We start from the raw sequence: 54,911 nt of genomic DNA on the forward strand, positions 1-54,911 counted from the left end.
AAAGCGACATCATTAGGCAAGCGCCTGGCGCAACATCCGTACGACAAGGTTGTCCTTCTTAACGCCGGAGTGAAAGTCTCCGGCGAACGCCACGAATATCTCATTCCATTCAATCAGCTGTTGGCTATCCACTGCAAACGCGGCCTGGTGTGGGGCGAGCTGGAGTTTGTCCTGCCTGCCGATAAAGTTGTGCGTCTGCACGGGACCGAATGGGCCGAAACCCAGCGCTTCCACCATCATCTGAGCACACTCTGGCAGCAGTGGAGCGCGGAGATGAGTCAGGTGGCTGAACAGGTATTGCAGCAGGTTCTGGCGGATATCGCCCAGAGTCAGGCGCAAAAGAAATGGCTCACCCGCGCTCAGACCGCCGGAATGCAGCAGCGGATCCGCCAGGCGCTGACGGCGCTGCCGCTACCCTCGTCTCGTCTTGATGAGTTTGAAAACTGCCGCGAGCCGTGGCGCCAGTGCAAAGCCTGGCTGACGGATATCGACCAAAGCCGACTGGCGCATAACCAGGCCTGGACCGATGCCATGCTGGCGCAGCACGCCGAGTTTTTCCAGAATATCGAGTCCTCTCCGTTAAACCCGGCGCAGGCGCGCGCGGTGGTCAACGGGGAACATTCGCTGCTGGTGCTCGCGGGCGCAGGCAGCGGTAAAACCTCAGTGCTGGTGGCGCGAGCCGGATGGCTGCTCGCCCGCGGCGAAGCCACAGCCGACCAGATTCTGCTTCTGGCCTTTGGTCGTAAGGCCGCGCAGGAGATGGACGAGCGGATTCAAGAACGTTTACACACGCGGGATATCAGCGCGCGGACGTTCCATGCCCTGGCGCTGCACATTATCCAGCAGGGCAGCAAAAAAGTGCCGGTGATCAGCAAACTGGAAAACGACACTCAGGCCAGGCTTTCACTGTTTATCACCACCTGGCAACAGCAGTGCAGCGAGAAAAAGGCGCAGGCAAAAGGGTGGCGCCAGTGGCTGGAAGAGGAGCTGAACTGGACGGTGCCGGAAGGCAGTTTCTGGCAGGACGAGAAACTGGCGCGTCGCCTCGGCTCACGGCTCGATCGCTGGGTGAGCCTGATGCGCATGCACGGTGGCTCGCAGGCCGAGATGATTGAGAATGCGCCAGAAGAGGTGCGGGCGCTGTTTTCAAAACGCGTGAAGCTGATGGCTCCGCTGCTGAAAGCCTGGAAATCGACGCTGAAAGAGGAGAATGCCGTCGATTTCTCCGGGCTGATTCATCAGGCCATTATCATTCTCGAAAAAGGGCGCTTCGTCAGTCCGTGGAAACATATTCTGGTGGACGAATTTCAGGATATCTCCCCGCAGCGCGCCGCGCTGCTGGCGGCACTTCGCGCGCAGAACAAACACACTTCGCTCTTTACCGTGGGGGATGACTGGCAGGCGATTTACCGCTTTAGCGGCGCGCAACTGTCGCTGACCACCGCTTTCCATCACTATTTTGGCGAGGGCGATCGCAGCGATCTCGACACCACGTACCGCTTCAACTCCCGCATCGGTGAAATCGCCAACCGCTTTATCCAGCAGAACCCGCATCAACTGGTGAAACCGCTGAACAGCCTGTCTGCCGGGGATAAGAAAGCGGTGACGCTTTTGCCGCAGGATCAGCTGGAGGCGCTGCTGGACAAGATGAGCGGCTATGTGAAAGCGGAAGAACGAATTTTGGTGCTGGCGCGCTATCACCACCTGAAACCGGCGATACTGGACAAAGCCGCCACCCGCTGGCCAAAGCTTACGCTCGACTTCACCACCATTCATGCCAGCAAAGGCCAGCAGGCAGATTACGTGATTGTGCTTGGGCTGCAGGAGGGCAGTGACGGCTTCCCGGCCCCGGCGCGCGAATCGGTCATGGAGCAGGCACTGCTGCCGGTCGTGGAGGATTTCCCGGATGCGGAAGAGCGTCGTCTGCTCTACGTGGCCATTACCCGCGCACGTCATCGCGTCTGGCTGCTGTTCAACAAAGATGAACCGTCGCGCTTCGTGGATATTCTGAAGAATATAGATGTGCCGGTGGCGAAAAAGCCTTAAAGATTAATGCCGGGTCAGGCGAAGTCGCCGCCCGGCATAAACGCTTACTTCAGCCTTTCTGCCAGATAGCGCGGATAATCCGGAATCAGGATCTCAATCGGCGCGTTGAACTGCGGCGACTCGATAATAAAGTCGGCGGTAGAGAGGTTAGTGGCAACTGGAATATTCCACACGGTCGCGAGGCGCAGCAACGCCTTCACATCCGGATCGTGCGGCACCGCGTTCAGCGGGTCCCAGAAGAAAATCAGCACATCAATTTTCCCTTCCGAAATCTGCGCGCCCACCTGCTGATCGCCGCCCAACGGGCCGCTCAGCATGGCATTCACTTCCAGCCCGGTTTCACGCTGGATCAGATTTCCGGTGGTGCCGGTTGCAGAGAGATTGTGTTTTTCCAGCAGAGCCTGGTGGCGCTGAACCCAGTTCAGCAGCATTTGTTTACAGTGATCGTGCGCGACCAGCGCGATGTGTTTGCGCTCCGGCAGGGTACGTGTTGTCAGTTCCATAATCTTTTCCGTCAGGTTCAGGTTAACTGGCTACACGATGACGGGAACCGCCTGACGCTGCAAGAGAAAGGGCGAAAAAATGTGGCTCAGGACGAAGGTTGTTGCTTCGCCCACTGTAAAAATCGCGTGCGGGTGTCGGGATCGGCCTGCTGGAACCAGAATTTGAGGCGCTGCTCGGTCAGCGTCTGCGACTGCGGGGGGATCACATCCAGCTCAGACACGCCGGACAGCAGCGTGCTGTCATCTGCCATCATGGTGGCAAACTTGGGCAACGACGCGGTTTTGCCCGCTTTGTTATAGCGTTCCGTGTCCGCTTCGTAATCCAGCCCTTTCGGGGTTTTGGTCAGTGCCAGAATGTCCAGTTTTACCGGAATGGGCATCGCATCGCCGTCCAGTAGCTCCAGTTTTGGCGCGGCTTCAAAGGTTTCGGACTCTTTTTCCGTCTCCAGCCGCGGCAGATTAAAATTCACCTGGCTGATTTTCTGCGTGTTAAAGCTCACCACCAGCGGCGGGGAGATGTAGAGGCGCTGCTCGTGGTTGGAGAGGCGAATGTTTTTTTCGATGCGAAAGACAATCTGATGCGGCCCGTTATCCAGTTCGATGCTGTCCGCGCCGCGCAGCAGCGAACTGGAGACTTTTTTGCCGTCGAGGACCAGCAAATCAATGTCCGTGGATAATCGCAGCGTTGTGGCATAAACGCAGACCGGCATCAATAATGCAATCACAGCAGAGGCAATGCCGGTCTTCATAAGGCGCTCCTGTCGAAAATACTTTCGTCGTAATAATGTATCTAAATTTTTCGATAAACACGTTTACTAACATATAGACATATTCCAGGGTTTTGCCCTCATACAGATGTATGGGATGAATGGTTGCCTGAAGGGCTTTGGCGTACACTTTAAAAAAAGCCAGGAGAAACACCAAGAAAGAGAACGAGATTATCGCCATTCTGACCTCGACCCGTACCATCGCGCTGGTGGGCGCGAGTGATAAACCCGATCGTCCCGGCTATCGCGTAATGAAATATCTTCTCGACCAGGGCTATCACGTGATCCCGGTTTCACCGAAGGTGGCGGGTAAAACGCTGCTGGGGCAACAGGGCTACGCAACGCTTGCCGATGTGCCTGAGAAAGTCGACATGGTGGATGTGTTCCGTAACTCAGAGGCGGCCTGGGGCGTGGCGCAAGAGGCGATAGCGATTGGGGCGAAAACCCTGTGGATGCAGCTTGGCGTGATTAACGAACAGGCGGCCGTTCTGGCGCGCGATGCCGGGTTAAACGTGGTGATGGATCGCTGTCCGGCGATTGATATCCCGCGACTGGGTCTGGCGAAGTAATAAAAAAGCCCGATTGAATCGGGCTTTGTTATTTAGTTAGTTCCGCAGGCGCGGAGCCTGGAGCTGTTTGCGGATGGTCTGGGCCAGTTCGTCCATGGAAGGTTGCTCAGGATGTTCCTTCTGCAGTTCACTGCTTAACTGCGCCTCCGCAAGATAAGTGTGAACCGGCTGACCATCGTCATCTTCCATGACCACATGGTACCAGGGTGCAGCGCGAAGCTCGGCGTTAACCGCCAGCTCGTCCGCTGACGGTTCATCAAGGGAGTATTCCGGGTCAATATCCACCACCACCCCCAGATACCCTAACAGGGAGTGGCGCACCTGCTGGCCGATACCGTATTTGCTGGCAATCATAGTCACCTCCCGGGAAATGTTACTTACATCAGATGTATGGGCAACATTCCACTTTTCAAGCTACATGACGCGACAGGCAAACCCTTTCAGATACAGCCCTTCCGGATAGGTAGCGATCACCGGGTGATCGGCCGCCTGACGGAACTGCTCTATAAATTGTACATCACGGCCCGCATCTACAGCGGCATCTGCGATCAGTTTCTGAAATAAATCGGTGGTCATCAGGCCAGAGCAGGAGAACGTCAGCAAAATCCCGCCAGGATTGAGCAGCTGGATGGCGAGCATGTTGATATCTTTATAGCCACGGCAGGCGCCCATCAACTGGCTTTTATTTTCGACAAACTTCGGCGGGTCCATCACGATCACGTCGAATGTTTCGCCCTGGTCGCGATATTTACGCAGCAGTTTGAACACGTCGTCGCGGACAAATTCGGCTTTGCTCAGATCCAGCTTGTTCAGCTCGACGTTCTGTTTCGCCACGTCCAGCGCTTCCTGAGAGGTATCGACGCTGACGACCTGGCTGCAACCGCCCATCAGCGCGGAAACGGCAAAACCGCCGGTGTAGGAGAAGCAGTTCAGCACGCGTTTGTTCTTCACGTACTGACGCGTCGCCAGGCGGCTGTCGCGCTGATCGAGGTAATAGCCGGTTTTGTGGCCACCCTGAATATCGACGTACAGCTTCATGCCGTGCTCTTCAATCGGCAGCAGGGCAGGCGGCAGTTCGCCGGTGACCAGGCCTTGCGTCAACTCCATGCCCTCTTTTTTACGTACCGCGACGTCGCTGCGATCGTAAATGGCGCATTCCGGATACAGGGTTTGCAGCGCGCTGATTAACGCCGCGCGCTGATATTCTGCGCCCGCGCTCAGCAACTGAAGCACCATGAAGTTGCCGAAGCGGTCGATGGTCACGCCCGGCAGACCGTCGGACTCACCGGCGATCAAACGATAGCTGTCCAGCCCGTCGCGTTTCGCCAGCCAGTCACGCCACTCCTGCGCCCGCTGTAAACGGCGGGTGAAGAAGGCGATGTCGATGGTTTCGTCTTTATCGAAGCTCCAGACGCGCGCGCGGATCTGGGAGGCAGGCGAGTATGCGCCGCGAGCTAACCATTTCCCCTGATGGTCAACGATATCGATGGTTTCACCGAGGCTGGCTTTCCCTTCCATGCGGGCAACTGCGCCGGAAAAGACCCAGGGATGGCGGCGCAGTAATGATTTTTCGCGCCCTTTGGCTAACACTAAACGTACACTCATAATTTGCTATTCTGTTGATTCAATGAATTGGCGGCCATTTTCCCGAGTTCAGTGGGGAAATGCAACGCGCCAGACAGGATTAAGGGGAACGATGATGTCAAAAGTCTGCACAATCGCCTGGGTTCACGGCACCGTTCAGGGCGTCGGGTTTCGCTACAGTACGCAGCGCGAAGCGTTACAGCTCGGGCTGACGGGCTACGCGCGTAACAGGGATGACGGCAGCGTCGAGGTGGTGGCCTGCGGCGACGCTGAACAGGTCGAAAAACTGGTCGCCTGGCTGAAAGCGGGTGGGCCACGTAGCGCGCGGGTTGAAAAGGTCTTAACCGAACCGCATCAACCCGGCCGCGAATATGTGAATTTCGGTATTCGCTATTAAATGCACTTCACGGGCTTCGGCAGTCCCGCGATTTTAGTCGCCTGCTTGGCCGGGCCTTTCGGGAACAGGCGATACAGATAGCGGCTGTTGCCTTTCTCTTCGCCAAACTTATTGGCCATCGCTTTCACCAGCATACGGATGGCTGGGGAAGTGTTGAATTCCAGATAGAAGTCGCGGACAAAACGCACCACTTCCCAGTGTTCTGGCGTCAGGGTAATCGCCTCTTTCTCGGCAATCACCTCGGCAAGCCCTTCGCTCCACTGGCTGCTCTCTTTCAGATAGCCGTCGTTATCGGTCTCTATCTCTTTACCTTCAAAGCTCAACATAGTCATTCACACGTCAATCGAAAACCCGCGCAGTGTACCAAAAAACAAAGCCCCGCATAAGCGGGGCTTGATTCGAAGCACTGTCTGTTAATCGCGGCTGGCGAAGCCCAGGATGCTCAACAGGCTGACGAAGATGTTGTACAGCGACACATACAGGCTCACGGTAGCGCGGATGTAGTTCGTTTCACCGCCGTGAATGATGTTGCTGGTCTCATACAGGATCGCGCCGGTGGAGATCAGGATGAACACCGCGCTAATCGCCAGGTGCAGGGCAGGCAGCTGCAGGAAGATGTTTGCCACCATTCCGAGCAGTACTACCACGATACCCGCCATCAGCATCCCGCCGAGGAAAGACATATCTTTGCGCGTCGTCAGGACGTAAGCGGAGCAGCAGAAGAACACTAATGCCGTACCACCCAGCGCCAGGCCGATGAGATCGCCCATGCCAGCAGACAGGTAAGCGTTCAGCATTGGCCCCAGGATGTAGCCCAGGAAGCCGGTGAAGGCGAACGCAGACAAAATACCAATCGGTTTGTCAGCGGTTTTGTAGGTCAGGAACATCAGACCATACATACCGACCAGCGTCAGAATCAGACCCGGAGACGGCAGCATCAGCACGGTGCTGGCCGTCGCGGTGATCGCCGAAAACGCCAGCGTCAGGCTGAGCATGAAATAGGTGTTGCGCAGCACTTTGTGGGTGCTGAGTAGCGATGTGCGGTCGCGTGAAGAAATAATAATACGATCCATGAGTCACTCTCTTATGACAGATGTAATTAACGGCAAGAATAGGAAAGGTCTTGCCAGTTACAAAGTGGTTTTACCCATCTTTACTCAGCCGGTTAGGGCCCGCGCTGGTGCTTTGTTTCAAAGAAATCCATTTCAACAGAATGAATATCGGTTTGATGAATTTAATCAGATCAACATCTTATAGGTTACTGAAAAATATTGCCTTATTAATCTTTGAGCGCTAAGAGTGAATACGCATCGTCAAAAACCCACAATAAGGCGAAACAATGAAATCAGCATCACGCACTCACTTTACACTCTCTTTACTGACGGCAGGGATCTTGTGCGCCAGCACAACGGCCTGGGCCGCCAGTGTGCCGGCAGGAACACAACTGGCAGAGAAGCAGGAACTGGTCAGGAATAACGGCAGTGAGCCGGCATCGCTCGATCCGCACAAAGTCGAAAGCGATGTCGAATTCAATATTATCAGTGATTTGTTCGAAGGGCTGGTTCGCGTATCGCCAGCGGGCGAGATAGAGCCGCGCCTCGCGGAGAAATGGGAGAACAAGGACAATACCGTCTGGACTTTCCACCTGCGCCCTGGCATCACCTGGAGTGACGGCTCTGCGATAACCGCTCAGGATATTGTCTGGAGCTGGCAGCGTCTGGTTGATCCCAACACCGCGTCGCCGTACGCCAGCTATCCAGGCAACATGCACATTGTCAATGCAGCCGATATCGCTCAAGGCAAACAGAAGCCGGACACGCTCGGCGTGAAGGCGATTAACGACACCACCCTCGAAGTGACGCTGACGCAGCCGAATGCGGCATTTCTCGCCATGCTGGCGCACCCGTCGCTGGTGCCGGTCGATAAAGTGCTGATTGGCCGCTTCGGCGATAAATGGACCAAGCCGGAACATTTTGTCAGCAGCGGGGCCTATAAACTCTCGCAGTGGGTCGTGAACGAGCGCATCGTGGCGGAGCGCAACCCGCGCTACTGGGATAACGCTCACACGGTGATTAACAAGGTGACTTATCTGCCGATCACCTCTGAGGCCTCGGACGTGAACCGCTACAAAGCGGGTGAGATCGATATCGTCTATACGGTGCCGATCAACCAGTTTGCGCAGCTGAAGAAAACCCTCGGCTCAGAGCTGGATGTCTCCCCGCAGCTCGCCACCTATTATTACGAATTCAACACCACCCGACCGCCGTTCAACGATGTGCGCGTGCGTAAGGCGCTGAACATGGCGCTGGATAAGGACATCATCGCCGAGAAAGTGTTAGGGCAGGGGCAACGCCCGGCGTGGTTAATCAGTCAGCCGGATATCGGTGGGGTGAAACTTCATGCGCCGGAATACGCCAGCTGGCCGATGGATAAACGCATCGCGGAAGCCAAAAAGCTGCTGAACGAAGCCGGATTCAACGACTCGCATCCGCTCAGTTTCAATCTGCTCTATAACACCTCGGAATCGCACCAGCGCATCGCCATTGCAGCGAGTTCGATGTGGAAGAAAAACCTCGGCGTGGAAGCGAAGCTGCAAAACCAGGAGTGGAAAACCATGCTCGATACCATGCATACGCATAACTTCGATGCCGTGCGCTACGCCTGGATTGCCGATTACGACGATGCCGCGACCTTCCTGAATAACTTCCGCACCGGCGACAGCGAAAACACCAGCCAGTACAGCAACCCGGCCTATGACAAAGCGCTGGTGGATGCGGCAAAAGCCAAAACCACCGAGGAGCGCGGCAAGTATTACCAGCAGGCAGAAGACCTGTTAGGCCAGGATGTGCCCGCCATTCCGGTGTATCACTACGTTCGCACGCATTTGATCAAGCCTTGGGTGGGTGGATTTACACCGGATAAACTGGGGTACTACTTCACGAAGGACATGTACATCAAAAAGCATTAAGCCTGAAACAGGCGATTTTATGCTGACAAAATAGTCAATGCGTTGTTATTTCAACCGATTAACATCAATTTGGCTATTTTTGAAGCAAACGATCACATTGATGCTTTACACGAAGTTCGGAGGTGTTTATAGTGCGCCCCATACCGGAAGCGTGGCCGAGCGGTTGAAGGCACCGGTCTTGAAAACCGGCGACCCGAAAGGGTTCTAGAGTTCGAATCTCTACGCTTCCGCCAAATACGAAACCCCAGTTCAGCAATGAACTGGGGTTTTTTGCTTGGGCGGTCTCAACGCTCAATCGCGCGTCAGCCGGGAGCTGTATTTCCTTCATGGACGAACCAAATGAAAGTGTCTTCGCCGGGTGAACTGTATGTGCAGGCCACAACTTTCACGCCGGAAGGGACAATCCTGTTGATTATTCCGGGTGTTCAATGCTGTTATCTCTCCAGCCACTCACACCTTATGTCAGGAAAATCATCAATGAAAAAATGGCTTTTGCTCGCGGCGATACTCAGCCCACAAGCTTTCGCGGCTGCACCTTGTACACCAGACACCGCTCCCGGGGATTTATGTGAGGTGGCTATCGACCAGCTACGGCCCACTCAGGCGGGCATTGGTCAGCTGCAAGTGGATGAAGAGCAGAAAAAACTTGCGGATAAGAGCGCCAAAAAGCTCGAAAAGTACGCTGTTAAAAAAGAGATCCCGGTGGTGATATCTCCGCAGGGCGAGTACTGGCTGGTCGACAGGCACCATCTCACTCGCACCCTATGGCAACTGGGCGTGAAAAAGACCACGGTCAAAGTCATCGCGCATCTGCAGGATAAAGCCACCTTCTGGCCGCAGATGGAGAAAAACCACTGGGTGTGGCTGAAAAACGAAAAGGGGCAATCCATCACGCCGGAGCAACTGCCGAAGCGTATCGCCGATCTGCCTGATTATCCTTATCGTTCGCTTGCGGGCCTGTTGCAGGACGAAGGCTATTTTGACAAGAAAAAGCAGGTCTATTTTGTTGAGTTTGCCTGGGCTAGTTGGCTCGGGGAAAAGATGGGCTGGCAGTCCGTCAATGCTGGCAATCTGAAGGAGCGGCTAACCCAGGCAAAGACGCTTGCTTGTGAGCCGGATGCTAAAACGTTGCCTGGCTATCCCGGTGAGAAGTGTTTGGGCTCGGCAATGTGAAGCAGTGCGGGATGCCTGCGAAAAAAGGGGTTACCGAAAGGTAACCCCTTTTTTTGGCTTTATTTTCTTTGTTCAGGCTACAAACCTGTCACTCCAGACCCAGCGTGTACTGTGCAATCTTGAAATAGATAATCAGGCCTGTTCCGTCGATAAAGGTGGCGATAAACGGCGCGGATACCACGGCAGGGTCGATGCCACAGCGTTTAAGCACCATCGGGATCACTGACGAGACAATGGCGCTCCACAGGGTAATGCACACCAGCGTCAGGCTGACGATAAGCGTAATGTCCATTCCAATACCCATCATCCAGGCCCTCACACAGCCTGCCAGCCCGAGCGTAATGGCAATCATCACCGAGGTGGTCATCTCTTTACGCAGCACGCGCCCCAGATCTTTCAGGCCAACTTCACCCAGCGCCATCGCGCGGACCAGCGTTGAGGTAATCTGCGTGCCGCTGTTGCCGCCGGTGCCAATGAGCAATGGAATAAAGAACGCCAGTGCGATAGCGGATTCAAGCGCATCTTCAAAATGCTGAAGCACGGTGCTGGTGTAGGCCTCTGCGACGAACAGCAGCAGCAGCCAGACGGCACGTTTTTTCCAAAGCTGCACAGCGCTGGTCTCGAGGTAAGGCCGCTCCAGAGGCAGCGTAGCCCCCTGGCGCTGCGCATCTTCCGTCACGTCATCTTCCAGCAAATGAGCAATTTCACGTTCGGTGAGACAACCCACCAGTTTCCCGTGGGTGACAACCGGTACCACGTCCACACCGGCATGGCTGAGTAGGGCGGCCACTTTTGCACGCTCATCGTCGGGCTGAACCTGCAAAAACTGAGAAACCATCAGCGCGCTAACGGCCTGAACGGTATTCGCTTCCTGTAATAACGTTCTGACCGAAATCATCCCGGCCAATCGACCATTATCTTCAATAAAAATATGCGTTGGAATATCGTCATCTTTTAATTGTGCGAAGAAATGTTCACGCGCTAGCGCGACACATAATGACGCGTCAAGGACAATAAAATCCGTATTCATATATTGCGCGATGGCGCTGTCATTAAATGCAGGATTTGAATTATGGATGGTGTAAGACATAGTGAATTCCCTTTGAATATAATTATCTCTCAGGGGCGAGCAAGACAGGGCATGTCGAAGAGGAGATCCCCACGTCCTGGGTTCAGCACTGTACACCGTATCCCCGAAGGGAAGTTATACTGACAAAGCCTTGATTCGACAGTGCCTGTTTTACCCTGTGTAGTTTCTCTCGAAACCACCAGAGCGATAACGTGTATTTGTACAGGAGCCTCGCCATAACGAGATCGTAGTAAAACGGATGAGATAATACGCGAGTTTTTAAATACTGCTTTAAAATATCAATAATGTTGATGAACGGTTTAGGTTGAATATATTTAATCGGCGTTGAGGTTTTATTTAATTTATTTCATTTTAAATAGCAGATTCACCTTTCAAAAGAGGCGTCGCGATGGAATGGCTCAATAATCTGCTTAATCATTTTGCACACTATCCGACGCAGCTGTTCGCCTTGCTGGCGGTCATGGCGTTCTGCAAATCAACGGTTTTCGTCTCCTCCATTTTGCCGCCTGCCTCGCTGATGTTGCTGGGTGGGATTACCCTGAGTCAGGCAACGCTTTCGCCTGTGCTGGCCTGGCTTGCCGTAACGACGGGCGCGATGGGCGGCTCCGTGTTGAATTACCATTTGGGGCAGCTCATGGGCAATACGCGGATGATGATGCGCCTGAGTGCAAAACACGCCGATCGCTTTTTACGCGTCCAGCATCAGTTAGAGAAAAACAGCGTGGCGGTGTTGTTCACTGCCCGTTTTCTGGCGGTGCTGCGCTACATCGTCCCGCTGGCGGCGGGGATGCTGAGCGTGAATGCAGGGAAGGTTTACGCGGTGAGTCTGCTCTCTGCCACCGTCTGGGCGGCGCTGTATGTCGGCGCGGCGACCGGCATCAGCGCCTTGTAAACTCACTGGCGGTCTTCGTATTTGCTGCGCTTATGCTGATACAGCAGCTCATCCGCCTTCAGCATCGCCACTTCCAGCGTATCGCCAGCGTGCATCTGGTAACTTCCCCAGGAGAACGCCACCATTTTTTCCGTATCGATGGTCTGGAGATAACCCTGAACGCGCGTAATCACATCCCGCGAACGGGCCAGATTATTATCGATAAGAATCAAACAGAACTCGTCGCCGCCGAGGCGGATCCCGTAATCGCTCTTACGGATCGACTGCGTCAGCGCGAGTCCCAGAGACTGGATCGCCTTATCGCCCATATGATGGCCTAAGGTGTCGTTGATTCTTTTCAGCCCGTCGCTGTCGATGGCAATCACCGTGACCGGAATATTTCTTTCCACTAAAGACTGAATTTTCTGGTTCAGTTCGCCGGTAATCACTTTGCGGTTATACAGCCCGGTCATCGCATCGGTCACGTTGTCGCGCGAGAGCGATTTCTGACGGATAAACTGCTGGCGGGCGTAGCGAACCAGCAGCCAGGTGGTTAATACGTAAAGCAAAATCAGCCAGATATTCGCAATCACCACGTAGATGGCATCGAGCTTTCCATGCAGGGTGTAATACTGCGTCATATCATCCTGATAGTTAATCGCATCCCGCGATTTCACTACAGGCTCGTGGAAGATAATATTCCCCCCCGTCGTATTATCGGTGACATAGAGGGAAAGGAATTTCCACAATAACGGGCGATCAGGGGTGACAAATGATGTCGCCAGATCGTGAATATTGATATCGGTAATCAGCAGTCCTTTGATTTTTCCGCCAAGAAATACCGGCGTAATCATGCTGATAATATTTTGTCGGGTATAGCCGTCCGTATAAATGTGCGAGACGATATTCTCACCGTGGATCAGGTCCTCCAGCGCGTTATCATCAATGGTAATAGTGTGCGCGCTGCGGACAATATTGACGCCATCTTTATCGGCCACCAGCCAGTTGCTGAACGCATAATCAAAGGTATTCACCAGATGGTTGATGTAAATATAGTTGTGCGCGAGGTCGATGTAATAGCGGGTGTTGTTGAAGGTATAGCCCGTATAGTTGGAAAAGGTGTACTTCGATGACGCCGCGGTCTCGGTTTGATTCACCACGGGCAGCGCAGGCACATCGCGGCTCCAGGCTTCGCAGTCGGGATTTCGTGTCTGAAGCGTACCCTCCAGGTTAACGATGGTTCTTGCCACCAGATTAAACCCGGAAATGGCTCCGACCTTTTCAATATGCTCGCAGAGTAATTTGGCTTTTTCCTCGCCATTCACACCAGAGGCTGCCTGTTTAGAGAAGGCGCGGGATAAGCGAAAGGCAATATCCTGATTGATGAACTCTTCATGGAAAAGCGCTGACTTGCCATTCTCGGCAATATAGCCCATATAATTTTGAAGATTTCTCACTTCATGTGAAATCAAGGTGGCGAATATTGACGTTGTGCAAACAATAATAAATATCGTTGCAGTGATATATTTACGTTGTGACAAGATGGTTAACTCCCTTGTAAGACCACCTAAGATATTTCGCAAAGTATAGCACTGAAATGGACTATTATTGAGTGAAGTTATATTTGTAATGCCACAATCAGTCCGGGCGCTATATACCGGTGTAGCTTCAGTATATAGCGCTTTCGTATTACAAACTCCCGGTGCCACCGTCCACCAGCAGATCGATCCCAACCGTATAGCTGGACTCATCCGACGCCAGATAGATCGCCGCCTTCGCCAGCTCCGTCGGAGTGCCCATGCGCCCGAGCGGGACCAGGCTCGCGATATCGCCCTGCAGCGCCTTTTGCGCCTCTGCGCTCAGCCCCAGTTTATTCAGCGCCGGTGTTTCTACCGGGCCGGGGCTTAAGCCGTTGACGCGGATCCCACGCGGCAACAGTTCCGCAGAAAGCGTGCGCGCCAGGGAGAGCAGACCCGCCTTGCTGGCGGCATACACGCTGCTGGTGGGCAGGCCGATCCGCGCGCTCACCGAGCCGCATAAAATCACCGACGAGGGGTTGTTCAGCAGCGGCAGCAGCGCCTGAACCAAAAAGAAGGGGCCTTTGAGATTGATGCCCATCAGCCGATCCCACGCTTCCTCGCGCCACTCCTCGATAAGCCCGTGTGTCACATCTCCGGCGTTGACAAACACCGCATCCAGCCGCGGCCAGCGTGAGGAGAGGGTGTCTGCCAGCTGTTGCTGCGCAGAAATATCCCCCGCGTCGGCGGCAATCACCCAGGCGTTATCGCCCAGCACCCGTTGCGCCTCGGCCAGGGTTTCCGGGTTACGTCCGGTCACAACCACATGCGCCCCTTCGGCGATAAACTCCTGCGCCGTCGCCAGACCGATGCCGCTGGTGCCACCCGTAATAAGCGTATATTTACCTGTTAAACGACCCATGGTTAGCTCCTGAAAAGTCACTGGAGAAAGCACTATAGAAACGTTAGTATCCAAAAGAAACCAGGTACCATTTGGATACTAATGAGGCGAAGGGTGTGCAATGGCGGAAAGACTCGAAACCACCTGTGAAAAAAATTCTGCGACCGAATCCTGCCCGATGACGCAGTTTGTCAATCTGATCTCGGGCAAATGGGCGATCCCGATCCTGTACCGGCTGATCGTCCTCAACGCCCCGGTGCGCTTTGGCGATCTGCTCCGCGCCGCGGCACCCATTACCCAGAAAGAACTGACCAAACAGCTGCGCTTATTTGAACAGCGCGGACTGGTCTCGCGCACGATCTATCCGGAGATCCCGCCGCGCGTGGAATATCAGATAACGGATTTAGGACTGACGCTACAGGGTGCGCTCTCCCCGCTGGCCGCCTGGATGCAAGAGTACGGCGACCAGCTGGAGCGGTAGGGCGCGAACATAAAAAAGCGTTATCTATCAGTTTGAGAAATGGTTCCCGGAAATTTGTCATCAATCTGTCACAATCAGATTGACGAAAATAAACTCTGAGGAAAAAGGGATGAGAAAAGCACTACTCGCAATCGCAGTGGCTGGCACTTTAACAATGACCTCTGGCGCTCAGGCGCAAACGGCCCCGGAAGGCTATCAGTTACAGCAGGTGTTGATCATGAGCCGCCACAACCTGCGCGCACCGCTGGCGAATAACGGCAGCGTACTCGAGCAATCCACGCCGGGCAAATGGCCGGAATGGGACGTGCCAGGCGGGCAGCTCACCACCAAAGGTGGCGTGCTCGAAGTCTACATGGGCCATTACATGCGTGAATGGCTGGCCGAGCAGGGGATGGTCACCAGCGGAGAATGCCCACCGGCTGACGCGGTCTATACCTACGCCAACAGCCTGCAGCGCACCGTTGCAACGGCTCAGTTCTTTATCACCGGCGCTTTCCCTGGCTGCGACGTGCCCGTCCATCATCAGGAAAAAATGGGCACCATGGACCCGACCTTTAACCCGGTGATCACCGACAATTCGCCGGAGTTTCGCGAAAAAGCGGTCAAAGCGATGGAGACCGAGCGTCAGGGCATGAAGCTCGATGAGAGCTACAAGCTGCTGGAGCAGATCACCCAATACACCGATTCCCCGTCCTGCAAAGAGAAAAAAGTGTGCTCTCTGACGGAGGCCAAAGACACCTTCACCGCCGACTATGAAAAAGAGCCGAGCGTCTCCGGCCCGCTGAAAGTGGGTAACTCGCTGGTGGATGCGTTCACGCTGCAATACTACGAAGGCTTCCCGCTGGATCAGGTGGCGTGGGGCGAAATCAAAACCGATCAGCAGTGGCGCGTGCTGTCACAGCTGAAAAATGGCTATCAGGATTCCCTGTTCACCTCCACCGAAGTGGCGCGCAACGTCGCCAAACCGCTGGTGAAATACATCGATAACGCGCTGGTCACCGATCAGGCGAAAGCGCCAAAAATCACCGTGCTGGTGGGGCATGACTCCAACATCGCTTCGCTGCTGACGGCGCTGGATTTCAAGCCGTACCAGCTGCATGACCAGCACGAGCGCACGCCGATTGGCGGGAAGATTGTCTTCCAGCGCTGGCATGATAAAAACGCGAATCGTGAGCTGATGAAAATTGAGTATGTCTACCAAAGCTCAGAGCAGCTGCGCAACGCCGATGTGCTGTCGCTGAAATCTCCGGCGCAGCGCGTGACGCTTGAGCTGAAAGGATGCCCGGTCGATACCAACGGTTTCTGCCCGATTGATAAATTTAATACCCTGATGAACGACGCGGCAAAATAAGTGGAAAACCCCCCGCGCTGGCGGGGGGAAACGGTCAGACGTTTTTACGTTCGATGGTTTGCTCGCCCCAGAAGAGCGAGTCTTTGTCTGTTTTGTCGAAGGCACGGACCAGCACTTCATCGCTCCCGTCCTCCCAGATTTTCTCCGCCAGCTTCTCATCGTATTTCGCGACTTCAAAGATGGCCTCGGCAATTTCTGGAGAGGTATTACGTAAACTTGCCCACTCACCGACGTGATGAGCTTTGGATTGTTGAGTTGGCATGCTTGTCCTCCTGTTGAGGTTAACCGTTCAGTTTTTTAGCGAGGCCCGCGACGTGCTCACCCTGATAACGGGCGATGGCCAGCTCTTCCTGGCTTGGCTGACGCGAACCGTCGCCGCCAGCAATGGTGGTCGCGCCGTACGGAGTCCCGCCGCGCACCTGTGAAACATCAAACAATTCCTGCGCGCCGTAGCCGATCGGCACAATCACCATCCCATGGTGTGCAAGGGTCGTCCAGGTGGAGGTGATGGTCTGCTCCTGGCCGCCGCCGGTCCCGGTTGAGCTAAAGACGCTGGCGAGTTTCCCGTACAGGGCGCCAGAGGCCCACAGCCCGCCGGTCTGATCCAGGAAGGTCCGCATTTGCCCGGACATATTGCCAAAGCGCGTTGGGGTACCAAAGATGATGGCGTCATAGTCGGCCAGCTCTTGCGGGGTCGCCTGCGGGGCATTTTGTGTTTTCCCGCCCGCTTTCAGGAACGCTTCGGCGTTCATGGTTTCCGGTACGCGTTTCACCACGACCTCAACTCCGTCAACTTTACTTGCGCCTTCCGCCACCGCATGAGCCATGGTTTCAATGTGTCCATACATGGAATAATAGAGCACCAGAACTTTTGCCATCTTGCATCACTCCTCGATTGTGGTTTCTGGCAGCGAATCGCTGCGTTCATTTAAAGATAAGACGCCACGGCCAGACTGCAAACTTGAAAGCCATTTCTTTGATTTATAACAAGATATTCAGGACCTTTCTTTGTAGCAATATGAAACATTTTTAGCGGGTCGGCTTTTCTGAATGATAAGAGGAGCTTATTGGTGACGACGGCGGGATCTCACACGAACGGCTGATTTCATGTTGCAGAATATTACCGTTTACTGGCTGGATCGGCTCATTCCACTAAGCTTAGTTTCACGCGGCGCAGACAAAGGCTCTGGCCTTGTGCCGTCAGGTGAAAGAATCCTCTTTTACTGAATGCAGTATGATGTCTAATGTTTCACACTCTGGAGGTTAGAGATGGCAAACCATCGTGGTGGGTCAGGTAATTTCGCTGAAGACCGTGACAGAGCATCAGAAGCAGGTCGTAAAGGTGGCCAGCAGAGCGGGGGTAACTTCAAGAATGACCCGCAGCGTGCATCTGAAGCTGGCAAAAAAGGGGGCAAAAACAGTCATGGGAGCAGTAATAAGAGTTAGCGTCTCCCCATTTCAGTGTCACCCAACCTGAAATATCCCCCTGCCGCCGGGTCTCCCGGCGGTTTTTTTATTTATGCAACATTGAACTGTAACCAAAGGCATCGCACACTAGCGGATTACTTCTTGTCGCTGGTATCCCATGTCCTCCTCTCGCTACGCCTTTTCCATTAAACCCCAGGAAGCGATCCTGATTCTGATCACCATGTTCTGGGGCGGTACCTTCCTCGCGGTGCAGTACGCCGTGACGCTCAGCGATCCGTTTTTCTTCGTCGGGCTGCGTTTCGCCACGGCGGCGGTAGCGGTCGCGCTGATCTCACTCAAAACCCTGCGCGGATTGACCATGAAAGAGTTCAAGGCAGGCGTGGCGATCGGTGTCTCCATTGCGATGGGCTATAGCCTGCAAACCTGGGGGTTACAGACCATTCCCAGCAGTAAATCGGCGTTTATCACCGCGATGTACGTTCCGCTGGTGCCCCTGCTGCAGTGGCTGTGTCTCGGCAGAATGCCAGGGCTGATGTCCTGCGTGGGCATCGTGCTGGCCTTTATCGGGCTGATTTTTCTCGCAGGACCTGGCGACAACCTGCTGGCGATGGGGCCGGGTGAGATTATTACGCTGATTGGTGCGGTGGCGATTGCGGCAGAAATTATCCTGATTAGCGCCTGGGCCGGGAAAGTCGACGTCAAACGCGTCACCGTCGTCCAGCTGGCGACAGCCTCGATTGTGGCGTTCATCGCCATGGTTCCCGCCGGAGAATCTGTCCCGCCGATGTCCACGGGGCTGGTGGTCGTGGCACTCGGACTCGGGATTTTCAGCGCCATCATTCAGGTGACGATGAACTGGGCGCAGCGCAGCGTCTCCCCGACACGTGCAACGGTCATCTACACCGGCGAACCCGTCTGGGCCGGGATTTTCGGTCGTCTTGCGGGTGAACGGTTGCCGCTGCTGGCCCTGTTGGGTGCGGCATTTATTGTGGTCGGGGTGCTGGTGAGTGAGTTGAAGTTAAAAAAGAAACGTCGTGAAGCGGCCGATCTGACACTCGAATAGCGTCGTATTGCAATCAAAGCGCGGCAATTCTACAATGCATTTGTGTACGGATACTCACCGTACAAAATGGAGTAAAAATGTCAGCACTTAAAAAACAGCGAATCGATCTCCGATTATCGGATGAAGATAAGAGTCTGATCGAAGAAGCCGCGGCGATGACCAACCAGACCATCACGCAGTTTATGGTCAACAGCGCGTCAGCGCGCGCCGCGGAAGTGATCGAGCAGCACCGTCGCCTGATCCTTAACGAAGCGTCGTGGAATCAGGTGATGGATGCCATCAGCAATCCGCCATCTCCAGACAACAGGCTAAAACGCGCCGCCAAACGGCTCGAAGACATGGAGTAAGTCGTGGCCAAACTGATCATAGAGATGTTTTCAGAAGAAGCAGTTTATGATTTTACGGATTTTGACTGCGGCGAAACCTCTCTGAATGTCTTTCTTACTGAGCATCTGGCTCGCCAGCACTGCGGACGCATCCTGCGGGCTTACGTCCTTAAAAGCCAGGAGGCGAAGCCTAAAGTGTGGGGATATTACACGCTCGCGGGCAGTTGTTTCGAACGTGAAGCGCTTCCCTCAAAAACGCAGCAACGCCACATTCCTTATGCCAATGTACCCAGCGTGACGCTGGGCCGTCTGGCCATTCATAGAACACTGCAAGGGCAGGCGTGGGGGACAACCCTGGTCACGCATGCCATGAAGGTGGTGTATCTGGCGTCACAGGCGGTGGGTGTGCACGGCATGTTTGTCGATGCGTTAAACGAGAGTGCGAAAGCGTTCTACCTCAAGCTGGGTTTTATCCCCCTGGTGCGTGAAAACGCCAACTCGCTTTTCTACCCGACCAAATCTATCGAACGGTTATTCGAAGAAGATTAATCACCCGGCAACAACCGATGGTACCGTCTGAAAAACGCCCGGTGGCGCTGCGCTTACCGGGCCTACAAATAAACGTAGGCCGGGTAAGGCGTAGCCGCCACCCGGCAACAAAGGATGGTGCGGTCTGAAAAACGCCCGGCGGCGCTTCGCTTGCACGGGCCTACAAAAGAAACGTAGGCCGGGTAAGGCGAAGCCGCCACCCGGCGCAACAACCGGCTCCGTCAGGAATCCTGGCGCACCACCTCAGCCTGAGAGACCTCCGCCGTCCGGCGACTCAACAACGCATTCAGCAAAATCGCGCCAAAGGTGGCCGTCCCGATTCCACCCAGCGTAAAGCCGCCGAGCGTCAGCGCAAAATCCCCCGCGCCCAGCACCAGCGTCACGGCGACCATAATCAGGTTGCCGTTCTGGTTGAGATCCACGTGGTTCTGCACCCAGATGCGCGCGCCGGCCACGGCAATAAGGCCAAACACCACAATCGATGCGCCGCCAATCACCGGGGCCGGAATGGTGTGGATCAGCGCCCCGAATTTCGGCGAGAAGCCCAGCAGCAGGGCAATCACCGCTGCGGCGACAAACACCAGCGTGGAGTACACCTTGGTCACCGCCATCACGCCGATATTCTCCGCGTAGGTGGTCACGCCACTGCCGCCAACCGAGCCCGAGAGCATGGTCGCCAGCCCGTCACCGACAAACGCGCGGCCCATATACGGGTCCATGTTGCGCCCGGTCATTCCGGCGACCGCTTTCAGATGGCCCAGGTTTTCCGCCACCAGAATCACTGCCACCGGCGCGATCAGCATCATCGCCTGACCGCTAAAGGTCGGGGAGGTGAAGTGCGGCAGACCAAACCACGCGGCGTGTTGCACCAGCGAAAAATCCACCGGTTTACCCAGGCCCAGCACGCTGGTCATCAGGGCATACACCAGGCACGCCGCAATCAGCCCGACCAGAATCAACAGCCGCTGAATCATTCCGCGGGTGAAAACCGCCACCAGACCGATACACAGCACCGTCACCGCCGCCATCCAGCTGTCAAATGACGAGCCGGAGACGCTTTTGACCGCAATCGGTGCGAGGTTCAGACCAATCGCCATCACCACCGCACCCGTCACCACCGGTGGCATCAGGCGTTCGATCCAGCGGGTGCCGACCTTCATCACCACAACGCCAATCAGAGTGTAAACCAGCCCGCAGGCGATAATGCCGCCGAGCGCGACGCTCAGATTCGGGTTGATCCCCTGGCCGTTAAAGCCCGTGGCGGCGATCACCACGCCGACAAAGGCGGCGCTCGATCCCAGATAGCTCGGCACCCGTCCGCCGGTGATGACAAAGAACAGCAGCGTGCCGATCCCCGACATCAAAATCGACAGATTGGGATCCAGCCCCATCAGAATGGGCATCAGCACCGTCGCGCCAAACATCGCGACCGCGTGCTGAACGCCCATCACCACCGTGGGCACCAGGGGAAGCCTCTCATCCGGCGCGACCACGCCGCGTTCTGTGGAGGTCGATGTTAACTGCCAGTGTGGAAAACCGAACAAGGCCATGAGCTGTCTCCTTAAGGAGGGTTAACAGGCGGGTCGCAGGAGTGCGTGATAGCCGCGGTCGAACCACACCAGTCCCTGCGGCGCGGGGTGGCGGGTAATGGAAACAATGTCGCAAAACAGAATATCGTGGGTGCCCACGCTGACCACCTGGCTGATGCGGCAGTCGAAGGATGCCAGTGCCTCTTCAAGCCGCGGGCAGCCGGTTTCGCCGGTCTGCCAGCTGGCCGCCGCGAAACGTTCTTCCATTGGCGTTTTGCCGCCAAACAGGTTCGACAGCGGCTCTTGCCCGGCACACAGCGTATTCACGCACAGAGTGCGGTTTTCGCTGAACGCGGGCCAGACCGACGCCCCGCGATTCAGGCACACCAGCAGGGTGGGCGGTGAGTCGGTCACGCTGCACACGGCGCTGGCGGTAAATCCCGCCTGTCCGGCAGGACCGTCGGTGGTGATGATATTCACCGCCGCGCCAACGCAGGCCATCGCGTCGCGAAAAGTTTGTTGATCCATATTGGCTCCTTACGCCAGCCCGCAGGCATCTTCAAAGGTCAGACGCGGCAGACGGCCATAAACTTTGCTGACATCGCCGTAGCCGATGTTGATCAGCAGATTGCTTTTAAGCGTGGTGCCGGTGAAAAAGGCCGCATCCACTTTCTGCGGATCAAAGCCCGACATCGGCCCGGTATCCAGCCCCAGCGCGCGACAGGCAAAAATCAGATACGCCGCCTGCAGCGAGCTGTTGCGAAACGCCGTCTCCTGGGCGAGTTCCGGGCTGGAGGTAAACCAGCTGCGGGCATCGCCGTGGGGAAAGAGTTCCGGCAAGCGCTCATAAAATTCGCTGTCCCAGGCGACAATTGCTGTGACCGGCGCGGCAAGGGTTTTCGCCAGATTGCCGCTGGAGAGCGCCGGGGCCAGTTTCTCTTTGCCATCGGGCGTACGGACAAATACGATCCGCGCGGGGGAACAGTTGGCGGAGGTCGGGCCCCATTTCATCAGGTTGTAGATCTCGCGCAGGGTCTCGTCGCTGACCGGTATATCCTGCCAGCCGTTGTGCGTTCGGGCGTCGGTAAACAGCGTTTTTAACGCGCCCGGATTGATGGCTTCGTTCATCTATAAAACCCTTTCCTGTGCGTGCAGCAGGCTGGCGAGCCCGTTCAGCAGCAGCGTATTGAAGGTATCGGGATCGGTGACGTTGCAGGCGTGTCCGCCCTGGCGCATCACCACTTTTTCACTGTGGGGCAGCGCAGCGTGCAGCTCAGACGAACAGACGGCAGGCACCAGCAGATCGTTGGCGGAGCAGATCACCTGCACCGGGCAGCGAATGCGCGCCGCATCCCGGCTGAAATCTGCCTGTTTCAACGCGTGAAGGCGTTTAAGCAGATTGGGTTTGCCCTGAAAATGGGCGAGGGCCAGCGCCTCTTCGGCCTCCATTCGCGGAGCGCGGGCCGCCATCCAGTCGGCGGGGTAGAGAAACAGCGGCTGCGCTTCCACCCAGGCCTGCGCACCGCCCGCGTGCAGCAGGCGTTCGCGGATCTGAAAACAGCGGCGGGTATGGGTGTTGAGTTTCAGCCAGCCGTTCACCGACACCAGTGCGGTGACCGCCTCGGGACGATCGAGCGCCAGCTGCAGCCCAACCAGCGCACCAAGCGCGTGGCCGACCACGCAAAAGCGCTCAATGCCTGCCTGTGCCAGCGCCCGATACAGCTCGTCCGCCATCTGCGCCAGAGAATAACCCTCGGGCAACACCTCCGGGTTATTCCCGGTCCCGCGCTGGTCGTAGCACACCACCTGATACTCTTGCTCAAGGACCGCCAGCTGCGGCAGCCAGTAGCTGCCACCGCCGCCCAGCCCGGCGATTAGCACCACCACCGGCGCGTCGGCAAACGGGGGCGGCGAAACGGATATTTTCATGGCAACCTCATTTTCCGATGTGGGCAACAGAGGCGATCTCGACCAGCGCCTCGGGCTTGACCAGCCCGCACTGAATGCAGAATCGCGCCGGTTTATCGCCGGGGAAAAACTCAGCGTAGACTTCGTTAATCGCGGCGTAGTTTTTCCAGTCGGTGATAAAAATGCTGTTGAAGGTCACGTCCTCCATCGTGCCACCCGCCGTTTCGATAACGCTCCTGATGGTCTCGAGAACGTGGCGGGTTTGCGCCTTTGGGTCGTCGGGCCAGACCACGTTATTCTCTTTATCGAAGGGCAGCGTGCCGGAGACATACACCACGCCATCGGCGAGCGTACCGGGCACAAAGGGGGCAATCGGCGTGCTGGTGCCCGCAGGAATGATCACGGATTTCGGCATAGTGTGGCTCCTCAGGCGATACGGGCTAATGACGGCGGGGAGACGGCATCGCAAAACTCGGCGACGGTGCTGACCCAGCCAAAAAAGGTTTCGATATTGAACAGAGCGGCTTTCTGCGCAAACTCCGGCCCGGCCTGATGCGTGGCGTCTGCCAGCACCACGCCGAAGTATTCGAGGAAAAAGCCGTCGCGCAGGGTCGATTCCACGCAGACGTTGGTCGCAATGCCGGTAAAGATCAGGTGGCGAATCCCGCGGCTGCGCAGCAGGCTGTCGAGCGGGGTGTTGAAAAAGCCGCTGTAGCGCGGTTTCGGCAGCACGATATCGCCGGGCTGGGGCGCCAGTTCATCGACCAGCTGGTAATCCCAGCCGCCTTTTGCCAGCAGTTTTCCCTGTAGCTCCGGCTGTTTGCGCATGGTTTTCAGGGCGTTGGATTTATGGAAGTTAGGCGAGCCGGGGCCACCCGCTTCGACGTACTCATCGTCCCAGCCGTTCTGGAACCAGATGATGAGCATCCCCGCGGCGCGCGCGGCGGCAACGGCGGTGTTGATATTGTCGATCACCGGACGGGTGGCGGAGACGTCAAACCCGGCCAGATCCAGATAGCCGCCAGGGCTTGCGTAGGCATTTTGCATATCCACCACAATCAGCGCGCTCTGCTCTGGCGTGAAGGTAATGGCTTCCGGGCGTGCATCTAATGAAATCATTACGCCACCTCCTGAGTCAGCGCGGGGATGTGTGCGCGGCACTGCATCAGCGGCTGGATGCGCTCGCCAAAGGTCTCAACGCCCATCAGGAAATCATCAAAGGTCAGCAACACGCCTTCAGCCCCCGGCACGCTGGCGACTTCGTCGAGCATCCGCGCCACATTTGCGTAAGAGCCCACCAGGGTGCCCATGTTGATATTGACCGCCGAGGTCGGGTCCGCCATCTGGCGCACGTTGGTATCTGACCCGGAGCGGGTATCTTTCTGGCTCTGCTCGGTGAGCCAGCTCAGGGCCTCCTCGTCGGCTCCCGCCTTGTAGTGTTCCCATTTGGCGCGGGCGGCCTCGTCGGTTTCATCGGCGATCACCATAAACAGCACGTAGGAGCCGACATCGCGCCCGGTCACTTCCGCCGCCTCTTTCATGCGTGCGGCGGTGGGGGCGAAGGCCGCGGGCGTGTTAACGCCTTTCCCGAAGCAGAAGTTAAAATCTGCGTGCTGCGCCGAAAACGCCATGCCCGCATCGCTCTGTCCGGCGCAGATCACTTTCATCGGCGTGGAGGGCTGCGGGCTGACGCGGCAGTCGTTCATGGTGAAGTAGTCGCCTTTGAAATCGCTCTTGCCGGTGCCCCACAGATCGCGCAGGACCTGCACGTATTCGGTCAGATAGTCATACCGACGCGAGAAATACTCATCGCCCGGCCACAGGCCCATCTGCTCGTACTCTGGTTTTTGCCAGCCGGTCACCAGATTCACGCCGAAGCGCCCGCCGGAGATGGAGTCAATGGTCGATGCCATGCGCGCGACAATTGCCGGAGGCAGGGTGAGGGTGGCGGCGGTGGCGTAGATCTGGATACGCGACGTCACCGCCGCCAGACCCGCCATCAGAGTGAAGGACTCCAGATTGTGATCCCAGAATTCGGTTTTGCCGCCGAAGCCGCGCAGTTTGATCATCGAGAGCGCAAAGTCGAAATGGTAATGCTCTGCCTTTTGCACAATGGCTTTGTTCAGCTCGAAGGTCGGCATGTACTGCGGCGCGTGGGAGGAGATTAACCAGCCGTTGTTGCCGATAGGGACGAATACGCCAATTTTCATCACGAACCTCTCTTCATCTCAGTGTGGGGTGAAAGTCAGACGTGGCGCTGCATCCTGCATTTCCTGTTCAGCCTCGTGATTAAGGTTTTGCAAAGGGGATGCCAGTTTTGAAAAGTGTTGTGTTATTAATGTGTTAACTGATGGTTGTTAAAAAGATACCGAGTAAAGTGGACTAACTGGTCAAAAGCAGTGCACACAAAACAGGCACTTATGCGCGATCGAGGTGCAGAATGTCGTGAGACGCGAGGGGTTTTGCTATGCTAAACGCACATTTTCAAGGAGAGCAGGCATGACACAAGGCGCAGTGCAGACACCAGGTAAACGTTCGCGGGCGGTAAGCGCCAAGAAGCAGGCGATTCTGAAAGCCGCGCTGGAGACCTTTTCGCAGTTCGGCATTCACGGCACGCGCCTTGAGCAGGTCGCGGAGTTGTCCGGGGTGTCGAAAACCAATCTGCTCTACTACTACCCGTCGAAAGAGGCGCTTTACGTCGCCGTGCTGCAACAAATTCTCGATATCTGGCTGGCGCCGCTGAAGGCGTTTCGTGAAGAGCTCGCGCCGCTGGTGGCGATCAAAGAGTACATTCGCCTCAAGCTGGAGGTCTCCCGCGACTATCCTCAGGCGTCGAAACTGTTCTGCATGGAGATGCTACAGGGCGCGCCGCTGTTGCAGGCGGAGCTGACGGGGGATTTGAAGCAGTTAATCGATGATAAGTCAGCGATTATTGCGGGCTGGGTGGCGAGCGGAAAACTGGCGCCGATCGATCCGCAGCACCTGATCTTTATGATTTGGGCCTCGACCCAACACTATGCGGACTTTGCGAGTCAGGTCGAAGCCGTGACCGGAAAAACGCTCCAGGACGAGGCGTTTTTCCAGAGTGCGGTCGATAACGTGCAGCGCCTGATTATTGAAGGGATCCGCCTGCGTTAATTGCCAGGCGGCAGCGGGCAGCTTAAATCACCTTCCTCGCACTGCATCAGGGAGGCCAGAAACGCTTCGCGCTCGGCGGTTTTCTCGGTCATACACTGGTTGATAATCATCGGCTGTACGCTTCCGCCTTCGCTGCCGGACGCGGCAAAGGCGCAGTCGGCGTCACGCAGCCCAATCCACGCCTGCTGGGCTTTTTTCAGCAGTTCGCGCTGGGGCGCGGCGGCGCGTTTCATCGCGGCCTGGTAAGTCTGATTCAGTTTTTTATCTGCCGCCTGATACTGCTGCGCGGTGCAGGTATTCAGATCGGTCTGGGTTGTGGCACTGGCACATTCGTCGGCCAGCGCGCTGGCGCTGAGCAGCAACGCGGCTCCGGCAATCAATACTCGTTTCATTTTACCCTCCGTATAAAAAAGCCGGATGTGCTGCGCTTATCCGGCCTACGGTTTTCATTCTAGCTTACCCGTCATACTTCGAGCTGCATGTGCGTTGGCTGCGCCAGCTCACCCCAGTCACTTACTTAAGTAAGCTCCTGGGGATTCACAGGCTTGCCGCCTTCCTGCAACTCGAATTATTTAGGGTATTGCACAATTAGCCGATTGTCATCAGGCTGGCGTTACCGCCTGCGGCAGCGGTGTTGACGCTGAGCGAGTGCTCCACGTACAGACGCTCCAGCAGCAGGTTGGTTTCGCCGCGGGCAAAGCCCTGCACCGAGACAATTGCGCCGTCGCGCGCCGCGACCTGCTCGCACAGTTCGCGCAGCTGATCGGAATCCCCGTGGTAGATCACCGCATCGAAAGCCTGGGTGGTGATCACGTCAGGTTTCGCGAAGGTGATCCGCGCGGAGACCTCTTCGGGCAGCTGTTTAGCGAGATCGCGATGCAGACCATCTTCCGGCCACAGCACTTCGCAGCCTGTTGCCATGGCGGCGGCAAGCTGAACCAGCACATCCTGTTCGTTATCGGCGATGCACAGCACGCGCTCGCGCGGCATCAGCGTCCAGGTGTTGCGCTCTCCGGTCGGGCCTGGCAGCAGACGCTGAGTCCCGGCCTGCGCCTGTTCGCCATACTGCTGACAAATGGCGCGCAGTTCCGGGCGTTTCTCCGCCCATTTCACGAGGGCGTCCAGCGGTTGGGTGAGCAGCGTTTTCAGCTGGGCATCCACCGGGCGTTCCGCGTCCTGACGCGCCAGGGTCACACCGAGCGCATTATCAGGGCGGTTCGCCAGCAGACGGTACAGATAGAGCGGACCACCGGCTTTTGGACCGGTGCCGGACAGACCTTCGCCGCCGAACGGCTGCACGCCGACCACCGCGCCGACCATATTGCGGTTGACGTACAGGTTGCCGACTTTCGCGCTGCCCGTTACCTGGGCGATGGTTTCGTCGATACGGGTATGCACGCCCAACGTCAGGCCGTAGCCGGAGGCGTTAATCTGATCGACCAGCGCCTCCAGGTTGTTACGGCTGTAGCGCACCACGTGCAGCACCGGGCCGAAGACCTCTTTTTTCAGCTCGTCGAAGCTGGAGAGCTCAATCAGCGTTGGCGCAATAAAGGTGCCGGTGTTCCATTCGCGGGCGTCTTCGCTGTTCTCGCGAACCGCCTGGAAGACCGGGCGACCTTTGGCGCGCATCGCCTGAATGTGTTGTTCGATGTTGGCTTTGGCTTCGGCGTCAATCACCGGGCCGATATCCGTGGTCAGGCGGCCTGGGTTGCCCATCCGGCATTCTGCCATCGCACCGCGCAGCATTTTCAGCGTGTGGTCGGCGATATCATCCTGCAGACACAGCACGCGCAGGGCGGAGCAGCGCTGTCCGGCGCTGTCGAAGGCCGAGGCCAGCACATCCACTACCACCTGTTCGGTCAGCGCGGACGAGTCGACGATCATCGCGTTCATCCCGCCGGTTTCGGCGATCAGCGGCGTCGGACGACCCTGCGGATCGAGACGCGTCGCAATGTTGCGTTGCAGCAGCGTCGCCACTTCGGTAGAGCCGGTAAACATCACGCCGCGCACGCGGGTGTCGGAGGTCAGCTGAGCGCCGACGGTTTCCCCACGTCCTGGCAGAAGCTGCACCACGCCTGCCGGGACGCCGGCTTCGAGCAGAATGTTAATACCCTGGGCGGCAATCAGCGGCGTCTGTTCAGCCGGTTTCGCCAGCACGCTGTTACCTGCGGCAAGCGCCGCCGCGATTTGGCCGGTGAAGATCGCCAGCGGGAAGTTCCACGGGCTGATGCACACCACCGGGCCGAGCGGGCGGTGGGTTTCGTTATCAAAATCGTTACGCACCTGACCGGCGTAGTAATGCAGGAAGTCGACCGCCTCGCGCACTTCGGCGATGGCGTTGCTGAAGGTTTTCCCGGCTTCGCGTACCAGAATGCCAATCAGCTGCTGCATCTGGCCTTCCATCAGGATGGCGGCGCGCTCAAGGATTGCGGCACGTTCCTGCGGCGGCGTCGCGAACCAGATCGGCGCGTTGTTCACCGCATTTTCCAGCGCCAGTTCAACTTCTTTAGCGGTGGCTTCGCGGGCAAAGCCGACGATATCTTTTGGCTCCGCCGGGTTGATCACCGGCTGCGTATCCCCTGCGTCAACGGGCTGCTCAAGGATCGGTTTCGCCTGCCATTTTTGCAGCGCGCTGTTCAGCAGGGCAGAGGAGAGGGACGCCAGACGGTGTTCGTTCGCCAGATCCAGACCCGCGGAGTTGGTGCGATCGCTGCCGTACAGCTCGCGCGGCAGGGCGATTTTCGGATGCGGCAGACCGAGCTGGCCTTCCTGTGCCGCCATTTTTTCCACGGCCTGCACCGGATCGGCTACCAGCTCGTCGAGCGGCAGGGTGGTGTCAGCAATACGGTTGACGAAGGAGGTGTTGGCGCCGTTTTCCAGCAGACGACGCACCAGATAGGCGAGCAGCGTTTCGTGGGTGCCGACCGGGGCATAAATACGGCACGGTCGGTTCAGTTTGCCATCGGCCACTTTCCCGGTGACCTGCTCGTACAGCGGTTCACCCATGCCGTGCAGACACTGGAATTCGTACTGGCCCGGATAGTAGTTCTGCCCGGCCAGGCTGTAGATCGCCGCCAGGGTGTGGGCGTTGTGGGTGGCGAACTGCGGGTAGATCAGGTTCGGCACGCCGAGCAGTTTTTTCGCGCAGGCGAGGTAAGAGACGTCGGTGTAGACCTTGCGGGTGTAGACCGGATAGCCTTCCAGGCCGTCCATCTGCGCGCGTTTGATTTCGCTGTCCCAGTACGCGCCCTTCACCAGACGGATCATCAGGCGGCGACGGCTGCGCGAGGCGAGGTCGATCAGGTAATCAATCACGAACGGGCAGCGCTTCTGGTAGGCCTGAATGACGAAGCCGATGCCGTTCCAGCCCGCCAGCTCCGGTTCGAAGCACAGTTTTTCCAGCAGATCGAGGGAGATCTCCAGGCGGTCGGCCTCTTCGGCGTCGATGTTAATCCCGATATCGTACTGGCGCGCCAGCAGGGTGAGGGATTTCAGGCGCGGGTAGAGTTCGTCCATCACGCGGTCGTACTGGGCGCGGCTGTAGCGCGGGTGCAGGGCGGAAAGCTTGATGGAAATCCCCGGTCCTTCATAAATGCCGCGACCGTTCGAGGCTTTACCAATCGCGTGGATCGCCTGCTGGTAAGAGACCATGTACGCCTGCGCGTCGGTGGCGGTCAGGGCCGCTTCGCCGAGCATGTCGTAGGAGTAGCGGAAACCTTTGTCTTCGAGCTTACGGGCGTTGGCCAGCGCTTCGGAGATGGTTTCCCCGGTGACGAACTGTTCGCCCATCAGGCGCATCGCCATGTCCACGCCTTTGCGGATCAGCGGTTCGCCGCTCTTACCGATAATACGGTTCAGGGAGCGGGAGAGGTTGGCTTCGTTATGGGTGGAGACCAGTTTGCCCGTAAACAGCAGGCCCCAGGTGGCGGCGTTGACGAACAGCGACGGGCTGCGGCCAATGTGCGAGTGCCAGTTGCCGTTGCTGATTTTGTCGCGTATTAACGCATCGCGCGTGGCTTTGTCCGGAATACGCAGCAGCGCTTCCGCGAGGCACATCAGGGCCACACCTTCCAGCGAAGAGAGGGAGAACTCCTGCAACAGGCCCTGCACCATTCCGGCGCGGCCGCTGGCGGATTTCTGATTACGCAGTTTGTCGGCGAGCTGATACGCCAGGCTGTGCGCCTGAGACGCAATCGGCTCCGGCAGACGGGCCTGCTCCAGTAACATCGGCACGGCGTCGGTTTCGGCACGACGGTACGCAGCGGTGATCGCCGCGCGGCTGACGGATTGCGGCAGGATCTGCTCGGCAAAATCGAGGAACGGCTGGTGATTCTCTTCGGCGGCGGCTGCGGCTTCATCGCTTTCATTGGCGGCACCGGCCAGCAGGGCAGGCAGCTCCGGTAAATCGTCTTCGTTTTCCAGACGTTCCAGATAATTAAAAATAGCCTGCTTAATTAACCAGTGCGGCGTGCGGTCAATGCGGGTTGCAGCGCTCTTAATCCGTTCGCGGGTCGCGTCATCCAGCTTAACCCCCATGGTGGTCATGCCCATGCCAAAACTCCTGTTGATCTGTAGTGATGTTCGGTCGTTAGCGTGAAATATCCACCATGTTGCAACTTTGTGCAACCGTGTTAAATGTGACCTGGTCTGCAAGCTGAAAAATGAATGGATTGTTAAGCATAAGTTAGCTGGAAAATAAGGCGGAATTCTGCGTGTGAGGCCAGTTTTTATGCGGCAGTTAACACTTTTAAAAGGTGCAACCCGTGAAAGCGTGAGCGAGTGCAACCTATATAAAAGACGTATGAAACCAGGGATGAATTTGATGTAAATGCAGTGTTAAATCATTTGTGCATGAGGAGCGCTTACGGCAGGATACGCGCGCCCAACCGAAATACACTCATCATCACCCCGTTCCGGTGATGGAATAATTAAGGCAACCGGGAAGGTTGTCGCTCGACATTTTTGGAGATTTTAAATGGCAATTAGCACACCGATGCTGGTGACATTTCTCGTTTATATTTTTGGCATGATCCTGATAGGGTTTTTGGCATGGCGATCAACCAACAGTTTTGACGACTATATTCTGGGCGGGCGCAGTTTAGGGCCGATGGTCACCGCGCTCTCTGCGGGGGCTTCCGACATGAGCGGCTGGCTGCTGATGGGCCTGCCGGGCGCGATTTTCATCTCCGGTATTTCAGAAAGCTGGATCGCGATAGGCCTGACGGTCGGCGCGTGGGTGAACTGGAAGCTGGTGGCGGGGCGTTTGCGCGTTCACACCGAAGTGAACAACAACGCCCTGACGCTGCCGGACTACTTCACCGGTCGCTTTGAGGATAAGAGCCGCGTGCTGCGCATCATCTCCGCGCTGGTGATCCTGGTGTTCTTCACCATCTACTGCGCCTCGGGCATCGTGGCCGGTGCGCGTCTGTTCGAAAGCACCTTCGGCATGAGCTACGAAACGGCGCTGTGGGCCGGTGCGGCCGCGACCATCATCTACACCTTCGTCGGCGGTTTCCTGGCAGTTAGCTGGACCGATACCGTGCAGGCGAGCCTGATGATCTTCGCCCTGATCCTGACGCCGGTGATTGTGATTTTCACCGTTGGCGGCTTTGGCGATTCGCTGGAAGTGATCAAGCAAAAGAGTATCGAAAACGTCGATATGCTGAAAGGCCTGAACTTCGTGGCGATTGTCTCGCTGATGGGCTGGGGTCTGGGCTACTTCGGTCAGCCGCACATTCTGGCGCGCTTCATGGCGGCGGATTCCCACCACACAATCGTTCACGCGCGTCGTATCAGCATGACGTGGATGATCCTCTGTCTGGCGGGCGCAGTGGCCGTTGGCTTCTTCGGGATTGCGTACTTCAACAACAACCCGGCGCAGGCGGGGGCGGTGAACCAGAACGCTGAGCGTGTGTTCATCGAGCTGGCGCAAATTCTGTTCAACCCGTGGATTGCCGGGATTTTACTGTCGGCGATTCTGGCAGCGGTGATGTCGACCCTGAGCTGTCAGCTGCTGGTCTGCTCCAGTGCGATTACCGAAGACCTGTACAAGGCCTTCCTGCGTAAAGGCGCGAGCCAGAAGGAGCTGGTGTGGGTCGGGCGCTTTATGGTGCTGGTGGTGGCGCTGGTCTCCATCGCCCTGGCAGCCAACCCGGAAAACCGCGTGCTGGGCCTGGTGAGCTACGCGTGGGCGGGCTTCGGTGCGGCCTTTGGTCCGGTCGTGCTGTTCTCCGTACTCTGGTCACGCATGACCCGTAACGGCGCGCTGGCGGGGATGATTATCGGGGCGGTGACGGTGATCGTCTGGAAACAGTTCGCATGGCTGGGTCTGTACGAAATCATCCCAGGCTTTATCTTCGGCAGCATCGGGATTGTGGTGTTCAGCCTGCTGGGCAAAGCACCGTCGGCGTCGATGCAGGAACGTTTTGCTGAAGCGGATGCGCATTACCACACGGCACCTCCGTCGAAATTGCAGCCGGAATAAGTTGTGCGGTCTAAAGCCCGGTGGCGCTAGCGCTTACCGGGCCTACAAAACCCGCAAATCTGTAAAATATGTAGGCCGGGTAAGCGTTAGCGCCACCCGGCTTTTTTTGTATCAGAACTGCACGCACACCGGCTGATCAACCCGCATCACCGACTCCTGCGCAAAGCGGGATTTGTAGATCCCGCGCAACGCTTCGATATTGCTCTCGCTCTGGGCGTCCTTCCCGTGGATCAGCATCAGCGCTTTGCTCGGCTCACGCGCTACTTTCCCGTCGTTACCCAGCCACTGCCCGCGCGCATCAAACACCGTTAAGCCATCGCGAAAACGCGGCGTCACGTCCTGATCGACAAACTGCTGCCACTCCTGGCCGGTGATCGCCGCACCCGCCGGACGATTCAGGCCGAAATAGAGGGTAGTTTGCTGCATCTGGTTATCCGCTTTGCAGGTGGCGTCAGCGGCGGTGTGAGAGGGGGCGTTGCAGCCTGCCAGCAGGAAAAGCGCGGCAACCATAAGCCCGGTTTTGATGGTCATAGTTTGGTATCCTCGTTGTTGTTGCGAAAAAAAAGCCGGGTGGCGGCTGCGCCTTACCCGGCCTACAAATCATCATCACGAAATCAGAGCACCAGCCCCGCGAAGCTCGCCGACAGCAGGCTCACCAGCGTTGCGCCGTACACCAGGCGCAGGCCAAAGCGTGACACCACGTTGCCTTGCTTCTCATTCAGCCCTTTGATCGCTCCGGCCACAATGCCGATAGAGGCAAAGTTAGCGAACGACACCAGGAAGATGGAGAGAATGCCCAGCCCGCGCGGCGTCATCTGACCGGCAATTTTTTGCAGCTCAATCATCGCCACAAATTCATTCGCCACCAGTTTGGTTGCCATAATACTGCCCGCGTTCAGGGCATCGCTGAGGGGAATGCCGACCAGCCACGCCAGCGGATAAAACACATAGCCCAGGATCTGCTGGAAGCTCATGCCAAATACGCTGGAGAACAGGGCGTTGACCGCGCTAATAAGCGCAATAAAGCCAATCAGCATCGCCAGAATAATCATCGCCACTTTAAAACCGGCCAGAATATACTCGCCCAGCATCTCAAAGAAGCTCTGGGATTCGTGCAGTTTTTCCAGTTTGATTTCCGGCTCAGATTCCGGGCGCGCCGGGTTGATGACCGACAGAATAATAAAGGTGCTGAACATATTCAGGATCAGCGCCGCGACCACAAATTTCGCATCCAGCATGGTCATATAGGCGCCGACAATCGACAGGGAGACGGTGGACATCGCCGTCGCCGCCATGGTGAACAAGCGACGAGAAGAGAGATCGCCGAGCACCCCTTTGTAAGCAATGAAGTTTTCCGACTGTCCGAGGATCAGCGAGCTGACGGCGTTAAAGGATTCCAGCTTGCCCATCCCGTTCAGTTTTGACAGCAGCGTGCCGATGACGCGAATAAAAATCGGCAGAATTCGCCAGTGCTGGAGAATACCGATCAGGGCAGAAATAAAGATAATCGGACAGAGTACGCCGAGGAAAATGAACGCCAGCCCTTTTTCACCCATCCCGCTAAAGACAAAATTGGTGCCTTCTGCGGCAAATTTCAGCAGGGATTCAAAGAAACCGGAGACATATTTAATCACGAATAAACCGCTTTCGGCGTGCAGGAAAAAGAACGCCAGCGCAATTTCAATCACAATAAGCTGTAAAACATAACGAATACGAATTTTTCGGCGGTCGAAACTCACCAGCCAGGCGAGCGCAAGAATAATCACCAGCGCCAGCAGGAAATGAACAAAGTTATACATTTTAGATTTTCAGCAGGTAAACGAAGCGCTTATTTAGCCATAGGGAGGGGGAAGCGTAAATGGGCATTTACGTTATAACTTATATACATAACGGTAACGATCGTAACTATTAACCGGCGATGGATTTACAACTCGTCATCAAAACCCAACACATTTCGCTTGTTTTTCTCTCTGCCGTAATGATAATCACTATCACAGTTATTTACCTTTCTTTGCATCAGTTGACCGCGATAAACATTTAAGGTGTCGGCATGTTTGTTCCATTTCTCATTATGTTACGTGAAGGTCTTGAAGCGGCCTTAATTGTCAGCTTGATCGCCAGCTATCTGAAGCGCACCCAGCGGGGCCGCTGGATTGGGATGATGTGGGTGGGCGTTTTCCTCGCCGCCGCACTCTGCCTGGGGCTCGGTATTTTAATCAACGAAACCACCGGTGAGTTCCCGCAAAAAGAGCAGGAGCTGTTTGAAGGGATCGTCGCGGTCATCGCGGTGGTGATCCTCACCTGGATGGTGTTCTGGATGCGTAAAGTGTCGCGCAACGTCAAAGTTCAGCTGGAGCAGGCGGTGGATAACGCGCTGCAAAAGGGTAATCACCACGGTTGGGCGCTGATTGGGATGGTCTTTTTCGCCGTCGCGCGTGAAGGGCTGGAGTCGGTCTTCTTCCTGCTGGCGGCATTCCAGCAGGACGTGGGGATCTGGCCGCCGCTCGGCGCGATGCTCGGCCTGGCGACCGCAGTGGTGCTGGGCTTTATGATCTACTGGGGCGGCATTCGCCTCAACCTCGGCGCGTTCTTCAAATGGACCAGCCTGTTTATTCTGCTGGTGGCCGCCGGGCTGGCCGCGGGGGCCATTCGCGCCTTCCACGAGGCGGGCCTGTGGAACCACTTCCAGGACGTGGCTTTCGATTTCAGTAACACGCTCTCCACCCATTCTCTGACCGGCACCCTGCTCGAAGGTATCTTCGGCTATCAGGAAACGCCGAGCGTCAGCGAAGTGGCGATGTATTTCATCTATCTCATTCCGGCGCTGGTGCTGTTCTTTATGCCATCACGCCCCAGTACTCAGCCGTCGCGTACTGCGCCCTGAAGTGCTTCGTGTTGTTTATACATACTTTTAGAAAGGGAAGGGTCATGGCAATTCAATTTCGACGTACTGCGTTACAGGCCGGTGTGGCAGCGCTGTTTGCTTATGCATTTTCTGCGGGCGCGGCGGATGTTCCTCAGGTAAAAGTCACCGTGAACGACAAACAGTGTGAGCCGATGACCATCACGGTCAACAGCGGTAAAACCCAGTTTATCATTCAGAACCATAGCCAGAAGGCGCTGGAGTGGGAGATCCTCAAAGGCGTGATGGTGGTGGAAGAGCGTGAAAACATCGCCCCTGGGTTTAGCCAGAAGATGACTGCCAACCTGCAGCCGGGCGAGTACGACATGACCTGTGGCCTGCTGACCAATCCGAAAGGCAAGCTGATCGTCAAAGGCGAAGCCACGGCGGATGCGGCAAAAGGCGAAGCGCTGCTGAGCCTGGGCGAGGCGATCACCGCCTATAAAGCTTACGTCACCAAAGAAACCGCCGATCTCGTGACCGGTACCAAAGCCTTCACCGACGCGGTGAAAGCGGGCGATATCGAGAAAGCGAAATCCCTCTACGCGCCGACGCGCCAGCACTACGAGCGTATCGAACCAATCGCCGAGCTGTTCTCTGACCTCGACGGCAGCATCGACGCCCGTGAAGACGACTACGAGCAGAAAGCCGCCGATCCGAAATTCACCGGCTTCCACCGTCTGGAAAAAGCGCTGTTTGGCGACAACTCCACCAAAGGGATGGAGAAATACGCGGAACAGCTGAACACCGACGTGCTGGAGCTGCAAAAACGCATCAGCGAGCTGGCCTTCCCGCCGTCAAAAGTGGTGGGTGGCGCGGCGGGCCTGATTGAAGAAGTGGCCGCGAGCAAAATCAGTGGGGAAGAAGATCGCTACAGCCACACCGACCTGTGGGACTTCCAGGCCAACGTTGAAGGCGCGCAGAAGATCGTAGACCTGCTGCGTCCGCAGCTGCAGAAAGACAACAGCGAACTGCTGGCGAAAGTGGATGCCAACTTCAAGAAAGTGAACACTATTCTGGCGAAGTACCGTACCAAAGACGGGTACGAGACGTATGACAAGCTGACCGACGCCGACCGTAATGCGCTGAAAGGCCCTATCACTACCCTGGCGGAAGATCTGGCTCAGCTGCGCGGCGTACTGGGTCTGGACTAAGCATTATGAGTAAATATCAGGAAGCCGACGTGGCGGAACCTTCCCGCCGTCGACTGTTAAAAGGGGTGGGGGCGCTGGGCGGCGCGCTCGCTCTGGCGGGCGGTTGCCCGGTGGCGCATGCGGCCAAACCGCAAAGCGCGCCGGGGACGCTCTCCCCGAATGCCCGCATGGAGACGCAGCCGTTCTACGGCGAGCATCAGGCCGGGATTCTGACGCCGCAGCAGGCGGCGATGATGGTGGTGGCGTTTGATTCTCTGGCCAGCGATAAAGCGGATCTGGAACGTCTGTTCCGCTTGCTGACGAAGCGCATTGCGTTTCTGACGGCCGGCGGCCCGGCACCGGAAACGCCAAACCCGCGGATGCCACCGATGGATTCGGGCATTCTGGGGCCGTTTATCGCCCCGGATAACCTGACCGTGACGGTCTCCGTCGGCGAGTCGCTGTTTGACGCGCGCTACAATCTTGCGAAACACAAACCGAAAACGCTGCAAAAGATGACGCGTTTTCCGAATGATTCCCTCGACGCGGCGCTGTGTCATGGCGATCTGCTGATCCAGATCTGCGCGAATACCCAGGACACGGTGATCCACGCTCTGCGCGATATCATCAAGCACACGCCGGATCTGCTGAGCGTGCGCTGGAAGCGGGAAGGGTTTATCTCCGACCACGCGGCGCGCAGCCAGGGGAAAGAGACGCCGGTTAACCTGCTCGGTTTCAAAGACGGGACGGCGAACCCGGACAGTCGCGATACAGCGCTGATGAAAAACGTGGTCTGGACCACGGCGGATCAGGGCGAACCGGCGTGGACGGTGGGCGGGACTTATCAGGCGGTACGCATCATCCAGTTCCACGTGGAATTCTGGGATCGCACGCCGCTGAAGGAGCAGCAAACCATCTTCGGGCGTGACAAGCAGAGCGGCGCGCCGCTGGGCATGAAAAACGAACACGATGTGCCGGATTACGCGCGTGATCCTGATGGCGACACCATCGCCCTCGACAGCCACATTCGTCTGGCGAACCCGCGTACGCCGGAGACCGAGTCCAGCCTGATGATGCGCCGCGGATACAGTTATTCGCTGGGCGTGACCAACTCCGGGCAGCTCGATATGGGTCTGCTGTTCGTTTGCTATCAGCACGATCTGGAGAAGGGCTTTTTAACCGTGCAGAAACGGTTGAACGGCGAAGCGCTCGAAGAGTATATAAAACCTATCGGCGGCGGCTATTTCTTTGCCCTGCCGGGCGTGCGCGACAGCAACGCGTATCTCGCACAAGGGCTGATCGAAGCCTGATAATCCTCCCCGCCAGCCGCGCGGGGAGATTATTTTTTCCTATGACCGCCACTGTTATATTTCTGTCATATTTCTGTATGAGACTGAACTCAGCTGCAGGGCGAGTCTGAAAAAGTTGCGTTCAGGTAAAAAAGTTGTTGCAATTGTGATAAATCCTGATGTACTTAATATAAGACAGCGGTAGTTCCCGGCAGTGATAACGATTCACTATGGAGATCGCGAATGGTTGGGTCCTGTTCTGGACAAGGTAAACACAACAACCGCAGCACCCGGCGCGGAGGCTCTGACTCCGGCAGCGATTTCTTCACCACAAAATTCTCCTCCCCAAACACCCAACAAAACTCACCCGACGTGCAGAGCGGTGCGCATAGCCGTTCGGCATCGTCATTCCAAAAGGCAAGCAATGGCTTACAAGGAAGCCAAACTTCAGATGTTAGTTCAGATAATCGCGCTGACAACAGCGCGTGTGATGAATACCAACAACTCAAGGTGCTATCCATGGGAAGACAAAAAGCAGTGATCAAAGCTCGTCGCGAAGCAAAACGTGTGCTGAGACGGGATTCACGTAGCCATAAACAGCGTGAAGAAGAATCGGTCACCTCGCTTGTGCAGATGAGTGGCGGCGTAGAAGCAATTGGCATGGCGCGAGACAGCCGTGATAACTCCCCAATTGCCGCCCGCAATGAGGCTCAGGCGCACTACCTGAATGCTATCGAGAGTAAACAGCTGATCTTCGCAACCGGTGAAGCCGGATGCGGGAAGACGTGGATAAGTACTGCCAAGGCGGCGGAGGCTCTGATCCATAAGGATGTGGACAGAATTATCGTCACCCGTCCGGTACTGCAGGCCGATGAAGATCTCGGCTTCTTGCCCGGCGATATGTCAGAGAAGTTTGCCCCGTATTTCCGGCCTGTCTATGACGTGCTGGTTAAACGTCTCGGCGCTTCCTTTATGCAGTACTGCCTGCGACCAGAGATTGGTAAGGTGGAAATCGCGCCGTTCGCCTATATGCGCGGACGTACATTTGAAAATGCGGTCGTCATTCTCGACGAGGCTCAGAACGTGACCGCTGCGCAAATGAAGATGTTTTTAACGCGCCTCGGGGAAAACGTGACGGTAATCGTCAACGGCGATATCACCCAGTGCGACCTGCCGTCGGGTGTCAAATCCGGTCTGAGCGATGCGCTGGCACGTTTTGTGGAAGATGACATGGTTGGGGTGGTGCGTTTCAACAAAGATGACTGCGTGCGTTCGGTCCTGTGCCAGCGCGCACTTCTTGCCTACGACTGAATTGATTTTTGATGACAAAGCCCGGGAATGGACTGCACCCCAAAAGTTGGACACCCAACTGAGTAAGGTGCAGTTTTTTATGGCAAAGCCAAAATATTCCCTCGAAACCAGATTAGCTGTAGTCAATCACTACCTTGCCGGAAAAGATGGAACACATCGTACCGCTGAACGTTTTGGTGTTGAAAGAACATCAGTGCGACGCTGGGTAAGAGCATGGCAACTCCACGGTATTGATGGCATTACCTGGAAAAATGACCGCCATTCTCCGGCGTTCCGGATTGCTGTCGTACGCACTGTTCTCGCTGAAGAACTTTCGATGCGCGAAGCTGCCGCACGGTTTAATATCTCCACTGAAACCGTTGTCCGGCACTGGGTGAATGTCTACAAAGACGCAGGTGAAAAAGGACTTCTGAGCATAAAACCTGGCCGGAGCAAGGACATGACAAAACCCAAAAAAACACCTCCACTTACCGATGCTGCGCTGGAAAAGTTATCTCCCGAAGAGTTGCGGGCTGAACTTCGTTACCTGCGCGCAGAGAATGCCTACCTAAAAAAGCTGAAGGCCTTAGTTCAAAGCGAGAAAAACGGCAGAAAGCCGCAATAATCAGTGAGCTAAGGCTGGAGTATGCGCTCAGTGATCTTCTGCGTGCGGCGGGCATGTCCCGCAGTACGTGGTATCACAATATAAATGCGCTGAAGCGAGTGGACAGGCATGCCGGGCTGAAAGACAAAATCAGAGAGATTTACCACTATCACAAAGGGCGTTATGGCTACCGCAGAATCACTCTCTCACTGAGAAAACTGGGGTTGTTGGTAAACCATAAAACAGTGCAGCGGCTGATGGCAGAGCTGTCGCTCCGCTCTCTGATAAGGGTGAAGAAATATCGTGCCTGGAAAGGTGAGGTGGGCAAGGCTGCACCCAATATCCTGGGCCGGAACTTCGGTGCATCGAAAGCCAATGAAAAATGGGTCACGGATGTCACCGAGTTCTCGGTGCAGGGTAAAAAGCTGTACCTGTCGCCGGTGCTGGACCTTTTTAACCGGGAAATCATCTCATACAGCCTGTCGGAAAGGCCGGTGATGGAGATGGTTAATACGATGCTGCATGATGCATTCTCAGTGCTCGAACCGGAGGATGCACCGTTGCTGCACACGGATCAGGGCTGGCAATATCGAATGGCAGGTTATCAGGCAAAGTTAAAGGCGAAGGGTATGACACAAAGCATGTCACGCAAGGGAAACTGCCTGGATAACGCGGTAATGGAGAACTTCTTTGGCACACTGAAATCGGAGTGTTTTTACCTGAACAGGTTCAGCAATCTGAATGAACTGAGGAAGGCGATAGAGGACTATATCCATTACTATAACAACGAGCGGATCAGTCTGAAATTAAAAGGCCTGAGTCCGGTAGAATACCGAACCCAGACCCCGATAGCCGCTTAACATGAACTGTCCAACTTTATGGGGTCAGTCCAGAAACCGGGCTTTGCTTTCTGTAAAACCCAAACGACAGACGAAAAAAAAGCCCGCATTTTCATGCGAGCTCTTCTCTAAATATGGCGGTGAGAGAGGGGTTCGAACCCTCGATACGTTGCCGTATACACACTTTCCAGGCGTGCTCCTTCAGCCACTCGGACACCTCACCGTATTGTTTCGCTGCCTGACCTCTCGGGGGCAACGGGGCGCTACTATAGGGAGTTGCGCTAAAACGGTCAAGCAAATTTTATGCCTGAGTGGCTGTTCGGTTAAGCATTAATCACTGTGGACAATAATTGGCGTTAAGTCGGGGAGTGGGTTTTCTGCAGACGAAAAAAAAGCCCGCATTTTCATGCGAGCTCTTCTTCAAATATGGCGGTGAGAGAGGGGTTCGAACCCTCGATACGTTGCCGTATACACACTTTCCAGGCGTGCTCCTTCAGCCACTCGGACACCTCACCGTATTGTCATCCCGTTGTTGCTGGGACGGGCGCTAATGTAAGTAAAAGGGGCACTGGCGTCAATCAACTTTTTCAGATGTTTGGCGCGTTTAGACAAAGTTTCAGCAATGTGATTCCTGAATGTGCTGAAAGCGCTTTTTTTATCAGCAACACAGCCGGCGGTTTATTTGTTATCCTGATAATCCTCTTGAAAACACCTATAAATCATCGCAATAAAAAGGCAGGAGTCATTATGGATATCATCTTCTATCACCCTACGTTTGATACTTCTTACTGGATCAAGGCGCTGTCGAAAGCCATTCCCGGCGCGCGCGTTCGCGAGTGGAAGCGGGGCGATAACGAACACGCGGATTACGCTCTGGTCTGGCATCCACCGGTGGAGATGTTACAGGGGCGCGATTTGAAAGCGGTGTTTGCCCTCGGCGCGGGCGTGGATTCCATCCTGAGCAAGTTAAAAGCCCATCCCGAGATGTTGCCAGAACATATTCCCCTGTTCCGACTCGAAGATACCGGCATGGGTCAGCAAATGCAGGAATATGCCGTCAGCCAGGTGCTGCACTGGTTCCGACGCTTTGATGACTATCAGGCGCTGAAGCAGCAATCACACTGGGAGCCGCTGGCCGATTATCAGCGCGAAGATTTTACCGTCGGGCTGCTGGGCGCGGGCGTGCTGGGCTCAAAAGTGGCAGAAGCGCTGGCCCCGTGGGGATTCCCGCTGCGCTGCTGGAGCCGCACGCGCAAGGAATATCCGGGCGTAGAAAGCTTTGCCGGTGCCGAAGAACTCCCGGCCTTCCTGAAGGGGACGCGCGTATTGATCAACCTGCTGCCGAATACGGCGGAGACGGTCGGGATTATCAATCACGATCTGCTTAATCAACTGGCGGACCAAAGCTACGTGATGAATCTGGCGCGCGGCGTGCATCTGGTGGAAGCCGATCTGCTTAAAGCACTGGATAGCGGCAAGCTGAAAGGCGCGATGCTGGATGTCTACAGCCGTGAGCCACTGCCGGTGGAAAGCCCGCTATGGGCGCATCCGCGCGTCGCCATGACGCCACACATTGCGGCGGTGACGCGTCCGGCGGAAGCGGTTGACTATATTACCCGCACCATCGGCCTCCTCGAGCAGGGGACACCGGCGACGGGGCAGGTCGACAGACAGCGCGGCTACTAACAGCAACCCGGCATTCGCCGGGTTTTTGCTAATAAACGCCGGGCAGACCTGCTATCCTTGGGGTAAAACACCAGAGGAGAGAGAGATGTATCCCGTTGACCTGCATATGCACACCGTCGCCAGCACCCACGCGTACAGCACCCTTCATGACTACATCGCGCAAGCCAAACTGAAAGGGATTAAGCTCTTTGCGATTACCGACCACGGTCCTGATATGGCAGATGCGCCGCACTACTGGCACTTTGTGAATATGCGCATCTGGCCTCGTCTGGTGGAGGGCGTCGGGATCCTGCGCGGCATTGAGGCGAATATCAAAAATACGGACGGCGAGATCGACTGTACAGGCCCAATGCTGACTTCTCTGGATCTGATTATCGCCGGTTTTCATGAGCCGGTGTTTGCGCCACAGGATAAAGAGACGAATACCCAGGCGATGATCGCGACCATTGCCAGCGGCAACGTCCACATTATTAGCCACCCGGGCAACCCGAAATTCCCTATCGATATTCAGGCCGTGGCGCAAGCTGCGGCGAAACATCGCGTGGCGCTGGAAATTAACAACTCCTCCTTTACCCACTCGCGTATCGGCAGTGAAGCCAACTGTCGTGCCGTGGCGGCAGCCGTGCGTGACGCAGGTGGCATGGTTGCGCTGGGGTCTGACTCGCACACCGCCTTTACGCTGGGTGAATTCGGCGAGTGCCGAAAAGTGTTAGATGAAGTGGGCTTCCCGGAAGAGAGAATTCTGAACGTCACGCCGCGTCGGATGCTCGATTTCCTTGAATCACGCGGTATGCCTGCTATCCCTGAATTTGCTGAACTTTAATATAGTCATGGAATAATCAAATGAACGAGTTTTCAATCCTTTGCCGCGTACTGGGCACTTTGTACTATCGCCAGCCGCAAGATCCGCTGCTGGTTCCGCTCTTTACGCTGATTCGCGAAGGTAAGCTCGCGGACAACTGGCCGCTGGAGCAGGACGAGCTGTTGCAGCGCCTGCAAAAGAGCTGCGATATGCAGCAGATTTCGGCGGATTACAACGCCCTGTTTGTGGGCGAAGAGGGCCGCGTTTCGCCGTATCGCTCTTCCTGGGAAGAGGGGGCGACGGAGTCTGAAGTGCGCGCGTTCCTCTCCGAGCGCGGTATGCCCCTGAGCGATGCGCCTGCCGATCATATCGGTACGCTGCTGCTGGCCGCCTCCTGGATTGAAGATCACTCCGGTGAAGACGAAAGTGAAGCCCTGGAAACCCTGTTTGGCGATTACATTCTGCCATGGTGCGGCGCGTTCCTCGGTAAGATCGAAGCCCACGCCACTTCACCTTTCTGGCGCACCATGGCACCGCTGACCCGCGAAGCGATCTCCGCCATGTGGGATGAACTGCAGGAAGAGAATGAAGAGTGATTTGCGTCACATTGTCAATGTAACGGTACATTTTATCTTGCATAAAATGTGCTCGTGATCTCATTTCATTGGCGCGTATCTGATAAGATGCGCGCCATGAATATATTACTTTCTATTGCCATCACAACAGGGATCCTCTCCGGGATATGGGGATGGGTTGCCGTGTCTCTGGGACTGCTCGGTTGGGCCGGTTTCCTGGGCTGTACGGCCTATTTCGCCTGCCCGCAGGGCGGACTCAAAGGGCTGTTTATCTCCGGTTGCACCATGATGAGCGGCGTGGTCTGGGCATTGATTATCATGCACGGCAGCGCGCTGGCTCCGCACCTCGAGATCGTCGGCTATATGATGACGGGCGTGGTGGCTTTTCTGATGTGCATTCAGGCAAAACACCTGCTGCTGTCGTTTGTTCCCGGCACCTTCATCGGCGCGTGTGCGACCTTTGCCGGGCAGGGCGACTGGAAAATGATTGTTCCGTCTCTGCTGCTGGGGCTGGTGTTTGGCTACGCGATGAAGAACAGCGGGCTTTGGCTGGCTGCCCGACGATCGCGGGCGCAAAATCTCCCGGAATTAAGCAAATAAAAAAGCGAGGCCTCAGAGCCTCGCTTTTTTTTGGTGCTGTCAGAATCAGGATTCCGGAGGCACCGACATTTCACGGTATTTCACCAGCACTTCGTTTTTCACGTCGTTTTTATTCTGCAGGTCCCACAGCCCGCGATCGATACCGTCGTTAATCAGGAAAATGACCCCTGTTTCGATGGCTGACATCAGACACATCATCACCGGTTCATTCGAGGTATAGCCGATTTCACCCTCCAGCAGACGCTGGTAGTCGATGAAGCGGAATACACCGGCCTGCACTTCATAAGAGAGAATCGTTTTGCTGGTGGTGACCGATGACAACACTTCACCGGTACTCACGTTAACTACGCGCAGGTTAACGGCAATCTGGTCGAGCTGGTACTGCGTGTCAGCCCCGATCCCGAAATACCGCGCCCCGACGCCGCCCGATTTCACGTTACTTTCGTAGCCGATAATGGACCCTTCCACCATGACGTTCGCGGCAACCAGCGATTGCAGCGGTACGCGGTTATTCACCTCAACCGTACCGTTTTCCTGCGCTGCACGAATGATTTTGCGTTCGTTCAGCAGGTTCTGCAGCCCCTGGCGTTCCAGAGGAATAAACCAGCGTGAATCTTTGAGCGCGGTGACCAGCATGGCGGTGGCACTTTGCGGAACGGCGGTCGAGAAGTTACTTGCCGGATACGGTTTGAACTGGCCAGTTTCATCCTGGATGTTATAAACCGAGACAAATATCTTACCCGTCGGCGCCGGCAGATGCGTCAGGTCGCGATAGCTTTGCGCCCGGGGCATCAGCGTGGGTTTGGCGGCTTCTTTAGGTGGAGCAGTTAAACAACCGCTCAATAAGCACACTGCAACAAGAATCAGAAAGCGCTGCATGATCGTTGTCCTTATTTCGTCGTTGTTTAAAAGTCAGTTGAATTGGTGGCAAGACCTGAAACCTGAATGGTGGACGTTTTGCCCGTTTTCCGGTCGGTCACATTCAACTGCAGCTGCCCGTCTTTATTCGCAATATCGACAATAAAATCGTTGGTCACCATGCGACCGGGTTTGCCGGTATTAATATTGGTTAATAAGCCACCTAATATTTGCGACTGAATAGCCTGAGTAAAGTTATCCAGTGCGGACGGCGTTTCAACCCCAAAATCATCGTTAAAACTGGGGTCTTTATAAGAGTTTTGAGCTTGTGCTGAGTTGAGTAAAAAAGCCCCGTTATTCGGGTTGCCACCAAAGTTTGGGTTACGGAACTGGAAAGTCATATTCCCGGCCCAGCTCAACGGTGCAATCAGCATTAATGAAATCACTGTGTGTGCGAGACGCATTACAGCCTCCGGAGATTATTTGTCGCTAGAATTCATCTTTTGCTAAATCGCCAGTGCTCAACAGAGCCTTGTCGATTTGCAGGCGATTTACCGCTTCTTCAGTTTGTGCCAGTGCAATACTGATGTTCTTGTCAAAATCTCGTTTCGTCGGGAATAAAAAGGTCTGGTACACCACGTCCTGATTAACCGTTATGGTGATCCAGCTTCCCCATCGAGCACTGGGCCGCTCATTGATTGTTAAGTTGCCTGGATAATCACTTTCCCATTTGTCGCTAAACGCCCGATAAAAATCGTGGCCGATAGAAGAGACGGTGTGGTCGGTTAATAATCCAGGAACTTCTACCTCAACAGCGTGAAGATTTCCGGCAGCAAGCAGAAAGCCCGCTGCCACTATCCATCTTGACGTGCGTTTCATGTTGTTAACGCCTGAGGTTATCGTTTGCCCATGAAACTGCCTGAGTTCTGTTTTTAACAGCTATCTTCTTGAAAAGATTGTAGAGATGAGTCTTCACTGTATTTTCGCTGATAAATAACGAACGGGCGATTTCAATATTTGAAGAACCAATACGTAATTTATTCAGAATTTCTTTTTCGCGGTGGGTCAGCAAAGCAGACTCTGAACTGTTATAGCGATAATTTCCGGAGTGAGTGATGAGGTAGCTGGCAAGTTTTTGCGAGAAATAACATTCCCCACGTAAAATACCTTGCAGCCCCTCCACCACACGCGTCTCGTCTTCAGTGACGTAAAAGACGCCGTTGATGTGCGGCCAGCTTTCAATATCGCGGAAAGGATACTCATCAGGCGTATTCAACAATAGCGCGCGGATATTATTGTTTTTCCTGCTTAAGTTATCCTGCCAGTAATGGATAAGCTTTTTATCCGCTTCCATCATATCGAAGAGAATGATGCTGCCAGGAGCAATATCATCATAAGAACGTTGAATATTGTGCAATTTCCCGTTCAGTGACAGAGATTGCTTCAAATGCTGTAATAAGGCTGTCGCTTGTAAAGAAGGCTTTGTGATCAACAGTAATGTATGACCATGTAAACTATGGACTTCATTAAACATGATGAAACCCCACTTTTTTATTACACCCGGCAGTTGCCCCCGATATATTCGGGGGACCCAGAAGTACCGACAGATGTTGCACTGCTGTGTGTAGAATCAGACCATAACCTCCAGCAGGAGGTAAATATAAAAAATAATTCGTACTGCTGATTTCAATCTAGCTATTACGATTTTTAAATCAAGTGTTAATGGTGTAACAAGATGTAAAAATCAATATTAATTTGTGAATTTCAAGTGGTAAAAAAGTTCAGGAATGATAAAAAAGTTGTACACGTTAATAATGCTGCACACATTTTAAAAATCATACAAATATTTATAGTGAGTTGATTTTAATCAGTATTTATTATTTGTGATTCTCTGATCTCAGGTATGAGAGTGGTGAAATTTCTAAGACTTTGCATGCTAAGCGAAAGCCCTTAAGAAATCGAGTGACCTGTGACAAGTCTGTCAGGCAATGAACTTTGTAAAGCGCAAAGTACAGACGTGACAAGGGTGACAAGCTGCCCTGAACGAAGCGCCAACTTGCCGAAGAAATAAAAAAAAAAAAACTAACTTACGCTGCTGACTGAAATTTTTAGCGTGAATTAATACTTTGAGGTGAGCGAATAAATCAAAATAAGCCGCGCGGGTGAGATATTTAAATTGTTTCGATAGACATACTCTTCATCGTAACGCAGCGTTAACAAAAAACGAATCGCGTTAACACCGTGCAGTTAATTATTTCCAGGTCCAGGTGACAACATGAAAAACAGAACGTTATTTATGATGTTTACATTACTGGGTGCGCCTGGGTTATCAATCGCGGCAGGTTCGGACCTGGCAGGTTCGGAATATAACTTCGCGGTTAATGAATTAAGCAAGTCTTCATATAATCAGGCAGCCATTATTGGTCAACACGGTTCAGGAAATAATGCCGATGTTCGTCAGGGCGGTTCTAAATTACTGTCCGTTGTTTCACAGGAAGGTGGGAACAATAGAGCGAAAGTTGACCAATCAGGGACTTATAACCTTGCTTATATCGATCAGGACGGCAACGGCAATGATGCGAGTATTAAGCAAGGGGCTTTTGGTAATACCGCGATGATTATCCAGAAAGGCTCGGGTAACAAAGCGAATATTACGCAGTATGGTACGCAAAAAACAGCAGTTGTAGTTCAGAGACAGTCGCAAATGGCTATCCGCGTTATCCAACGCTAACTATTTACGACGACTTAATCAATCCGATGGGGGTTTACCATGAAACTTTTCAAAGTGGCAGCAATTGCAGCAATCTTTGTTTCTGGCAGTGCTCTGGCTGGTGCGGTTCCTCAATATGGCGGTGGCGGCGGTGGTGGTTGGGGTGGTGGTAACAGCGGCCCTAATTCAACTCTGAGCATTTATCAGTACGGTGGCGGCAACTCAGCTGTTGCTCTGCAATCTGACGCTAAAAATTCTGACCTGACTATTACTCAGCACGGTGGCGGTAACGGTGCTGACGTAGGACAGGGCTCTGATGACAGCTCCATTGACCTGCTGCAGAAAGGCTTTGGTAACAGCGCAACCCTCGATCAGTGGAATGGTAAAAACTCCACCATGGAAGTTAAACAGTTCGGCGGCGGTAACGGCGCGGCAGTGGACCAGACAGCTTCCGGTTCAACTGTAACTGTGCACCAGGTTGGTTTCGGCAACAACGCGACTGCGCATCAGTACTAATTTCGAATCTGTACTATAAAAAAACAGGGCGCTTGCCCTGTTTTTTTTCGGGAGTTGATCATGCATACCTTATTACTGCTTGCAGCCCTCTCCAGCCAGATCACCTTTAAAACCACCCACGACGGGGAGATGACGACCATTATTCCGCAGGTCATTCTGACTGAACCCTGCGTGTGCCAGGTACAAATCATTTCCTCGCGGGAAGGGCAGGGAGGACAAAGTACGTCCAGCCAGCGCAACACGATTTCTATTCCCGCTAACCAGCCGATTGATTTAACTCGCCTCAGTTTGAATATTAGCCCTAAAGATTCCGTGAGAATTGTCGTTAATGTCTCTGACGGGCAATCGCTACACTTATCAAAACAATGGCCGGGTTCTGAATAATATATTCACGAAATCAATATATTGGATAATTTGGCGGTTCCCAATGAATGTTTCTATGATTTGAATAAGGAATGCGCGACCCCTCAAGGATGATTTCTCATTGAGGAGCCAACCATGGCAGCGTCCATTGTAAAAAGTATTATTGCATCAGGTATTATTGCTTTATCGGCACTGACTCCAGCATTAGCTGCAACCACGGTTAACGGCGGTGTGATTCATTTTCGCGGGGCGATTGTAGAAGACCCGTGTGTGATCTCCCCGCAGCATAATCAGTTTGCGCTGTCATGCCCGCACGAAGGACGCGTGCAAACCACCCAGGTAAGTTACGGTGAAGCCCTGCGGGGGCGTAACCCTTACCCAGATGTCGCCACGGTAAGTATGAAATATATCAATCCGGAAAAAACGTTGGCGGTTGTGCAAGTCAACTATCGTTAGGACAGAGCCCTCTCGTCTTCGGACCGGAGGGCTTTTCTCATCTGGCTCTTCTTCGCAACCAGCCCCTGCTATACACTTAATAAAAGTCGGGTAGTAGAGGAATGGATATGAAACCGCAAATTGACGTTGTCCTCGGGGACATCACCACACAGCACGTTGATGTCATTGTTAATGCAGCCAATCCCTCGTTGATGGGCGGTGGCGGCGTTGACGGTGCCATTCATCGTGCGGCCGGACCGCAGCTGCTGGAAGCCTGCAAAATTGTCCGTCAACAGCAGGGTGAGTTAGCGCCAGGCCATGCGGTGATTACGATTGCCGGGGATCTTCCGGTGAAAGCGGTGATCCACGCCGTCGGCCCAATCTGGGAAGGCGGGGAGCATCATGAGGCGCGCAGCCTTGAGGATGCTTATCTTAATTGTCTGCGCCTGGCGGCCGCCAATGGTTATAAAACTATTGCGTTTCCGGCCATCAGCACCGGCGTTTATGGTTTTCCAAAGGCCGCCGCCGCCGCGATAGCCGTGGCGACGGTTTCAGACTATCTCACCCGCAAACCCCTGCCGGAGCGGGTATACTTCGTTTGCTATGATGAAGAAAATGCCCGGCTCTACCAGCGACTTCTTACCCAGCGAGGACAAGAACTCGACGCATAATACGCGGCTCGGGCGGGCGATCGCGCCCGTCAATGCCGAACATCCGGGGCTGTGCGGTCTGCTCCCCCTGGATGACAGCCTCGATGCCTTCGCCTGCCGCTACCGGCTGGCGGAAATGGCGGAGAAAACCCTCGATGTGCAGTACTACATCTGGGAAGACGATATGTCGGGGCGGCTGCTGTTTTCCGTGCTGGTGGCCGCCGCTTCACGCGGTGTCCGCGTCCGGCTGCTGCTGGATGACAACAACACGCAAGGGCTGGACGCGATCCTGCGCCTGCTCGATTCCCACCCCAACATCGATGTCCGCCTGTTTAACCCTTTCTCGTTCCGCACCCTGCGCGCGCTGGGTTATCTCACCGATTTCGCCAGGCTTAACCGCCGCATGCACAATAAAAGTTTCACCGTCGATGGCGAAGCGACCATCATCGGTGGCCGCAATGTCGGTGATGCCTATTTCGGGGCAGGGGAGGCACCGCTCTTTTCCGATCTGGATGTGATGGCGATCGGGCCGGTGGTGGCGGAAGTGGCTAATGATTTCGAACGCTACTGGCAGAGCGCCTGCGTCTCGACGCTAAAGCAGGTACTGGAATTATCGGAGGAGGAGATCGGATCTCGCCTCCAGCCGCCGGATGACTGGTATCAGAACGAAATTGCCCAGCGCTATCTGGATAAACTGGAATCGAGCCAGTTTATTACCCGCCTCGAAGCGCGCGATTTGCCGCTGATCTGGGCGAAAACCCGGTTACTCAGCGATGACCCGCGCAAAGGCTTAGGGCGCGCGAAGCGCCACTCGCTGCTGCCTCAGCGTCTGCTGGATGTGATGGGCACCCCGGCGGAGCAGATCGATATCATCTCCTCCTACTTTGTTCCCACCCGCGCGGGCGTCGCACAGCTGCTGCAGCTGGTGCGCAAGGGCGTTAAAATCGCCATTCTCACCAACTCCCTCGCCGCTAACGATGTGGCTGTGGTGCATGCGGGCTACGCGCGCTGGCGCAAAAAACTGCTGCGTCACGGGATTGAGCTTTACGAGCTGAAACCCACTCAGGATTTCGTTCCTGGGCTGCGGGATCGCGGTCTGACGGGGAATTCCGGCTCCAGTCTGCATGCCAAAACCTTCAGCATTGATAGCCAGAAAGTGTTTATCGGCTCGCTGAATTTTGACCCGCGCTCGACGATGCTCAACACGGAAATGGGCTTTGTGATTGAAAGCGAAACCCTGGCGCGCCTGATCCATCGCCGCTTCCTGAAAAGCCGTCAGCACGAGGCGTGGCAGATTCGGCTCGATAACTTTGGGCGTCTGAACTGGGTCGAGCAGAAAGACGGGGAAGAGATAGTGCTGAAGAAAGAGCCAAAAACACGCTTCTGGCAGCGGGTGCTGGTGCGTCTGGCGTGGTGGTTACCGGTTGAGTGGCTGTTGTAATCGCGCCGGAAGGCCCGGCGCGAAGCGTCATTAAGCCGTTTTGGTTTGCGGTTTACCGGAAAACAGGAAACGCAGCAGCGGAATGCGCAGGTGAATTTCGTACAGCAGGATGGCAACGCCCACCACAAACACCAGCCCGGTGAAAAAGCCTAATGCGTTAGAACTAATGTGCGGGGTGATATATGCACCAAAAAAGAGCGTCAGCGGGTGGTGTACCAGGTAGATAAACAGCGACGCGTTGACGAAATAAGTCACGCGGGTCGACTTAAAGTTCAGCAAACGGTGCCCCAGGGCAAACACCACGTTGACCATCCACAGTCCCAGCAGCATCGTAATCACGCTTTCCGTTTCATACATCCACGCATCGCCGCTGCCATAACGCTGATTGAGCAGATAGGCGGCAAACGCCAGCGCGGAACCCACAGCGCACCACGGTGACGGCGTGGTGAACAGATCTTTAAGTTTTGGCGAGATAAAGGCCAGCGCGCCCAGCATAAAGAATGGGATGTAGAACAGGGTTTGCATCACCACGAAGTTGAACAGCCCATCGCTCAGTATCGGCGGATAAACAATGAACAGAATGCGGCGAATCGCGCCGTAGGCGATACCCAGCACCAGGAAAATCAGGGAGAGTTTCGCCCAGGTGATGTGAGGGAATTGCGTTTCGTGATGGCGGCTCAGATGGCGGCGCAACTTGCTGAAAATCCAGAGGCTAACGGTGGTCATCACCACCAGCACCAGCAGGAACCACAGGTGTGATACCAGTTCCCAGACCAGGGTGTTGTACTTTTCGTAGAAGGTCAGGTTTTGCCAGTTGTCAGCTTTGCCTTTCACGTACTGCAGCATGATGAACTGGGGCAGCGTCAGCAGCGGAATGGCGGTCAGCATCGGGATGCCGACGCGCTCGACGCGCACTTTCCACCAGCGTTTCATCGGGTAGCGCAGAAACAGCATGTAGGAGAAATAGCCGGAAATGACGAAGAACACCTGCATGCGGAAAGAGTGGATAAAGTCGTTAAAGAGTGTCAGCCACCATGAGGGCTCTATACTGTTAACATGCCAGGTGTGGCTGGAGTAAATCAAGGAGATATGAAAAGGGATCCCCAACAGCATCAGCCATGCCCGGATCGAGTCGAGGAAATATTCACGTTGTACGGGTGCAGTGGTCATATAACTTTTTGCATTCTCGGACTTTTCGTCTTATCCATAAGACTAATAGTGGTTACATTCGAAGCCAACCCTACACCAAGACCGACACCCTGTCTCCAGGATAAGCACGCAAAGTGAAGAGAGGGTTCTTCTGGTTGCTTAATCCATGAGCCAGCGCGCTGAACAAAGCAGTGATATTGTTGTCGGATTGCCTGAATTTCCAGTAAAATGGATCGGATCGAATTAAGCACACAAAGGGGGAAGTGCTTACTTATTATGAAACATAAACCACAAATGATGAAAATGCGTTGGTTGGGTGCAGCAGTCTTGTTGTCACTGTATACCTCTTCTGCATGGTCTTTTTCCATCGATGATGTCGCAAAACAGGCAAAATCGCTGGCCGACAAAGGCTATGAGGCGCCAAAAAGTAACCTGCCCTCCGTCTTCCGCGACATGAAATATGCGGACTATCAGCAGATCCAGTTCAATCACGATAAAGCGTACTGGAACAACATTAAGACCCCGTTCAAGCTTGAGTTTTATCATCAGGGCATGTACTTCGACACCCCGGTTGCTATCAATGAAGTGACGGCCACCGCGGTACGTAAGATCAAATACAGCCCGGATTATTTTAATTTTGGCGATGTGAAACACGACAAAGACACCGTTAAAGACCTGGGATTCGCAGGCTTTAAAGTGCTTTACCCCATCAACAGCAAAGATAAAAACGACGAAATTGTCAGCATGCTGGGGGCCAGCTATTTCCGCGTGATCGGTTCAGGCCAGGTATACGGTCTGTCTGCGCGTGGTCTGGCAATCGATACGGCGCTGCCGTCTGGTGAAGAATTCCCGCGTTTTCGTGAGTTCTGGATTGAGCGTCCAAAACCAACGGATAAACGCCTGACTATCTACGCACTGCTGGATTCTCCGCGTGCGACCGGTGCTTACCGCTTTGTGATCATTCCGGGTCGTGACTCGGTGATCGACGTGCAGTCCAAAGTTTACCTGCGCGACAAAGTGGGCAAACTGGGCGTCGCGCCGCTGACCAGTATGTTCCTGTTCGGGCCAAATCAGCCGTCTCCGGCGACCAACTTCCGCCCGGAATTGCATGATTCCAACGGTCTGTCCATTCTTGCTGGCAACGGCGAGTGGATCTGGCGTCCGCTGAACAACCCGAAACACCTGGCAGTCAGCAGCTTTGCGATGGAAAACCCGCAGGGCTTTGGTCTGCTCCAGCGCGGTCGTCAGTTCTCTCGCTTTGAAGACCTCGACGATCGTTACGATCTGCGCCCAAGCGCCTGGGTCACACCGAAAGGGGACTGGGGTAAAGGCAAAGTCGAGCTGGTTGAAATTCCAACCAACGACGAAACCAACGACAACATCGTCGCTTACTGGACGCCGGATCAGCTGCCGGAAGCCGGGAAAGAGATGAACTTCAAGTACACCATCACCTTCAGCCGCGATGAAGACAAACTGCATGCGCCGGACAACGCGTATGTAATGCAGACTCGCCGCTCAACGGGCGATGTGAAGCAGTCGAATCTCATTCGCCAGCCTGATGGTACCGTGGCGTTTGTGGTTGATTTCGCCGGTCAGGATATGAAAAAACTGACGCCGGATACGCCTGTCACCGCGCAAACCAGCATTGGTGATAACGGTGAAATCGTTGAAAACACCGTGCGTTACAACCCGGTGACCAAAGGGTGGCGCTTAACCCTGCGCGTAAAAGTGAAAGATCCTAAACAGACCACGGAAATGCGCGCTGCGCTGGTCAATGCCGATCAGACGCTGAGTGAAACCTGGAGCTATCAGCTACCTGCCAATGAATAATACATCTGAATATATCGATGCCATGCCGCTGACAGATATTGAGAAAGCGGCGCTGCCCAAGAGCGACATCCGCGCGGTTCATACCGCGCTGGATGGCGAGCATCACGAATTTACCCGTGATGACGATACGCCTCTGGGGTCAGTCAAGGCGCGCCTGGAGCAGGCCTGGCCAGATTCGCTGGCAGAAGGGCAGCTGATTAAAGACGATGAAGGGCGTACCCAGCTTCAGGCGATGCCGAAAGCGACGCGCTCCTCGATGTTCCCGGACCCGTGGCGTACCAACCCGGTAGGCCGCTTCTGGGATCGTCTGCGCGGTCGCGATGTGGCGCCGCGCTATCTGTCTCGTCTGACCAAAGAGCAGCAGGCGTCTGAGCAGAAATGGCGTACCGTCGGCACGATCCGTCGTTATACCCTGCTGGTGCTGACCCTGGCCCAGACTGTGGTCGCCACCTGGTACATGAAAACCATCCTGCCTTATCAGGGCTGGGCGCTGATCAATCCGGCTGACATGGTCGGGCAAGATCTGTGGGTCTCCTTCATGCAGCTCCTGCCGTACATTCTGCAAAGTGGGATCCTCCTCCTCTTCGCGGTCTTGT

The 54,911-nt window shown here is 55.3% G+C and carries 58 protein-coding genes, 3 tRNA genes and 1 riboswitch (2 of these 62 only partly in view); of the genes, 32 read left to right on the forward strand and 29 right to left on the reverse strand.

Annotated elements, in window-relative coordinates; all coding sequences use genetic code 11:
- On the forward strand, positions 1-2,046 hold the 3' portion of the coding sequence (helD, locus tag U9O48_RS08300; RefSeq protein ID WP_324724049.1) for a DNA helicase IV. The gene continues 9 nt to the left of window position 1, outside the view; 2,046 of the gene's 2,055 nt are visible here — the last part of the coding sequence; its start codon lies beyond the left edge, outside the window; the stop codon is at positions 2,044-2,046.
- A 44-nt stretch (positions 2,047-2,090) separates the two neighbouring features.
- On the opposite strand, the gene mgsA is transcribed toward helD, so the two are convergent.
- Together mgsA and csgI are read right to left on the reverse strand one after the other, a co-directional pair.
- A complete protein-coding gene (gene mgsA, locus U9O48_RS08305; RefSeq protein WP_282492414.1) occupies positions 2,091-2,549 on the reverse strand; it encodes a methylglyoxal synthase in 459 nt (152 codons plus the stop codon).
- A gap of 86 nt (positions 2,550-2,635) precedes the next feature.
- Entirely contained in the window at positions 2,636-3,298 is a 663-nt protein-coding gene (csgI, locus tag U9O48_RS08310) for a curli synthesis inhibitor (protein WP_285149167.1), read from the reverse strand.
- 137 nt (positions 3,299-3,435) lie between these two features.
- Here csgI and U9O48_RS08315 point away from each other — a divergent pair, with 137 nt between their 5' ends.
- Positions 3,436-3,885 (forward strand): CoA-binding protein, encoded by a 450-nt coding sequence (locus U9O48_RS08315; RefSeq protein WP_324724050.1) that lies wholly within the window; start codon positions 3,436-3,438, stop codon positions 3,883-3,885.
- A gap of 36 nt (positions 3,886-3,921) precedes the next feature.
- Here the strand turns inward: U9O48_RS08315 and hspQ are convergent, their stop codons facing one another.
- Entirely contained in the window at positions 3,922-4,239 is a 318-nt protein-coding gene (gene hspQ / locus U9O48_RS08320; protein WP_100780676.1) for a heat shock protein HspQ, read from the reverse strand.
- A gap of 60 nt (positions 4,240-4,299) precedes the next feature.
- Positions 4,300-5,490 carry a 23S rRNA (cytosine(1962)-C(5))-methyltransferase RlmI gene (rlmI, locus tag U9O48_RS08325; RefSeq protein WP_324724054.1) on the reverse strand — a complete coding sequence of 397 codons (1,191 nt, stop codon included), beginning with the start codon at positions 5,488-5,490 and terminating at the stop codon, positions 4,300-4,302.
- A gap of 94 nt (positions 5,491-5,584) precedes the next feature.
- Between rlmI and yccX the strand changes: the two genes are divergently transcribed.
- Positions 5,585-5,866: an acylphosphatase gene (yccX, locus tag U9O48_RS08330; protein ID WP_285145398.1), complete on the forward strand. Its 282-nt coding sequence runs from the start codon at positions 5,585-5,587 to the stop codon at positions 5,864-5,866.
- On the opposite strand, the gene tusE is transcribed toward yccX, so the two are convergent.
- Together tusE and yccA are read right to left on the reverse strand one after the other, a co-directional pair.
- Positions 5,863-6,192 carry a sulfurtransferase TusE gene (gene tusE, locus U9O48_RS08335; RefSeq protein ID WP_100780673.1) on the reverse strand — a complete coding sequence of 110 codons (330 nt, stop codon included), beginning with the start codon at positions 6,190-6,192 and terminating at the stop codon, positions 5,863-5,865. The genes yccX and tusE overlap by 4 nt on opposite strands.
- Before the next feature lie 87 nt (positions 6,193-6,279).
- The gene (gene yccA / locus U9O48_RS08340) at positions 6,280-6,939 is read right to left on the reverse strand and encodes an FtsH protease modulator YccA (protein WP_285158661.1); all 660 of its coding nucleotides are present in this window, start codon (positions 6,937-6,939) and stop codon (positions 6,280-6,282) included.
- Positions 6,940-7,205: 266 nt separating this feature from the next.
- Here yccA and U9O48_RS08345 point away from each other — a divergent pair, with 266 nt between their 5' ends.
- The 3 genes from U9O48_RS08345 (at position 7,206) to U9O48_RS08355 (ending at position 10,007) form a co-directional block, all read left to right on the forward strand.
- On the forward strand, positions 7,206-8,834 hold the full coding sequence (locus tag U9O48_RS08345) for an ABC transporter substrate-binding protein (RefSeq protein ID WP_285158662.1): 1,629 nt from the start codon (positions 7,206-7,208) through the stop codon (positions 8,832-8,834).
- 145 nt (positions 8,835-8,979) lie between these two features.
- Positions 8,980-9,067, forward strand: a tRNA-Ser gene (locus tag U9O48_RS08350).
- Positions 9,068-9,173: 106 nt separating this feature from the next.
- Complete coding sequence (locus U9O48_RS08355; protein WP_285158663.1) at positions 9,174-10,007, forward strand: ParB-like protein; 834 nt, start codon at positions 9,174-9,176, stop codon at positions 10,005-10,007.
- A gap of 88 nt (positions 10,008-10,095) precedes the next feature.
- Here U9O48_RS08355 and U9O48_RS08360 read toward each other — a convergent pair whose 3' ends face one another.
- A complete protein-coding gene (locus tag U9O48_RS08360; protein ID WP_285149210.1) occupies positions 10,096-11,097 on the reverse strand; it encodes a magnesium transporter in 1,002 nt (333 codons plus the stop codon).
- A gap of 60 nt (positions 11,098-11,157) precedes the next feature.
- Positions 11,158-11,327, reverse strand: a riboswitch (M-box (ykoK) riboswitch).
- A gap of 158 nt (positions 11,328-11,485) precedes the next feature.
- On the opposite strand from U9O48_RS08360, the gene U9O48_RS08365 reads away from it, so the two are divergent.
- Positions 11,486-11,989: a DedA family protein gene (locus U9O48_RS08365; protein WP_324724056.1), complete on the forward strand. Its 504-nt coding sequence runs from the start codon at positions 11,486-11,488 to the stop codon at positions 11,987-11,989.
- Between the two features lie 2 nt (positions 11,990-11,991).
- Here U9O48_RS08365 and dgcJ read toward each other — a convergent pair whose 3' ends face one another.
- Positions 11,992-13,551: a diguanylate cyclase DgcJ gene (gene dgcJ, locus U9O48_RS08370; RefSeq protein WP_324724057.1), complete on the reverse strand. Its 1,560-nt coding sequence runs from the start codon at positions 13,549-13,551 to the stop codon at positions 11,992-11,994.
- Positions 13,552-13,657: 106 nt separating this feature from the next.
- A complete protein-coding gene (locus U9O48_RS08375; RefSeq protein ID WP_324724058.1) occupies positions 13,658-14,407 on the reverse strand; it encodes an SDR family oxidoreductase in 750 nt (249 codons plus the stop codon).
- A 100-nt stretch (positions 14,408-14,507) separates the two neighbouring features.
- Between U9O48_RS08375 and U9O48_RS08380 the strand changes: the two genes are divergently transcribed.
- Together U9O48_RS08380 and agp are read left to right on the forward strand one after the other, a co-directional pair.
- Positions 14,508-14,867, forward strand: a complete 360-nt coding sequence (locus tag U9O48_RS08380) for a helix-turn-helix domain-containing protein (protein WP_324724060.1) — start codon at positions 14,508-14,510, stop codon at positions 14,865-14,867.
- Between the two features lie 109 nt (positions 14,868-14,976).
- Positions 14,977-16,218, forward strand: a complete 1,242-nt coding sequence (gene agp / locus U9O48_RS08385) for a bifunctional glucose-1-phosphatase/inositol phosphatase (protein WP_324724062.1) — start codon at positions 14,977-14,979, stop codon at positions 16,216-16,218.
- Between the two features lie 34 nt (positions 16,219-16,252).
- On the opposite strand, the gene U9O48_RS08390 is transcribed toward agp, so the two are convergent.
- Both U9O48_RS08390 and wrbA read right to left on the reverse strand, forming a co-directional pair.
- The gene (locus U9O48_RS08390; protein WP_282492507.1) at positions 16,253-16,480 is read right to left on the reverse strand and encodes a YccJ family protein; all 228 of its coding nucleotides are present in this window, start codon (positions 16,478-16,480) and stop codon (positions 16,253-16,255) included.
- 19 nt (positions 16,481-16,499) lie between these two features.
- A complete protein-coding gene (gene wrbA / locus U9O48_RS08395) occupies positions 16,500-17,096 on the reverse strand; it encodes an NAD(P)H:quinone oxidoreductase (RefSeq protein WP_100780660.1) in 597 nt (198 codons plus the stop codon).
- A 391-nt stretch (positions 17,097-17,487) separates the two neighbouring features.
- Between wrbA and U9O48_RS08400 the strand changes: the two genes are divergently transcribed.
- From U9O48_RS08400 to U9O48_RS08415, 4 genes are all read left to right on the forward strand, one after another.
- Entirely contained in the window at positions 17,488-17,664 is a 177-nt protein-coding gene (locus tag U9O48_RS08400; RefSeq protein ID WP_100780659.1) for a general stress protein, read from the forward strand.
- A 139-nt stretch (positions 17,665-17,803) separates the two neighbouring features.
- Positions 17,804-18,709: a DMT family transporter gene (locus U9O48_RS08405; protein WP_285145388.1), complete on the forward strand. Its 906-nt coding sequence runs from the start codon at positions 17,804-17,806 to the stop codon at positions 18,707-18,709.
- Positions 18,710-18,786: 77 nt separating this feature from the next.
- A complete protein-coding gene (locus U9O48_RS08410) occupies positions 18,787-19,056 on the forward strand; it encodes a DUF1778 domain-containing protein (protein ID WP_285145387.1) in 270 nt (89 codons plus the stop codon).
- Between the two features lie 3 nt (positions 19,057-19,059).
- Entirely contained in the window at positions 19,060-19,584 is a 525-nt protein-coding gene (locus U9O48_RS08415) for a GNAT family N-acetyltransferase (RefSeq protein ID WP_324724064.1), read from the forward strand.
- Positions 19,585-19,805: 221 nt separating this feature from the next.
- Here U9O48_RS08415 and rutG read toward each other — a convergent pair whose 3' ends face one another.
- Genes rutG through rutA form a run of 7 tightly spaced genes read right to left on the reverse strand, consistent with a single transcriptional unit; the run spans position 19,806 to position 25,231 of the window.
- Positions 19,806-21,134 carry a pyrimidine utilization transport protein G gene (gene rutG, locus U9O48_RS08420; protein WP_285145385.1) on the reverse strand — a complete coding sequence of 443 codons (1,329 nt, stop codon included), beginning with the start codon at positions 21,132-21,134 and terminating at the stop codon, positions 19,806-19,808.
- Positions 21,135-21,155: 21 nt separating this feature from the next.
- Positions 21,156-21,641, reverse strand: coding sequence for an NADH-dependent FMN reductase RutF (gene rutF / locus U9O48_RS08425; RefSeq protein WP_324724066.1), 486 nt, complete (start codon positions 21,639-21,641; stop codon positions 21,156-21,158).
- A 9-nt stretch (positions 21,642-21,650) separates the two neighbouring features.
- Positions 21,651-22,241: a malonic semialdehyde reductase gene (locus U9O48_RS08430; protein ID WP_324724067.1), complete on the reverse strand. Its 591-nt coding sequence runs from the start codon at positions 22,239-22,241 to the stop codon at positions 21,651-21,653.
- Complete coding sequence (gene rutD / locus U9O48_RS08435) at positions 22,242-23,042, reverse strand: pyrimidine utilization protein D (RefSeq protein WP_324724068.1); 801 nt, start codon at positions 23,040-23,042, stop codon at positions 22,242-22,244.
- 7 nt (positions 23,043-23,049) lie between these two features.
- The gene (gene rutC, locus U9O48_RS08440; protein ID WP_285145381.1) at positions 23,050-23,436 is read right to left on the reverse strand and encodes a pyrimidine utilization protein C; all 387 of its coding nucleotides are present in this window, start codon (positions 23,434-23,436) and stop codon (positions 23,050-23,052) included.
- A gap of 11 nt (positions 23,437-23,447) precedes the next feature.
- Positions 23,448-24,140 carry a pyrimidine utilization protein B gene (gene rutB / locus U9O48_RS08445; protein ID WP_285145380.1) on the reverse strand — a complete coding sequence of 231 codons (693 nt, stop codon included), beginning with the start codon at positions 24,138-24,140 and terminating at the stop codon, positions 23,448-23,450.
- Positions 24,140-25,231: a pyrimidine utilization protein A gene (rutA, locus tag U9O48_RS08450; RefSeq protein ID WP_282492517.1), complete on the reverse strand. Its 1,092-nt coding sequence runs from the start codon at positions 25,229-25,231 to the stop codon at positions 24,140-24,142. Before rutA ends, rutB begins: the two co-directional genes overlap by 1 nt.
- A 289-nt stretch (positions 25,232-25,520) precedes the next feature.
- On the opposite strand from rutA, the gene rutR reads away from it, so the two are divergent.
- The gene (gene rutR, locus U9O48_RS08455) at positions 25,521-26,159 is read left to right on the forward strand and encodes an HTH-type transcriptional regulator RutR (RefSeq protein WP_285145379.1); all 639 of its coding nucleotides are present in this window, start codon (positions 25,521-25,523) and stop codon (positions 26,157-26,159) included.
- On the opposite strand, the gene U9O48_RS08460 is transcribed toward rutR, so the two are convergent.
- Both U9O48_RS08460 and putA read right to left on the reverse strand, forming a co-directional pair.
- Positions 26,156-26,551: a lysozyme inhibitor LprI family protein gene (locus tag U9O48_RS08460; protein ID WP_324724070.1), complete on the reverse strand. Its 396-nt coding sequence runs from the start codon at positions 26,549-26,551 to the stop codon at positions 26,156-26,158. The genes rutR and U9O48_RS08460 overlap by 4 nt on opposite strands.
- A 196-nt stretch (positions 26,552-26,747) precedes the next feature.
- Positions 26,748-30,710 carry a trifunctional transcriptional regulator/proline dehydrogenase/L-glutamate gamma-semialdehyde dehydrogenase gene (gene putA, locus U9O48_RS08465; RefSeq protein ID WP_324724072.1) on the reverse strand — a complete coding sequence of 1,321 codons (3,963 nt, stop codon included), beginning with the start codon at positions 30,708-30,710 and terminating at the stop codon, positions 26,748-26,750.
- A gap of 424 nt (positions 30,711-31,134) precedes the next feature.
- On the opposite strand from putA, the gene putP reads away from it, so the two are divergent.
- On the forward strand, positions 31,135-32,643 hold the full coding sequence (putP, locus tag U9O48_RS08470) for a sodium/proline symporter PutP (RefSeq protein WP_095281532.1): 1,509 nt from the start codon (positions 31,135-31,137) through the stop codon (positions 32,641-32,643).
- Between the two features lie 111 nt (positions 32,644-32,754).
- On the opposite strand, the gene U9O48_RS08475 is transcribed toward putP, so the two are convergent.
- Positions 32,755-33,174, reverse strand: a complete 420-nt coding sequence (locus U9O48_RS08475) for a DUF3574 domain-containing protein (protein ID WP_282492521.1) — start codon at positions 33,172-33,174, stop codon at positions 32,755-32,757.
- Positions 33,175-33,257: 83 nt separating this feature from the next.
- On the reverse strand, positions 33,258-34,442 hold the full coding sequence (locus U9O48_RS08480) for a NupC/NupG family nucleoside CNT transporter (RefSeq protein ID WP_324724073.1): 1,185 nt from the start codon (positions 34,440-34,442) through the stop codon (positions 33,258-33,260).
- Positions 34,443-34,693: 251 nt separating this feature from the next.
- Between U9O48_RS08480 and efeU the strand changes: the two genes are divergently transcribed.
- The 5 genes from efeU to U9O48_RS08505 all read left to right on the forward strand — a co-directional run bounded on the left by efeU (position 34,694) and on the right by U9O48_RS08505 (position 40,721).
- The gene (gene efeU / locus U9O48_RS08485) at positions 34,694-35,527 is read left to right on the forward strand and encodes an iron uptake transporter permease EfeU (protein WP_282492522.1); all 834 of its coding nucleotides are present in this window, start codon (positions 34,694-34,696) and stop codon (positions 35,525-35,527) included.
- Between the two features lie 44 nt (positions 35,528-35,571).
- On the forward strand, positions 35,572-36,699 hold the full coding sequence (efeO, locus tag U9O48_RS08490) for an iron uptake system protein EfeO (protein WP_282492523.1): 1,128 nt from the start codon (positions 35,572-35,574) through the stop codon (positions 36,697-36,699).
- Between the two features lie 5 nt (positions 36,700-36,704).
- Positions 36,705-37,988, forward strand: coding sequence for an iron uptake transporter deferrochelatase/peroxidase subunit (efeB, locus tag U9O48_RS08495; protein ID WP_324724074.1), 1,284 nt, complete (start codon positions 36,705-36,707; stop codon positions 37,986-37,988).
- Between the two features lie 498 nt (positions 37,989-38,486).
- Positions 38,487-39,278, forward strand: coding sequence for a phosphate starvation-inducible protein PhoH (gene phoH / locus U9O48_RS08500; protein ID WP_324724075.1), 792 nt, complete (start codon positions 38,487-38,489; stop codon positions 39,276-39,278).
- Between the two features lie 79 nt (positions 39,279-39,357).
- Positions 39,358-40,721, forward strand: a protein-coding gene (locus U9O48_RS08505) for an IS3 family transposase (RefSeq protein WP_324724076.1) whose coding sequence is annotated in 2 segments (ribosomal slippage) — positions 39,358-39,835 and positions 39,835-40,721 — 1,365 coding nt in all. Because the reading frame shifts where the segments join, the coding sequence is not laid out codon by codon here.
- Between the two features lie 114 nt (positions 40,722-40,835).
- Here the strand turns inward: U9O48_RS08505 and U9O48_RS08510 are convergent.
- Together U9O48_RS08510 and U9O48_RS08515 are read right to left on the reverse strand one after the other, a co-directional pair.
- A tRNA-Ser gene (locus tag U9O48_RS08510) sits at positions 40,836-40,923 on the reverse strand.
- Between the two features lie 204 nt (positions 40,924-41,127).
- Positions 41,128-41,215: transfer RNA gene (locus U9O48_RS08515), tRNA-Ser, on the reverse strand.
- Positions 41,216-41,447: 232 nt separating this feature from the next.
- On the opposite strand from U9O48_RS08515, the gene ghrA reads away from it, so the two are divergent.
- The 4 genes from ghrA (at position 41,448) to U9O48_RS08535 (ending at position 44,363) form a co-directional block, all read left to right on the forward strand.
- Positions 41,448-42,386, forward strand: coding sequence for a glyoxylate/hydroxypyruvate reductase GhrA (gene ghrA, locus U9O48_RS08520; RefSeq protein ID WP_324724077.1), 939 nt, complete (start codon positions 41,448-41,450; stop codon positions 42,384-42,386).
- A gap of 85 nt (positions 42,387-42,471) precedes the next feature.
- Positions 42,472-43,209 carry a phosphatase gene (locus U9O48_RS08525; RefSeq protein ID WP_282494865.1) on the forward strand — a complete coding sequence of 246 codons (738 nt, stop codon included), beginning with the start codon at positions 42,472-42,474 and terminating at the stop codon, positions 43,207-43,209.
- A gap of 20 nt (positions 43,210-43,229) precedes the next feature.
- A complete protein-coding gene (locus U9O48_RS08530) occupies positions 43,230-43,784 on the forward strand; it encodes a TorD/DmsD family molecular chaperone (protein ID WP_282494866.1) in 555 nt (184 codons plus the stop codon).
- Between the two features lie 87 nt (positions 43,785-43,871).
- Positions 43,872-44,363 carry a DUF1097 domain-containing protein gene (locus U9O48_RS08535; RefSeq protein WP_324724388.1) on the forward strand — a complete coding sequence of 164 codons (492 nt, stop codon included), beginning with the start codon at positions 43,872-43,874 and terminating at the stop codon, positions 44,361-44,363.
- A 45-nt stretch (positions 44,364-44,408) separates the two neighbouring features.
- Here the strand turns inward: U9O48_RS08535 and csgG are convergent, their stop codons facing one another.
- Genes csgG through csgD form a run of 4 tightly spaced genes read right to left on the reverse strand, consistent with a single transcriptional unit; the run spans position 44,409 to position 46,755 of the window.
- Complete coding sequence (gene csgG / locus U9O48_RS08540) at positions 44,409-45,242, reverse strand: curli production assembly/transport protein CsgG (RefSeq protein ID WP_282494868.1); 834 nt, start codon at positions 45,240-45,242, stop codon at positions 44,409-44,411.
- Positions 45,243-45,268: 26 nt separating this feature from the next.
- On the reverse strand, positions 45,269-45,685 hold the full coding sequence (csgF, locus tag U9O48_RS08545) for a curli production assembly/transport protein CsgF (RefSeq protein WP_282494869.1): 417 nt from the start codon (positions 45,683-45,685) through the stop codon (positions 45,269-45,271).
- A 25-nt stretch (positions 45,686-45,710) separates the two neighbouring features.
- Positions 45,711-46,100 carry a curli production assembly/transport protein CsgE gene (gene csgE, locus U9O48_RS08550; protein ID WP_282494870.1) on the reverse strand — a complete coding sequence of 130 codons (390 nt, stop codon included), beginning with the start codon at positions 46,098-46,100 and terminating at the stop codon, positions 45,711-45,713.
- Between the two features lie 4 nt (positions 46,101-46,104).
- On the reverse strand, positions 46,105-46,755 hold the full coding sequence (gene csgD, locus U9O48_RS08555; RefSeq protein ID WP_282494871.1) for a biofilm master transcriptional regulator CsgD: 651 nt from the start codon (positions 46,753-46,755) through the stop codon (positions 46,105-46,107).
- Between the two features lie 741 nt (positions 46,756-47,496).
- Here csgD and csgB point away from each other — a divergent pair.
- From csgB to U9O48_RS08585, 6 genes are all read left to right on the forward strand, one after another.
- Entirely contained in the window at positions 47,497-47,952 is a 456-nt protein-coding gene (gene csgB, locus U9O48_RS08560) for a curli minor subunit CsgB (protein WP_282494872.1), read from the forward strand.
- A gap of 39 nt (positions 47,953-47,991) precedes the next feature.
- A complete protein-coding gene (gene csgA, locus U9O48_RS08565; RefSeq protein ID WP_282494873.1) occupies positions 47,992-48,447 on the forward strand; it encodes a curli major subunit CsgA in 456 nt (151 codons plus the stop codon).
- Positions 48,448-48,507: 60 nt separating this feature from the next.
- Positions 48,508-48,831 (forward strand): curli assembly chaperone CsgC, encoded by a 324-nt coding sequence (gene csgC / locus U9O48_RS08570; RefSeq protein ID WP_285145838.1) that lies wholly within the window; start codon positions 48,508-48,510, stop codon positions 48,829-48,831.
- A gap of 114 nt (positions 48,832-48,945) precedes the next feature.
- Entirely contained in the window at positions 48,946-49,266 is a 321-nt protein-coding gene (locus U9O48_RS08575) for a type 1 fimbrial protein (protein WP_282494875.1), read from the forward strand.
- A 107-nt stretch (positions 49,267-49,373) separates the two neighbouring features.
- Positions 49,374-49,916 carry an O-acetyl-ADP-ribose deacetylase gene (gene ymdB, locus U9O48_RS08580; RefSeq protein ID WP_324724079.1) on the forward strand — a complete coding sequence of 181 codons (543 nt, stop codon included), beginning with the start codon at positions 49,374-49,376 and terminating at the stop codon, positions 49,914-49,916.
- The gene (locus tag U9O48_RS08585) at positions 49,852-51,336 is read left to right on the forward strand and encodes a phospholipase D family protein (RefSeq protein WP_285145888.1); all 1,485 of its coding nucleotides are present in this window, start codon (positions 49,852-49,854) and stop codon (positions 51,334-51,336) included. The genes ymdB and U9O48_RS08585 overlap by 65 nt, the downstream gene beginning before the upstream one ends.
- Positions 51,337-51,366: 30 nt before the next feature.
- Here the strand turns inward: U9O48_RS08585 and mdoC are convergent, their stop codons facing one another.
- A complete protein-coding gene (gene mdoC / locus U9O48_RS08590) occupies positions 51,367-52,506 on the reverse strand; it encodes a glucans biosynthesis protein MdoC (RefSeq protein WP_285145840.1) in 1,140 nt (379 codons plus the stop codon).
- A gap of 255 nt (positions 52,507-52,761) precedes the next feature.
- On the opposite strand from mdoC, the gene mdoG reads away from it, so the two are divergent.
- The gene (gene mdoG / locus U9O48_RS08595; RefSeq protein ID WP_282494878.1) at positions 52,762-54,315 is read left to right on the forward strand and encodes a glucans biosynthesis protein MdoG; all 1,554 of its coding nucleotides are present in this window, start codon (positions 52,762-52,764) and stop codon (positions 54,313-54,315) included.
- Positions 54,308-54,911, forward strand: the 5' portion of a protein-coding gene (gene mdoH / locus U9O48_RS08600) for a glucans biosynthesis glucosyltransferase MdoH (protein ID WP_282494879.1). Its footprint extends 1,925 nt past the window's final position; only the first 604 of its 2,529 coding nucleotides appear in the window; its start codon is at positions 54,308-54,310; its stop codon lies off the right edge, out of view. Before mdoG ends, mdoH begins: the two co-directional genes overlap by 8 nt.

It is taken from the genome of Lelliottia sp. JS-SCA-14 (assembly GCF_035593345.1).
In the GTDB taxonomy this organism is placed as follows: Bacteria; Pseudomonadota; Gammaproteobacteria; order Enterobacterales; family Enterobacteriaceae; genus Enterobacter; species Enterobacter wanjuensis.

Excerpts from the sequence above, each read along its gene's own strand:
- mgsA (WP_282492414.1), bottom strand. The coding sequence starts at position 2,549 with ATGGAACTGACAACACGTACCCTGCCGGAGCGCAAACACATCGCGCTG.
- csgI (WP_285149167.1), bottom strand. The coding sequence starts at position 3,298 with ATGAAGACCGGCATTGCCTCTGCTGTGATTGCATTATTGATGCCGGTC.
- hspQ (WP_100780676.1), bottom strand. The coding sequence starts at position 4,239 with ATGATTGCCAGCAAATACGGTATCGGCCAGCAGGTGCGCCACTCCCTG.
- rlmI (WP_324724054.1), bottom strand. The coding sequence starts at position 5,490 with ATGAGTGTACGTTTAGTGTTAGCCAAAGGGCGCGAAAAATCATTACTG.
- yccX (WP_285145398.1), top strand. The coding sequence starts at position 5,585 with ATGTCAAAAGTCTGCACAATCGCCTGGGTTCACGGCACCGTTCAGGGC.
- tusE (WP_100780673.1), bottom strand. The coding sequence starts at position 6,192 with ATGTTGAGCTTTGAAGGTAAAGAGATAGAGACCGATAACGACGGCTAT.
- yccA (WP_285158661.1), bottom strand. The coding sequence starts at position 6,939 with ATGGATCGTATTATTATTTCTTCACGCGACCGCACATCGCTACTCAGC.
- U9O48_RS08345 (WP_285158662.1), top strand. The coding sequence starts at position 7,206 with ATGAAATCAGCATCACGCACTCACTTTACACTCTCTTTACTGACGGCA.
- U9O48_RS08355 (WP_285158663.1), top strand. The coding sequence starts at position 9,174 with ATGAAAGTGTCTTCGCCGGGTGAACTGTATGTGCAGGCCACAACTTTC.
- U9O48_RS08360 (WP_285149210.1), bottom strand. The coding sequence starts at position 11,097 with ATGTCTTACACCATCCATAATTCAAATCCTGCATTTAATGACAGCGCC.
- U9O48_RS08365 (WP_324724056.1), top strand. The coding sequence starts at position 11,486 with ATGGAATGGCTCAATAATCTGCTTAATCATTTTGCACACTATCCGACG.
- U9O48_RS08375 (WP_324724058.1), bottom strand. The coding sequence starts at position 14,407 with ATGGGTCGTTTAACAGGTAAATATACGCTTATTACGGGTGGCACCAGC.
- U9O48_RS08380 (WP_324724060.1), top strand. The coding sequence starts at position 14,508 with ATGGCGGAAAGACTCGAAACCACCTGTGAAAAAAATTCTGCGACCGAA.
- agp (WP_324724062.1), top strand. The coding sequence starts at position 14,977 with ATGAGAAAAGCACTACTCGCAATCGCAGTGGCTGGCACTTTAACAATG.
- U9O48_RS08390 (WP_282492507.1), bottom strand. The coding sequence starts at position 16,480 with ATGCCAACTCAACAATCCAAAGCTCATCACGTCGGTGAGTGGGCAAGT.
- wrbA (WP_100780660.1), bottom strand. The coding sequence starts at position 17,096 with ATGGCAAAAGTTCTGGTGCTCTATTATTCCATGTATGGACACATTGAA.
- U9O48_RS08400 (WP_100780659.1), top strand. The coding sequence starts at position 17,488 with ATGGCAAACCATCGTGGTGGGTCAGGTAATTTCGCTGAAGACCGTGAC.
- U9O48_RS08405 (WP_285145388.1), top strand. The coding sequence starts at position 17,804 with ATGTCCTCCTCTCGCTACGCCTTTTCCATTAAACCCCAGGAAGCGATC.
- U9O48_RS08410 (WP_285145387.1), top strand. The coding sequence starts at position 18,787 with ATGTCAGCACTTAAAAAACAGCGAATCGATCTCCGATTATCGGATGAA.
- rutG (WP_285145385.1), bottom strand. The coding sequence starts at position 21,134 with ATGGCCTTGTTCGGTTTTCCACACTGGCAGTTAACATCGACCTCCACA.
- rutF (WP_324724066.1), bottom strand. The coding sequence starts at position 21,641 with ATGGATCAACAAACTTTTCGCGACGCGATGGCCTGCGTTGGCGCGGCG.
- U9O48_RS08430 (WP_324724067.1), bottom strand. The coding sequence starts at position 22,241 with ATGAACGAAGCCATCAATCCGGGCGCGTTAAAAACGCTGTTTACCGAC.
- rutD (WP_324724068.1), bottom strand. The coding sequence starts at position 23,042 with ATGAAAATATCCGTTTCGCCGCCCCCGTTTGCCGACGCGCCGGTGGTG.
- rutC (WP_285145381.1), bottom strand. The coding sequence starts at position 23,436 with ATGCCGAAATCCGTGATCATTCCTGCGGGCACCAGCACGCCGATTGCC.
- rutB (WP_285145380.1), bottom strand. The coding sequence starts at position 24,140 with ATGATTTCATTAGATGCACGCCCGGAAGCCATTACCTTCACGCCAGAG.
- rutA (WP_282492517.1), bottom strand. The coding sequence starts at position 25,231 with ATGAAAATTGGCGTATTCGTCCCTATCGGCAACAACGGCTGGTTAATC.
- rutR (WP_285145379.1), top strand. The coding sequence starts at position 25,521 with ATGACACAAGGCGCAGTGCAGACACCAGGTAAACGTTCGCGGGCGGTA.
- U9O48_RS08460 (WP_324724070.1), bottom strand. The coding sequence starts at position 26,551 with ATGAAACGAGTATTGATTGCCGGAGCCGCGTTGCTGCTCAGCGCCAGC.
- putA (WP_324724072.1), bottom strand. The coding sequence starts at position 30,710 with ATGGGCATGACCACCATGGGGGTTAAGCTGGATGACGCGACCCGCGAA.
- putP (WP_095281532.1), top strand. The coding sequence starts at position 31,135 with ATGGCAATTAGCACACCGATGCTGGTGACATTTCTCGTTTATATTTTT.
- U9O48_RS08475 (WP_282492521.1), bottom strand. The coding sequence starts at position 33,174 with ATGACCATCAAAACCGGGCTTATGGTTGCCGCGCTTTTCCTGCTGGCA.
- U9O48_RS08480 (WP_324724073.1), bottom strand. The coding sequence starts at position 34,442 with ATGTATAACTTTGTTCATTTCCTGCTGGCGCTGGTGATTATTCTTGCG.
- efeU (WP_282492522.1), top strand. The coding sequence starts at position 34,694 with ATGTTTGTTCCATTTCTCATTATGTTACGTGAAGGTCTTGAAGCGGCC.
- efeO (WP_282492523.1), top strand. The coding sequence starts at position 35,572 with ATGGCAATTCAATTTCGACGTACTGCGTTACAGGCCGGTGTGGCAGCG.
- efeB (WP_324724074.1), top strand. The coding sequence starts at position 36,705 with ATGAGTAAATATCAGGAAGCCGACGTGGCGGAACCTTCCCGCCGTCGA.
- phoH (WP_324724075.1), top strand. The coding sequence starts at position 38,487 with ATGGGAAGACAAAAAGCAGTGATCAAAGCTCGTCGCGAAGCAAAACGT.
- ghrA (WP_324724077.1), top strand. The coding sequence starts at position 41,448 with ATGGATATCATCTTCTATCACCCTACGTTTGATACTTCTTACTGGATC.
- U9O48_RS08525 (WP_282494865.1), top strand. The coding sequence starts at position 42,472 with ATGTATCCCGTTGACCTGCATATGCACACCGTCGCCAGCACCCACGCG.
- U9O48_RS08530 (WP_282494866.1), top strand. The coding sequence starts at position 43,230 with ATGAACGAGTTTTCAATCCTTTGCCGCGTACTGGGCACTTTGTACTAT.
- U9O48_RS08535 (WP_324724388.1), top strand. The coding sequence starts at position 43,872 with ATGCGCGCCATGAATATATTACTTTCTATTGCCATCACAACAGGGATC.
- csgG (WP_282494868.1), bottom strand. The coding sequence starts at position 45,242 with ATGCAGCGCTTTCTGATTCTTGTTGCAGTGTGCTTATTGAGCGGTTGT.
- csgF (WP_282494869.1), bottom strand. The coding sequence starts at position 45,685 with ATGCGTCTCGCACACACAGTGATTTCATTAATGCTGATTGCACCGTTG.
- csgE (WP_282494870.1), bottom strand. The coding sequence starts at position 46,100 with ATGAAACGCACGTCAAGATGGATAGTGGCAGCGGGCTTTCTGCTTGCT.
- csgD (WP_282494871.1), bottom strand. The coding sequence starts at position 46,755 with ATGTTTAATGAAGTCCATAGTTTACATGGTCATACATTACTGTTGATC.
- csgB (WP_282494872.1), top strand. The coding sequence starts at position 47,497 with ATGAAAAACAGAACGTTATTTATGATGTTTACATTACTGGGTGCGCCT.
- csgA (WP_282494873.1), top strand. The coding sequence starts at position 47,992 with ATGAAACTTTTCAAAGTGGCAGCAATTGCAGCAATCTTTGTTTCTGGC.
- csgC (WP_285145838.1), top strand. The coding sequence starts at position 48,508 with ATGCATACCTTATTACTGCTTGCAGCCCTCTCCAGCCAGATCACCTTT.
- U9O48_RS08575 (WP_282494875.1), top strand. The coding sequence starts at position 48,946 with ATGGCAGCGTCCATTGTAAAAAGTATTATTGCATCAGGTATTATTGCT.
- ymdB (WP_324724079.1), top strand. The coding sequence starts at position 49,374 with ATGAAACCGCAAATTGACGTTGTCCTCGGGGACATCACCACACAGCAC.
- U9O48_RS08585 (WP_285145888.1), top strand. The coding sequence starts at position 49,852 with ATGAAGAAAATGCCCGGCTCTACCAGCGACTTCTTACCCAGCGAGGAC.
- mdoC (WP_285145840.1), bottom strand. The coding sequence starts at position 52,506 with ATGACCACTGCACCCGTACAACGTGAATATTTCCTCGACTCGATCCGG.
- mdoG (WP_282494878.1), top strand. The coding sequence starts at position 52,762 with ATGAAACATAAACCACAAATGATGAAAATGCGTTGGTTGGGTGCAGCA.